Source organism: Polaromonas sp. P4_H1, from assembly GCF_056400945.1.
Map to the genome: position 1 here is coordinate 54,113 of NZ_JBFUKG010000021.1, position 40,606 is coordinate 94,718.

Sequence of the window (40,606 nt, forward strand, 5' to 3'; positions counted from 1 at the left end):
GAGGGCGCACCATGATGGCCAGGTCGGTGACATTGTTGGCCAGCTGGTCCAGCAACTCTTCGCGGTTGCAGACGCCAAAGTTCAGCGTCACACCCGAGTGGCGCCGCGCAAATTCCACCAGCAGCCGCGGGAAGAAATAATCGCCGGCGCTGATGACGGCCACGTTCAGCTTGCCGCCCGAGACGCCCTTGAATTGCGTCATCGCCTCCTCGAGCTCCTTGAACTGCTGGATGATGAGCCGGCTGGAATGCAGCATCTCCACCCCCGCAGGCGTGAGGTGAATTTTCTTGCCCAGTTGCTCGAACAGCGGAAGGCCTGCGTGGTCCTCCAGCTTCTTCACCTGGATGGACACCGCCGGCTGGGTGAGGTGCAGCTCTTCGGCGGCCCGCGAAAAACTCAGGTGGCGGGCCACGGCCTCGAACACCTTGAGCTGGCGCAACGTGGCGTTCTTCATGCGGGTTTCCTTTTAATCCATAACTTAAACGTAATCAACATTATTAAATACTTTAACTATCGCTAATCGTTATTTTTTCCTACATTTGCTTCAAGCCCGGTGCAAGACGCACCGGCAGTGCCTCAAAAGCACCCAACCATAGAAGGAGACTTGCCATGTTCAATGCCCTGGATCACGCCGCCGACCACGCCGTCGAAGCCCACCGCCATGCCTACAACGCCGCTTTCGGGGAACTGGGCCTGAACTGGCACTGGGACGCCACCACCTACGCCCGCCTCCAGGCCCAAGGCCGTGACGCCGTGCGCACCTACCTGGAAACCGAGCAGTCGCACCTGCTGCGCGCCTACGAGGCGGACTTCCTGGTTGCCGCCATCGAAACCGCCAAGGTTCGTTGCTACGCCAGCATGGCGAATATCCCGGCACGCCCCGCCCCCTGCGTCAGCTGGGCCCGTGATTCGCGCACACGGCTGACAGCCTGAACCGCTCATTGGCCACGCCAGGGCGCGCAGACCGGGGTGCCGTTACCCGGTCTGCGCCGATTTTTTTAAAACTTGAGAGGTTGGTATGTCAAAACAATGGGTGCGTTTTCGAGACGGCAACACGATTCGCTTTGGAACCCTGGAGGGCGAGCGCGTGAGAATGTGGGACGGCGACATGTTCGCCGGCGCCACACACACGGACCGGATGTTCCCGCTGGCCGACGTGACGCTGCTGATGCCGGTACAGCCCGGCAAAGTCATTGCGCTGTGGAACAACTTCCGCGCACTGGGGGAAAAGCTCAACCTGCCCGTGCCTGCCGAGCCGCTGTACCTGCTCAAAGCCCCAAATTCCTACCTGAACCCCAACGAAACCATCCGCAAGCCCGCCTGCGACGGCAAGGTGGTTTTCGAAGGGGAACTCGGCATCGTGATTGGCAAGACCTGCAAGGCTGTTGCCGAGGGCCATGCGCTGGACCATGTGTTTGGCTACACCTGCGCCAACGATGTGACGGTGGCCGACATCCTGAACCGCGATGCGTCCTTTGCCCAATGGGTGCGCGCCAAGGGCTTCGACACCTTTTGCCCTCTCGGACCGGTGGTGGCAACAGGTCTTGACCCGACAAAGCTGGTGGTGAAAACTATCCTCAACGGAGACATCCGCCAGGACTACCCCATCAGCGACATGCGATTTTCAGTGCAGCAACTGGTGAGCCTGATCTCGAAGGACATGACGCTGTACCCTGGCGATGTCATCCTGTGCGGCACCTCGATCGGGGTGGGGTCCATGAAGCCAGGAAGCACTGTTGAGATCGAGATTGCCGGTATCGGCAGACTCAGAAACCAGTTCGAATAACTTTTTTGGAGCACGGTGTGAAAATTGCAATCATTGGCGCAGGAGCGATCGGCGGCTACGTGGGGGTGAAGCTGGCGCTGGCCGGCGAAGACGTTACCTTCATCGTGCGGGGCGCCAACCTGGAAGCCATCCGGAAAAACGGCATGAAACTCATCATGCATGACGGCGTGGAGCATGTTGCTTTCGGCGTCAAGGCCACCAATGACTACGCCGAGGCCGGCCCGCAGGACCTGGTGATCCTGGCGATGAAGGCACACCAGCTTGAAGCGGTTGCCGGCGACCTGCCCAAGCTCTTCGGCCCCGACACGGCGGTGGTGACCATGCAAAACGGCATCCCCTACTGGTACTTCCACCAGCACGGCGGCGCCCTCGAGGGCAGCCAGGTGCACAGCGTGGACCCTACCGGCATGATCGCGGAGATGATTCCGGCTCGACGCGTCATCGGCTGCGTTGTCTATCCGGCCTCGGAGCTGGTGGCACCGGGCGTGGTCAAGCACATTGAAGGCGACCGCTTCCCTTTGGGCGAGCTGGACGGCTCGTCAAGCGAGCGTGTCGCGCGTATTTCAGAGTGCTTCGGCAAGGCCGGGTTCAAGGCGCCCGTACTGGACAATATCCGCTGCGAAATCTGGCTCAAGCTGTGGGGTAACCTGACGTTCAACCCGATCAGCGCCCTGGCCCACTCCACGCTGGTAGACATTTGCCAGTTCCCGCTGTCGCGTGAACTGGCCGCCAGCATGATGCGCGAGGCGCAGGACGTGGCCCACAAGCTCGGGATTGAATTCCGCGTGACGCTGGACAAGCGCATCGCCGGCGCAGAAAAGGTGGGCAAGCACAAGACCTCCATGCTGCAGGATATCGAAGCCGGCCGTGCGCCTGAAATCGACGCACTCGTGGGATCGGTTGTGGAACTGGGCCGTCTCACGCAAACGCCGACCCCCCACATCGATACCGTGTACGCGCTGGTCAAGCTGCTCGCCAAGACCATGGAAGAAGAACGCGGCCAGGTGCGGCTTCAGTCCGCTGTTTGAAAGCGGCGCAGAAGGCTCAGGCCTGCGGCCAGGTCGAGCCGGGTCATGCCGCGACGAGGCTTGGTGATGCGGACCGCACCGGCCTGCGTCTGCAGACCTGGAGCCGCCACCACCTCCCCCCAGTCACTCGCAGGCCGTCACAGGGAAGTCCTGTTCAGGGGGTTGTGCCCAGCGACTGCTTCATTGCCTGGACGGACTTCTCGGAGGGGGTGGAAAACTCGTATTTGCTGCCCAAATCCAGCGCCCGCAGCAGCGAGGGATTGCTCGTCTTGAGGGACGTGAACTGGTTCGCGATCTTTTTCAGGGCGTCGGCCGCGACATCGGGATGAACATACATGCCGTAACCCCAGCTGGGATTGGCCGCAGGCACGACCACCAGCCGCGCCATGTGAATCCGCTCGTCGGTGCCGTAGTGGTTTTTCATGCTGGAAGCCTGGGCCGTCTGAAGCCGGGTGATCAGGCCCACCCACCGGTCCGCCTGCCAGTGAAAGGCTGCCTTGGTGGGCAGATAGCTCTGCCCCAAACCTTGCTGGGGCGTCACTTCGATCACCGTGCCGCAAAGACTTTCGGCCTTCACCAGCGTGGTGGTGACGCCGCTTTTCATGCCAAAGCAGCTGGTGGCCTTGAGTTTGGCGAGCACCTTCGCCTGTTCGTCGGCCGGCAGACTTTTCAATTCAACGGGTTTGCCATCCTTGACAGAACCGATGTCCGCAAGAATAAGCACCGCCGACTGGATGGGTTCCATGTTGATCGCCACGGGGCGATAACCCGAGGCCAGGCCCACCACGGGATTGCCGTAGACCCAGCACGGAGGCGCTGGCCGCTTGACCGCCGTCAGGACTTCCTGGGTTTCCTTGATGTTGAGAACCGGCGTGACCGACAGGCCGGTCGGCCGCACAAACTCGATCAGTTCCTTGAGCGCACTTTCAGTTTGCGAGGATCCCTCGCCGCGAATGACCTGCGGATTGAGGTACAGGCCCCCCTCACACGACTGTGCATGGACTTGCGCCCCGCAGAGCAACGTGCCAACCAACAGCAACAGCTTGTTCATGGCTTTTCCACCTTTTTTAAACTGCGTGGACCCCCCGGGTTGCTGCAGAGTGCCAGCTCCCTACCCGTCCTCATGGTAATGCGGATGTGACAGATTTCTTCTAGGAGAATACGCTACCGTCGTCCTTGTGGGAGTGGCTACAAACCCCTCCGGAGAAACCCTAGAACGGTTCGAAATTTGGACAAACTTGATCGTCGTCAAGAGCTTTTCCACCTACTTAGGAAGACCATACGACCGTGATACGTTCAAACCATGGGATCAGCGAAGAATTCCAGGCGAAAACAAAGCAGAGTTACCAAACACAGGAGACAACGTGATGAATACCAGACTTGCAAACATCAGGAATGGCTTGGCGATGGCCACCACAGGGGCAATTGCAGCGGCAATGCTGACAGTCGCAGCCCCGGCCCAGGCGGCCTGGGAGCCCACCAAGCCGGTGGAGTTCGTGGTGCCGGCGGGTACCGGCGGCGGCGCCGACCAGATGGCCCGCCTGATCCAGGGGATTGTCATCAAGCACAAGCTGATGAAAGAGCCGCTGATCGTCGTCAACAAATCCGGTGGCGCCGGCTCTGAAGGCTTTCTCGAGGTCAAGAATGCCAAGGGCGACCCCCACAAGATCATCATCACGTTGTCCAATCTGTTCACCACCCCGCTGGCAACCGGCGTGCCTTTCAACTGGCGCGACATGACCCCAGTGTCAATGATGGCTCTCGACCAGTTCGTTTTGTGGGTCAACGCTGAAGCGCCCTACAAAAACGCCAAGGACTACCTGGCAGCCGTGAAGGCCGCCGGTCCCAGCAAAATGAAGATGGGCGGCACCGGCTCCAAGCAGGAAGACCAGATCCTGACCGTCGGCATCGAGCGCGCCACCGGTACCAAGTTCATTTACATTCCATTCAAGGGCGGCGGCGAAGTGGCTGTGCAACTGGTGGGCAAGCATGTCGACTCTTCCGTGAACAACCCGATTGAAGCCGTGGCGCAATGGCGCGCCGGCCAGTTGCGTGCCCTCTGCGTCTTCGATGATCAGCGCATGCCCTACAAGACCAAGGTGACCGATACCATGTCGTGGGCCGACATCCCCACCTGCAAGGAGGCAGGCGTGCCTGCCGACTACACGATGCTGCGTGGCATCTTTATGCCGTCCGGCGTGTCCAAGGACCAGCTTGAGTTCTACAACAACCTGCTCAAGAAAGTCCGCGAGACCCCGGAGTGGAAGGACTACATGGAAAAAGGTGCTTTCAACCAGACAGCCATGTCCGGCGAAGAGTTCACCAAATGGCTCGGCACCGCCGAGAACACACATCGGGAGCTGATGAAAGAAGCCGGCTTCATCGCGAAATAAGGAACGCCCCTCACGGAGGGGCCTCCACCACGGGCCGGGCAGTTCCTGCGCCGGCCTGTCATTCAATCAATGTTGCCCTCTCCAGGGTTATTCAATTCAGCGGGAGTTCCTGATGGAGCCAAACGAGCAATCCGGCACGGAGCGTCGCACGGGCGTCGCCACCAATATCATTGAAGCCATCGTGGCATTCGGCATCATCGTCATGGGCGCCGTGGTCATACAGGGCAGCCGCGCGCTGGGGTCGGGCTGGACCAGCGACGGCCCGGGCTCGGGCTATTTCCCCTTCTACATCGGCATCATCCTCTGCGTATCCGGCGCTGGCACCCTGTACCAGGCCCTGTTTGGGAAAAACCGCAATACCGAGGTTTTTGTCGACGGCGAACAACTCAAGCGCGTCTTGTCCGTGCTGTTACCGGCTTTGGTCTACGTCCTGGTGGTTCAGGTCGTCGGCCTTTATGTGGCTTCGGCCTTTTACATCGCCCTGTTCATGATCATCCTGGGCAAGTTTTCCCCCATCAAGAGCGTGATCACAGCGCTCATGGTGGTCGTGCTGTTTTTCTGCATGTTCGAAGTCTGGTTCAAGGTGCCCCTGTTCAAGGGCTACTTTGACCCCCTGAGTTTCCTCGGCTACTGAACCACACCCCACCCGCCTCTAGCTCACCGAATACTGAACCTTTACTGACCGGACAATGAAATGGACGAACTAAACGCGCTTTTTCACGGATTCAGCGTCATCTTGACGCCGATGAACATCGTACTGATGTTCGTCGGCATCATTCTTGGCGTACTGATCGGAGTGCTGCCCGGCCTGGGCGGCGCCAACGGCGTGGCCATCCTGCTGCCGCTGACCTTTACCATGTCGCCGACCTCGGCCATCATCATGCTGTCGTGCATCTACTGGGGCGCGCTGTTCGGCGGGGCGATCACCTCGATCCTGTTCAACATACCGGGTGAACCCTGGTCGGTAGCCACCACCTTCGACGGCTACCCCATGGCCCAGAATGGGCAGGCCGGCGCGGCGCTGACGACAGCTTTCACTTCGTCGTTCATCGGCGCTTTCGTGGCCGTATTGATGATTACCTTCCTGGCGCCGCTGGTTGCCAAATTCGCACTCAAGTTCGGCCCGCCCGAATTTTTTGCCGTCTACCTGCTGACTTTCTGCAGCTTCGTGGGCATGGGCAAAGGCTCCCCGTTCAAGATTCTGGCCTCCATGGCCATCGGTTTTGCACTGGCGGCCGTGGGCATGGACACGGTTACCGGCCAGCTGCGCCTGACCTTCGGTATTCCTGACCTGATGCGCGGCTTCGACTTCCTGATCGCCGTGATCGGCCTGTTCGGCATCGGCGAAATCCTGTTGTCCATGGAAGAAGGCCTGGCCTTCTCCGGCAAAAGCGCCAAGATCGACCCCAAGGTGGTGCTGGAGACGTGGAAGAAGCTGCCCAAATACTGGATGACCTCGCTGCGCAGTTCCCTGATCGGCATCTGGATGGGCATCACCCCCGGCGGCGCAACGCCTGCATCGTTCATGAGTTATGGCCTGGCCAAGAAAATGTCCAAGAACGGGGCCAAGTTCGGCACCGGCGAAATCGAGGGCGTCATCGCCCCTGAAACTGCCGCACATGCTGCGGGCACGAGCGCCCTGCTGCCCATGCTGGCCCTGGGTATCCCAGGCTCGCCGACCGCTGCCGTGCTGCTGGGCGGTTTGCTGATCTGGGGCCTGCAGCCCGGGCCGCTGCTGTTCGTGGAGCAAAAAGACTTTGTCTGGGGCCTGATCGCCAGCATGTACCTGGGCAACCTGGTCGGACTGATCGTCGTGCTGACCACGGTGCCGCTGTTCGCCTCCATCCTGCGCATTCCGTTTTCCATCATTGCCCCGGTGATCGTGGTGATCTGCGCCATAGGTGCCTACACAGTCCACAACGCCATGCTGGACATCTGGTTCATGATGCTGTTCGGCGTGATCGGCTACCTCTTCAAGAAGCTGGACTATCCGCTGGCACCGCTGGTCCTGGCACTGGTACTGGGCGACAAGGCCGAAGACTCCTTCCGCCAGGCCATGCTGGTTTCCCAGGGCGAGGTGTCCATCATGTGGTCCAACCCGCTGGTTGGCGGCATCAGCACGCTGGCCATGATCCTGCTGTTCTGGCCGCTGATCTCCCGCATTCTGGCCAAAATTCGCCCTCCCAAACATGCGGAGTTCGCGGCAGAGCAACCTGTTGATTAAACCCCGAGGAGAAACACCATGCCGGTAATCGCCATGACCCAGGAGATGGGTTCCCTCGCCAAGGACGTCTCCCTGCAGCTGGCCCAGACAGCCAATCTGGCCGTGATGCGCCATGAGGTGCAGGAACATGTGGCCGATAGGATGCACGTGCCCGGCAGCCTGATCAGCCGGTTGCGGGAAGGCAAGGCCGGCCTGGTCGAGCGCCTGACCACGGACAAGGAACGGGTTGCCGTGTACACCGCACAGGAAGTTTTCGACCTGGCCGACAAAGGCAATATCGTGCTGCGTGGCTGGGGCGCGACCTGCCTGCTGCGCCCTGTGCAGCATGTGGTGCGGGTTCGGGTAACCCGCTCGTTCAAAAAACGCGTGGAGTGGCTGATGGACCACCTGGGCACGGACGACAAGGCATTTGCCGAGGCGGAGGTACAGCGCAGCGACGGCGCCCACGCCTCACGCATGCATGAACAGTTCGGCGTGACCTGGGGTGACCCGCTGCTCTACGATCTGGTACTCAACACCGATCGCGTGTCCGTGGAAAGCTGCGTGGCCCAGATCCAGCAGCTGGCCAGCAGGCCGGAATTCCAGGAAACCCCGGAGTCGAGGGCGATGCTGGCAAACCTGGCACTGAACGCGCGCGTCCGGGCGGCGCTGAAAGACCATGAATCGACCCGCGATATCAACATCAGCATCGAATCAGATGCAGGCCAGGTGGTCCTCAGCGGGATCGTTCTGAACGCGCAGGAAAGCGCGGAAGCCGCCAGGGTGGCCAGTACGGTGGCCGGCACTGCGCGCGTCGACAACCAGTTGCGCCTGATGGCCACGACCCGGCGATTCACATCGGCCAAATACTAGACACTGGAAAATAGGCGCTCTGGCGCCTGCAGTCGAAGTCGCGGCCCGCCCCGCGGGGCCCTCCTGGAGGCGCTTATATCTTGCCGCGCTGCTTCAGCCGGCTAAGGGTTTCCGCCGACAGATTCAGGTAGGACGCCAGCTCCTTCTTCGGGATGCGGTCAAACAGCTCGGGATGTTTGCGCCGGAAGCGCTGGACACGCCCCGGTGCATCCAGCAGGTGCAGCGTGATGGTGTGAGCCATGATCTCGCTCATCAGGCGCATGACGTAATACTCGAAGGACTGTTTGATCTCGTGGTGGCGCTCCAGGAATGCCACCCATTCCGGCAGCGGCAGCTTGGCCACCCGCACTTTGGTCACGCAAACGGTGCTGTAAGGCGTCGGCGTACCCAGCCGCCAGGCTGCATAGCTGGTTTCCATGTCACGCTCATCGGCAAAGCGAAGAATCATCTCCTTGGCCTCCTGATTGGTCACGACCCGCTTCAGGATGCCCTCCAGGATGAAATACTGCTCCATTTCGTGCGCGCCCTGATTCAGGAGCGTCTCCCCCTTCTGGCAGTCAACAATGACCAGGTGTGATTCAAGTTCTGCGCTTTGTTCTGCGGTCATTCCCTTCAGAACGATGTTCTGCGCCAGCTGGACGCGAATGACGTTTCTCTCGGGATGGTTTTGTATGGATGACATGAATACGTTAGGGTAGGAGGGATGCAGGATTCAGTCTTTCGCCCGCTTCAAATACAGCGAAAGTTGACCGTGGTCAATGGTGAAAACTGGATCAATTCCTATGATACCTCGACGGTGTGAATGACCCGCCTGGGCAGACGAGCGAGGCGGGAAATCCACCTACGGAGGCGTTGGCTTGAGTCAACGGTTTTTTTCTGGCGCCAACCGATATTGCCAGCCGCTAGCTCAACCTTTATCGAAGTCAAACGAAGAGACATTTCATCATGACAAACGACACTCAATCACCAGAACTGACCGACGGGTTTCATCTTGTAATCGATGCCCTGAAACTCAACGGGATCGACACAATCTTCGGTCTGCCCGGTATTCCCATCACCGATCTGACGCGTATGGCGCAAGCCGAAGGCATGCGGGTCATTTCATTTCGTCACGAGCAGAACGCCGGCAATGCCGCCGCCATCGCCGGCTTTCTGACGCAGAAGCCAGGCATCTGCCTGACGGTTTCCGCCCCCGGCTTCCTGAATGGCCTGACCGCGCTGGCCAACGCGACGACGAATTGCTTCCCGATGATCCTGATCAGCGGCTCCAGCGAGCGCGAAATCGTCGACCTGCAGCAGGGCGACTATGAAGAGATGGATCAGCTGGCCATCGCCAAGCCCCTGTGCAAGGCGGCTTTCCGCGTGCTGAACGCCGAAGACATTGGCGTGGGCATCGCGCGCGCTATCCGCTCCGCCGTCTCTGGCCGGCCAGGCGGCGTCTATCTGGACCTGCCCGCCAAGCTGTTCGCGCAGACCATGGACGCGCAAGCCGGCAAGGACTCCCTGATCAAGGTCGTCGATCCGGCCCCGCGCCAGATTCCAGCGCCCGACGCCGTCCAGCGTGCGCTGGACCTGCTCAAGGGCGCCAAACGCCCTCTCATCCTGCTGGGCAAGGGCGCAGCCTATGCCCAGGCCGATGCCGAGGTCCGTGCCTTGGTCGAGAAGACTGGCATCCCCTACCTGCCGATGTCCATGGCCAAGGGCCTCCTGCCTGACACGCATGAGCAGTCCGCCGCGGCCGCGCGTTCCTATGTGCTGCCCGAAGCTGACGTGGTGCTGCTGATCGGCGCGCGCCTAAACTGGCTGCTCTCGCACGGCAAGGGCAAGACCTGGGGCGGCAAGGACCACAAGGACTGGGGCCGCCAGAAATTCATCCAGATCGATATCTCCCCCACCGAGGCCGACAGCAACGTGGCCATCGACGCCCCGCTCGTCGGCGACATCGGCTCCTGCGTCTCGGCCCTGCTGGCCGGCATTGGTTCAGGCTGGGCCAAGCCGCCGGCCGATTGGCTGGGTGCCATCGCCGAGCGCAAGAGCAAGAACATCGCCAAGATGGCCGAGACCCTGAACAAGAACCCGTCGCCAATGAATTTCCACAGCGCCCTGGCTGTGGTCCGCGACGTCTTCAAGGCCAACCCGGAGACCATCATGGTGAACGAAGGCGCCAACGCGCTGGACTTCACGCGCAGCATCGTGGACATGTACCAGCCGCGCAAGCGCCTGGACGTCGGCACCTGGGGCATCATGGGCATCGGCATGGGCTTTGCCGTGGCCGCAGCCGTGGTCACCAAAAAGCCGGTCGTCGCCATCGAGGGCGACAGCGCCTTCGGCTTCAGCGGCATGGAAGTCGAGACCATCTGCCGTTACAACCTGCCGGTGTGCGTGGTCATCATGAACAACAACGGCGTGTACCGCGGCACCGACGTCAACTCGTCCGGCACCCCCGACGTGGCCCCCACCGTGTTCGTCAAGAACGCGCGCTACGACAAGCTGATGGAAGCCTTCGGTGGTGTCGGCGTGAACGCCACCACCCCGGCCGAACTGCGCCGCGCCATGGACGAAGCGATCAAGTCCGGCAGGCCAACCCTGATCAATGCCGTCATCGATGAGACCGCCGGCACCGAGAGTGGCCGCATCACCAGCCTGAACCCGCAAAGCGCTGCGAAAAAGAAGTAAATTACCCCGAGCAATTCACAAGGAGATATGGAAAATGTCAAACAAACCGCTTAACGGCATCAAGATCATCGACTTCACCCATGTGCAGGCCGGCCCGGCTTGCACGCAGATGCTGGCCTGGTTCGGCGCCGACGTCATCAAGGTCGAGCGCCCCGGTTCGGGCGACGTCACGCGCAGCCAGTTGCGCGACATCCCCGATGCCGACGCGCTGTACTTCACCATGCTCAACAGCAACAAGCGCGGTCTGACGCTGGACACCAAGAAGCCCGAAGGCAAGGAGGTGCTCGAGCGGCTGATCAAGGAATCCGACGTCATGGTCGAAAACTTTGGCCCCGGCGCGCTGGACCGCATGGGCTTCACCTGGGAGTACATCCAGAAGCTCAACCCCAAGATGATCCTGGCCTCGGTCAAGGGCTTCAGCGAAGGCCACCACTACGAAGACCTCAAGGTCTACGAGAACGTGGCCCAATGCGCCGGCGGCGCCGCCTCCACCACCGGCTGGTGGAAGGGCGAGAACTCCGAGCCCACGATTTCCGCTGCTGCCCTGGGTGACACCAACACCGGCATGCACCTGGCCATCGGCATCCTGACGGCCATCATCGGCCGCCAGCAGACCGGCAAGGGCCAGAAGGTGGCCGTGGCCATGCAGGACGCCGTGCTGAACCTGTGCCGCGTCAAGATGCGCGACCAGCAGCGCCTGGAGAAGGTGGGCTACCTCGAGGAATACCCGCAGTACCCGCACGAGATGGAAGCTTTCGCCGACAAGGTGACGCCGCGCGGCGGCAATGCCGGCGGCGGCGGCCAGCCGGGCTGGATCCTGAAGTGCAAGGGCTGGGAAACCGACCCCAACGCCTACATCTACTTCACGGTCCAGGGCCACGCCTGGGAGCCGATCTGCGACGCACTGGGCAAACCCGAGTGGAAGACCGATCCGGCCTACAACACGCCCAAGGGTCGCCAGCCGCACATCATGGACATCTTCGCCACCATCGAAGACTTCATCAAGGACAAGACCAAGTTCGAAGCGGTCGACATCTTCCGCAAGTTCGACATCCCTTGCGCCCCGGTGCTGTCCATGAAAGAACTGCTGCGCGACGAGTCGCTGCGCAAGAGCGGCTCCATCGTCGAAGTGCCGCACAAGGTGCGCGGCAGCTACTACACGATCGGCAGCCCGATCAAGTTCTCGGACCTCAAACCCGAAGTCACGGCCTCGCCCCTGTTGGGCGAGCACACCGACGAGGTGTTGGCTGAACTGGGCTACAGCAAGGACCAGATCGCAACAATGCACGCCAACAAGGCGGTCTAAAACGGGCATCTGAACAGCGACCCTTCAATGTGGAACGGCGCCCGACCCAGGCGCCGTCTTTACTTCAGAGACCTTTTTTCAGCACAAGGAGTAGGCCCATGCAATCCGGAATTGATATGAAACAACTCGTGGAGGCAATAGGCGATGCGATCGTGGCCTCCGACGCCGGTGGCACCATCGTGCTGTGGAACCCTGCCGCCGAGCGCATGTTCGGCTTCACCGAAAGCGAGGCCCTGGGCCAGTCGCTGGACCTGATCATTCCGCAGCGCCAGCAACAGCGTCACTGGGATGGCTACCACAAAACCATGGCAACGGGGCAAACCCGGTATGGCAATGACGTGCTGCGGGTACCTGCCATGCACAAGGATGGGCACGCAATCTCCATTGCGTTTACCGTTGCCCTGCTTCACTCTGCGGACGGCAAGGTGTCGGCCATTGTTGCGGCCATCCGCGATGAAACCAGCCGCTTCGCCGAGGAGCGCAACCTGCGCAAACGCCTCACGGAACTTGAAATCCAGCACGGCACAGGTGTCAAAGGCACGTCGCTGGCGCAGTGATTAACATAGGGGGATAACCGGCCGCTTGGGCGTCCGGCACCATGGCTCAAACCGTGTACCAGTAACCGATTCAACTTCCCAGCAGGATTTTTCATGAGCAAAGCGTTAGACGGCGTTCGCATTCTTGATTTCACCCACGTCCAGTCGGGCCCCACCTGTACCCAGTTGCTGGCCTGGTTCGGTGCCGACGTGATCAAGGTGGAGCGCGCCGGCGAAGGCGACGCGACGCGCGGGCAGCTGCGTGACATCCCCGGAGTGGACAGCCTGTATTTCACCATGCTGAACCACAACAAGCGCTCGATTACCCTGGATACCAAGAGTGCCAAGGGCCGGGAAGTCCTGGACAGGCTCATCAAGCAGTGCGACGTGATGGTTGAAAACTTCGCCCCCGGTGCGCTGGACCGCATGGGCATCACCTGGGAGCATATCCAGTCGATCAACCCGCGGATGATCGTGGCGTCGGTCAAGGGCTTCGGCCCCGGCCGGTACGAAGACCTCAAGGTCTATGAAAACGTGGCGCAATGCGCGGGCGGAGCCGCCTCCACCACCGGTTTCGACGACGGCCCGCCGATCGTCACGGGCGCGCAGATCGGCGACAGCGGCACCGGCCTGCACCTGGCCCTGGGCATAGTCGCGGCACTGTACCAGCGCAACACGACAGGCCGCGGCCAGAAGGTGCTCGCGCCGATGCAGGACGCGGTGCTGAACCTGTGCCGCGTCAAGCTGCGCGACCAGCAGCGCCTGGAGCGAACACACACCTTGCACGAATACCCGCAATACCCGGACGGCAAGTTCCACGACGCCGTGCCGCGCGCGGGCAACGCATCGGGCGGCGGCCAGCCCGGCTCCGTCCTCAAGTGCAAGGGCTGGGAAACCGACCCCAACGCCTACATTTACTTCATCACGCAGGCGGCCGTGTGGCCCGCCGTGTGCAAGGTGATTGGCGAGGAAGGCTGGATCACCGACGAGGCATTCGAAACGCCCGCGGCGCGTCTGCTGCACCTGAAGCCGATTTTTGCTCGCATCGAGCAATGGACCATGACCAAGACCAAGTTCGAGGCCATGGAGATTCTCAACAAGTACGACATCCCCTGCGGACCGATTCTGTCGATGAAGGAGATCGCCGAGGAGCCTGCCCTGCGCGAAACCGGCACCATCGTCGAAGTTGACCATCCCACGCGCGGCAAATACCTGACCGTGGGCAACCCGATCAAGATGTCGGACAGCCCCACCGAGGTGACACGCTCTCCCCTGCTGGGCGAGCACACCGACGAGGTTCTGGCGCAATTGGGTTATGGCGCAGGGTATATCGCGGAATTGCGCGCAGAACGGGTGATCTGAACCACGCGCAAAGTACCGGCGAGCCCGCGGCGCGGGCGTCCCGCGAGTCGATTCCAAACAAAATGCAAATGTAAGCGAGCCCCCATGAACCATCCCATCATCCCTATTGCCGTCGTGCAAGCGGTTTCCAAGGAGCGAAAACGCCAGGCACCCAAGGGACGCCGCGTGGACCCGAGCGCGCTGGCCGACGTGCAACGCCTGCTGGGCTCCGAGTCGCGTCAGGCCGACCTGCTCATCGAACACCTGCACAAGATCCAGGATCACTTTGGCCACCTGTCGGCAGCCCACCTGGCGGCGCTGGCGCAGGAGATGCGCCTGGCGCAAACCGAGGTGTATGAGGTCGCGACTTTCTACCATCATTTCGACGTGGTCAAGGAAGGTGAAGCCGCGCCGGCGCCGCTCACCGTGCGCGTATGCGATGGCCTGTCCTGCGAGATGGCGGGCGCACGCGATTTACTGGCCCGGCTGCCTGCCCTGCTGGGCCGCGAGGTACGCGTGATCGCGGCGCCTTGCATAGGCCGCTGCGAGCAGGCGCCTGCCGCGGTGGTTGGGCAAAACCCGGTACCGAACGCCACCGCTGAAGCTGTCGTGGCCACCGTGGCAGCGGGGGCTGCGCAGCACGCCCCCGAAGACTTTGTCGACTTTTCCAGCTACCGGGCCGCCGGCGGTTATGCGCTGCTCGGGCAATGCGTCTCGGGAGACCGCGACGTCGAATCAGTCCTCAAAACCATGGAAGATTCTGGCCTGCGCGGCCTGGGTGGCGCCGGTTTTCCGGCCGGCCGCAAGTGGCGCATTGTTCGCGCCGAAGCCGGCCCGCGCCTGATGGCGGTCAACATCGACGAGGGCGAACCGGGCACCTTCAAGGACCGTGTCTATCTCGAACGCGACCCGCACCGCTTCCTTGAAGGCATGCTGATCGCCGCCTGGGCCGTGGGCATCGAGAAGATCTATATCTACCTGCGCGACGAATACCATGGCTGCCGCGCCATGCTCGAAACCGAGCTGGACAAGCTCAGGCTCGCCCCTCCCATGGCCGGCATGCCGCAAATCGAGTTGCGCCGCGGCGCCGGCGCCTACATCTGCGGCGAAGAGTCGGCCATGATCGAATCGATCGAAGGCAAGCGCGGCATGCCGCGGCTGCGCCCGCCCTATGTGGCGCAAGTAGGCCTGTTCGGCCGGCCGACGCTGGAACACAACTTCGAGACCCTGTTCTGGGTACGCGAGATCCTGGAAAAAGGCGGCGCCTGGTTCACCTCGCACGGCCGCAACGGGCGCAAGGGCCTGCGCTCGTTCTCGGTCTCGGGTCGCGTGAAGAGCCCGGGGGTCAAACTGGCGCCCGCGGGTATCACCATCCAGGAATTGATCGACGAACACTGCGGCGGAATGCAGGACGGGCACACCTTCTACGCCTACCTGCCGGGCGGCGCATCGGGTGGCATTCTGCCGGCCACCATGAACAACATCCCGCTGGATTTCGACACGCTGCAGCCCTATGGCTGCTTCATCGGATCGGCCGCCGTGATCGTGCTGTCCGACCAGGACACCGCCACCAATGCGGCGCGCAACATGATGCGATTCTTCCACCACGAGTCTTGCGGCCAGTGCACGCCCTGCCGCGTCGGCACGGCCAAGGCCGCGCATCTGATGGAAAAGCCCAAATGGGATCTGGCACTGCTGGCAGACCTGTCGCTGGTCATGCGCGATGCATCGATCTGCGGCTTGGGCCAAGCGGCACCCAACCCGATGGACTGCGTTATCAAATATTTCCCGCACGAACTATGAGCCCCCACGCTTGTCGCTTCGCGTACTGCGCTGCCCCCCGAGGGGGCTGGCCTTGCTTGGGGCGGCCCGGCGCTGCGGCCTGAGCAGCTTTGCTGAACCTGCTGAATTTAAGGACCACGATGAACGCGATTACCAGACATGAACTAGCCCAGCTTGACGTGCCGCTCGTGAGCTTCAGCCTCAACGGCCGTGAAGTGACCGGACGGGCCACCGAAACCCTGCTGCAGGTGGCAAAACGCGAAGGCGTGGAGATCCCCCACCTTTGCTACAAGGAAGGCATGGAGGCGGTAGGCAACTGCCGCTCCTGCATGGTCGAAATCAACGGTGAACGGGTGCTGGCGCCCTCCTGCTGCCGCGCGCCGACGGCCGGCATGAAAGTCGTCACCGACAGCGAGCGCGCCGTGGCATCGCAGAAGATGGTGCTTGAGCTGCTGCTGTCCGACATGCCCGAGAAGGAATACACCCGCAACAACGAGGTGGACCAGTGGGCCAGCAAAATCGGCGTCGGCAAGCCGCGCTTCGAGGCACGCCAGCAGGTGCGCCAGGACCTGACACACCCGGCCATCGCCGTCAACCTCGACGCCTGCATCCAGTGCACGCGTTGCCTGCGCGCCTGCCGCGACGAACAGGTCAACGACGTGATCGGACTGGCATTCCGGGGCGACCAGGCCAAAATCGTTTTCGACATGGATGACTCCATGGGAAGCTCAACCTGCGTTGCCTGTGGCGAATGCGTGCAAGCCTGTCCCACCGGTGCGCTGATGCCGGCCCGCGATGCTGCGCTCGCGGTACCCGACAAACAGGTGGCTTCTGTCTGCCCCTACTGCGGCGTCGGCTGCCAGCTTACCTACAACGTAAAAGACGACAAGATCCTGTTCGTGGAGGGCCGTGACGGCCCGGCCAACCACAACCGGCTTTGCGTCAAGGGCCGCTACGGCTTTGACTACGCCCACCACCCGCAGCGCCTGACCAAACCGCTGATCCGCCGCGAAGGCATGCCGAAAACCGGCGACTTCACCATGGACCCTGACCGCGTGATGGACGTGTTCCGCGAAGCCAGCTGGGAAGAAGCACTGGAGTTCGCCGGCGGCAAGCTCGCCGCCATTCGTGACCAGTACGGCAAGAAATCCCTGGCCGGCTTCGGCTCCGCCAAGGGCAGCAACGAAGAAGCCTACCTGTTCCAGAAGCTGGTGCGTACCGGTTTCGGCAGCAACAACGTCGACCATTGCACCCGCCTGTGCCACGCCTCTTCGGTCGTTGCATTGCTCGAGGGCATTGGCTCCGGCGCCGTGTCCAACCCCGTGATGGACGTCACCAAGGCCGAAGTGGTGGTCATCATCGGCGCCAACCCGACAGTGAACCACCCGGTGGCCGCGACCTGGATCAAAAACGCCGTGAAGAACGGCACCAAGCTGGTCGTGATGGACCCGCGCCGCTCGGACCTGACGCGCATGGCGCACCGGCACCTGCAATTCAAGCCCGACACCGACGTGCCGATGCTCAACGCGATGATGAATGTCATCGTGACCGAGGGCCTGGTGGACGAGGAGTTCATCGCCAGCCGCACCATCGGCTACGAGGAGCTGCGCAAGAATGTCGAGGGCTATACGCCCGAGCTGATGGCGCCGATCTGCGGTATCGACGCTGACACGCTGCGCTATGTCGCACGGCTCTATGCCAGCTCGAAGGCCTCCATGATCCTGTGGGGCATGGGCGTGTCGCAGCATGTGCACGGCACTGACAACGCGCGCTGCCTGATCGCCCTGTCGCTGATGACCGGCCAGATCGGACGTCCCGGCACCGGCCTGCATCCGCTGCGCGGCCAGAATAACGTGCAGGGCGCCTCGGACGCGGGCCTGATCCCGATGATGTTTCCCGACTACCAGCACGTGTCCGACCCGAAGGTGCGCGCCACCTTCGAAAAGGCCTGGGACGTGCCGGCCGGCACGCTGGACGACAAGCCAGGCCTCACGGTGGTCGAGGTGATGCACGCCATCAAGAAGGGCGGCATCCGCGGCATGTACGTCCAGGGCGAAAACCCGGCGATGTCCGATCCCGACGCCAACCATGCGCGTGAGTCACTGGCGGCGCTGGACCACCTCGTCGTGCAGGACATCTTCCTGACCGAGACGGCCTACCTCGCCGACGTGATCCTGCCTGCGAGCGCCTTCCCCGAGAAGGACGGCAGCTTTACCAACACCGACCGTCTGGTCCAGATGGGCCGCAAGGCCATCAACCCGCCGGGCGACGCGCGCCAGGACCTGTGGATCATCCAGGAGATCGCGAACAAGCTGGGTTGCGGCTGGAACTACAAGCACGTGTCGGAAGTGTTCGACGAGATGCGGCACACCATGCCCAGCATCGGAGGCATCACCTGGGACCGGCTGGATCGCGAGCACGCGGTCACCTACCCCTGTCTGAAGGAAGGCGACCCCGGCCAGTCGGTGGTGTTCGTGGAGGATTTTCCGCGCGACAACGGCCGGGCGCGCTTCGTGCCGGCCGACATCATCCCGGCGGCCGAACGCCCCGACACCGAGTACCCCATGGTGCTGATCACTGGCCGCCAGTTGGAGCACTGGCACACCGGCAGCATGACGCGGCGCGCCACGGTGCTGGATGCGATCGAACCCGATCCGGTGGCCCTTGTCCACCCCCTTGACCTTGCTGACCTAGGCGGCAAACCGGGCGACGTCGTGACCATAGCGTCGCGCCGCGGGGAGGTCGCGCTGTACGCGCGGGCCGACGAAAGCTCGCCGCGCGGTGCGGTCTTCGTGCCCTTCTGCTACTACGAGGCGGCCATCAACAAGCTGACCAATGCCGCGCTGGATCCGTTCGCCAAGATCCCGGAATTCAAGTACTGCGCCATCAAGGTTTCGCTGGGCGGCACGCCGCCCCAGCAGGCCAGCTACGGCGGCGGACTGGCGCTGGAGAATTCCATCGCTTTGAGCGCGGCGTAAACAGTCCCGGCGGCCTCAGCCGTGCGCCTGGCGTGAATCGGCCGGCGCCTCGTCGCGTTCCTTCAGCCCGTAGTCGCGCGTCACCTCGGCAATGCGCAGCCGATAGTCCTTGAACATGGTGCTGCGGCCCGCAGCCTGCGCTGCGCGGTGCGCTTCCAGGTTGCGCCAGGCCGTCAGGCAGGCGTCGTCGCGCCAGAACTGCAGGGACAGCAGCTTGTCGGGCTCGCTCAAGCTCTGGAAGCGTTCGATGGAAATAAAGCCGTCCATCTTCACCAGCTCGCTCTTGAGTTCGGCCGCCCAGTTCAGGTAGCCCTCGCGATGGGCCGGATCAGGCCAGACTTCGAAAATCACGGACACCATATTTGCTTCCTTTCAGGTTTCAAAAACAGGGATGCGGGCGTTGGCGAGTGGCCGAAAACCCATTTGACGCCCAAAATAATCATCAAATCGACCTTCAGCCCTGATCCATCGGACGCAAGCGGCTACTATTTCGATAGCGATTGCGGCGCCGGGGCAGGCATGGGCGCCCGCACCGAAGCCCATGCTGCGGCGTTCGCTACGCTGCGGATCGAAGCAGTCAGACTGCGGGTTAAGCGCTTCATCGCGGTTGGCGCTGGCCAGCACGAGCAGCACGCCCTGCCCTGCCTCGATCGACCGGCCCGCCAGCACCACGGGATCGGCGGCAAAGCGCCGCGTGTTCTGGATAGGCGCTTGATGGCGTTCGACCTCGGCCACGAATTCGCGCATCGCGCCCTGCGAGCGGTCCGCCGCGGCGGCAAGGGCCGGGTTCTGCGCAAGCATCAGTGCCGTATGCCCAATCAACCCTGATGTGGCATCCAGCGATTGCTGCATAAACGCGATGCGGTTCGCGGCCTGCACCGGCGACAAACCCAGCACCCTGCCCTGCGCCATCAGTGCCTCCGCGGCGCTGGCGGCCAGGGACACGGCCAGCGCCGGGGCGCCAGGCGCGATTCCCTGGGTGAATTGCTGCACCCAGCGGCCGGTGTCATCAAGCTTGTCGCCAGGCACGCCCAGCAGGCGCGCCATGGCCTGCACCGGCAGCATAGCCATGAAATCGTTGACGGTCAGACGCGAAAATTTGAGCCCCACGCTACGCTGCCCCCCAAGGGGGCCATGTTTGCCTTGGGGCGGCCCGGCGGCAAACAGATCCAGATCCCGTGCTGCCGCTTCACTGGCCTGCGCCACATCGGCCAGGCTCCAGCGGCGCGCGGCTTGCTCCACCGCGGGCTTGTGGGCAGCGTGAAATTCACCGTCCGTCATGCGTACCAGCTGGGCAAAAACCTCGCCCGCGGCTGTACCCAGCAGGACTTGGGGCACCGGCTCGGCCGGCGGGCGCACACGCAGCGCCGCGTTGTGAAAGGCCTCTTCTATCACGGCATGGCTGCTGGCCACCCAGAGCTTCAGGCCTTCATCAAAATACAGCGGCCGCTGTTCCCGCAACTGCCGGTAGTAGGGGTAAGGGTCGGCATGGGTGACCGCCTCGATCGGGTTGCCGGGTTGTGGAAGAACGCCTTCACTCATGGGCATACACCGGCTCGCTGCACACTTCAGTCTTGACCGGGTTGGCGATAAAACACTCTGCGTGGGCTTCGTGGTGGAGCTGGTCAATCTGCTCACGCATCGGCATGACAATCCACGCAAAACTTGTATTTGACGGCGATAGCTGGCCATAACGGTTGCCAGGAAAATCCTGTCCGCCGCGCTGCCAGAGAATCTCTGCGCTGTACTGGGCCATGGTTGCTCGCTCTGTTTGTTTGACAAGACCTCCAGTGTCGCCAGCCGCCCCCCGCTTGTCGAGCAACAACAGTTTGGTTAGGATCAAATCATGAATGCAGAACCCGACCTTGCCAGGCTGGCATCCACCGTGGGCGATCCGCGCCGCATCCAGATGCTGGCACTGCTGATGGAAGGCCGCGCACTCACCGCAAAGGAACTGGCGCTCGGCGCGAGGATTGAGCCCGCCACAGCCACTTCGCACCTCAAACGGCTGCTTGACGATGGCCTGCTGGTATCCACCGCGCAAGGCCGCCACAAGTATTTTCGCCTTGCTTCAGAGCACGTGGCTCATCTGGTCGAGTCGCTGATGCGCGTTGCGCCGCGCACGACGAAATCCGCGAGCCCTGCAGCTCCTGAGCCGATCCGCCAGGCACGCTACTGTTATGACCATCTCGCCGGCGAACTCGGTACGACCCTGCTGGCCATGATGCGCCGCAAAGGCTGGCTGGTAGCGGACGCCAGCCAGGACCTGCCGAAGGCCCTGGCACTTTTGCCCAAAGGCGATCAGGCCCTCGGCGCGCTGGGCATCAACGTCACCGAGGTGCGCGGCAGGCGCCGGCAGTTTGCCTGCACCTGCCTGGACTGGTCGGAGCGGCAGGACCACCTGGGTGGTGCACTCGGTGCCGCGCTGGCAACGCACTTCACGCAGCAGGGCTGGATAGAGCGTAAAAAACACACACGCGTGGTGAGCATCACCGCCGCAGGCACAGAGCAATTGAAGCGCCTCGGCATCAAGCTGCGGACCTGAGCCGCGACCGCTGCGCGGCGAAGCTCAAGCTTCTTCCAGCGGCGGCGGCAGCACCCGAAGGCTGCCTGAGCTGTCATTTTTATGGGCACCGCAAAGGTCGCAGGTGGCGAACAAAACAGGGGTGGTCCTTGTCATTTCCCCGTGACCTTGTTGATGGTGGGTTTGATGTTTTCCCTGCGGGCTGGCAGCACAATGGCGTTCTCACGAGGGGCGTTGAGCACGATCGCGGTAGAAGTCTCGGTCAGGATGCAGAATTTGGTCACGACGGCATCCAGGTGCGAGACATCAATGACGGCGATTTCCAGCACCCAGCTGTCTTCTCCCGTCACGTTGTAGGCATTGATCACTTCCGGCGTCTGCTCAATCAGCTTGACCACCCGGGCGTACTCAGCCCGTGCCACGCGCATGATGGCGCGAATCCCATAACCCAGCCGCGCCAGGTCGACCTCGGCGCGGTAACCCCTGATCACGCCGCCCAGCTCCAGCTTGCGTACACGTTCCGTGACTGCGGGCTGGCTCAGATGGACGCGTCGCCCCAACTCCGCCATGGTGATGCGGGCATCCCGCTGCAATTCAGTCAGGATGCGGCTGTCGTAGTGATCGTATTCGTCAGTTTCGGTCATCGTGCTTTTCAAGCGTTAAATTTAAAGTAGTCCCGGCTTTTCACCTTTAATTTTGCATGGCTTGGCCGTTATTGGCAATTTACGATGACGTGGATGAGCTCCGCAATCTCCCTCCCTTCCCCGCCCACCCGGGCAGCACCGCTGCTGGTCCCCGCCTTGATCGCCTGCTATGTGGTGTGGGGTTCCACCTACCTGGCGATCCGTTTCGCACTGGTGAGCTTCCCGCCTTTTTTCCAGATGGGCACCCGCTTCCTGGTGGCGGGCATGCTGGTCATGGCCTGGGTGATCATCCGCCGGCAGGCTCTCCCTACCCTGCGCGAATGGCGCAATGCGCTCGCCATAGGCACGCTGATGCTCGGCGGCGGCATGGGGCTCACCGCCAGTGCGGAAGTCCACATTGGCTCCGGCCTGATCGCCACCTTCATTGCGGTGGTTCCCCTGATGGTGTCCGCATGGGGCCTGTTGCTGGGCCAACGCCCCAGCCGGCTGGAACTGGTGGGCATGGCCGTGGGGGTGGCTGGCGTGCTGCTGCTGGTGAGAGGCGCCAGCTTTTCCGCGGCGCCCGTGGGCCTGGCCTGCATCGCAGGCGCAACCCTGCTGTGGTCGCTGGGCTCCGTGTTGTCCACCGAACGACTGCCTCTGGCCAACGGCCCCGCGGGTTTCGCGAGTGAAATGTTGTGTGGCGGCGCGGTGTTAATGGCGATCTCTCTTGCACTGGGTGAGCAGCACGAGGTCGCCAGCAACTGGCCTTTCCAGCCCGCAGCCATGATGGCCTGGCTGTACCTCGTGGTGTTCGGCTCGCTAATAGCGTTCAGCGCCTACCTCTACCTGCTGGCCAATTCCTCCCCTGCAGTGGCCACCAGCTATGCCTTTGTGAACCCGTTGATCGCGATTTTTCTGGGTGCGTTTTTTGCCGGCGAGCAAGTCACCCGTGGCGAGTGGGTGGCTTGCGGTGTGATTCTCACAGGCGTTTTTTTGATTTTCAGAGGTAAATCTGCAACAGGCGGGCGCAAATAAAGTGCTTTTTCGCTATGAAACTGCGTTTTTCTCCAGTAGCATCCGCATTGCCGCAAGGAAGTAGTTATCCCTGCGGTGATTTATCAACTTCTAGAAGGAAAATCAATCATGGCAACTGCAAAAAAAGCACCGGCTAAAAAAGCGCCTGCTAAAAAGGCTGCTCCGGCAAAGAAAGTAGCTGCGAAGAAAGCAGCTCCTGCCAAGAAGGTCGCCGCAAAAAAAGCAGCGCCCGCCAAAAAGGTAGCTGCGAAGAAAGCAGCGCCTGCCAAGAAGGTTGCGGCCAAAAAGCCAGCAGCGAAAAAAGCGCCCGCCAAAAAGCGTACGCCCAATGCAGCGTTCATGAAAGCGCTGACCTTGAGCCCCGCCCTGGCTGCCGTGGTGGGCGACAAGCCTCTGCCACGCACCGAAATTGTCAGCAAGCTGTGGGTTTACATCAAATCCAAGGGCCTGCAGGACAAGGTCAACAAGCGCATGATCAATGCCGACGAAAAGCTCAAGGCCGTATTTGGCAAACCGCAAGTGTCGATGTTCGAGATGGCTGGCCTCATTGGCAAGCACGTCAAGTAATCGGCTTTGCCGACACCCCAAAGGCCGGTTTCCACCGGCCTTTTTTTATGCTCCGACGCACTGCCTGCCGAAAGCAGCGCCTCGAAACGCGCCGACGGATCCGTCGCTGCTCACTGGCGTCTCGTGGCACGCTTCCTGCGTAACCCCGTGGCCTCGCGATCATCAAAAGCTTCGCGAGGCAATACGGGTTACTCGGTAGCAGATTGCCGGCAACCCTGCCAAAAATAAACGGGTTTGTTGATAAGATAAAAATTTGCCTGCGACGCTACCGGCTACCGGCGCGCGAAGGTACAAAACCATCATTTCATGCACATGCATCCAATAAAAACCAGCGTGGCAAAGATTTTCGTGATCCCGATTTGCCGCTTCCACGATGAATTTTCTGCAGCCCGCGTGAGTGCCTGCCAGGGTCGCCCACAATAATGCTCCGCTTTATTTTTACCCGGTTCAGCCTGATCATCCCCACTTTTTTGGGCATGACACTGCTGGCCTTTTTTCTGATCCGCCTGGTGCCGGGCGACCCCATCGAAACCCTCGCTGGGGAGCGTGGCATTGATCCGGTGCGGCATGCACAGCTGCTCAAGGAATACGGCCTGGACCGGCCGATTCTGGTGCAGTACGGCATCTACATCGGCCGCGTGCTCAATGGCGATCTCGGCAAATCCCTCATCACGCAGGAACCCGTGCTGCGTGAATTCCTGACGCTTTTCCCCGCCACCATCGAACTGGCTCTCTGCGCGATTGTGTTCGCCCTGGTGATCGGCATTCCTGCCGGCATTCTGGCCGCGGTCAAGCGCAACTCGATACTGGACCACGGGGTCATGGGCGTCTCCCTGACCGGTTACTCCATGCCGATTTTCTGGTGGGGCCTGCTGCTGATCCTGCTTTTTTCGGTGCAGCTCGGCTGGACCCCTGTCTCGGGCCGTATGGCGGTGCAGTACTTCATTGAACCCACGACCGGCTTCCTGCTCATCGACTCGCTACTGTCGGAGGACAAAGGCGCATTCTGGTCGGCTGCATCGCACCTGATTTTGCCGATGATTGTGCTGGGGACCAACCCGCTGGCGGTGATCGCACGCATGACGCGCTCGGCCATGCTGGAAGTGCTGGGTGAAGACTACATCCGGACCGCACGCGCCAAGGGTCTTTCCAACCTGCGCGTCGTCGCCCTGCATGCCCTGCGCAATGCCTTGATCCCGGTGGTGACCGTGATCGGCCTGCAGGTCGGCGTCCTGTTCACGGGGGCCATCCTCACCGAGACCATCTTTTCCTGGCCCGGCGTCGGCAAATGGCTGATCGAAGCCATCAGCCGCCGCGACTACCCGGTCCTGCAAGGCGGCATCCTGCTGCTGGGCGCGATCGTGATGGCGGTCAACCTGCTGGTGGACATCACCTACGGCATCATCAACCCACGCATCAGGTATCAGCGATGAGCACGGCCACCTTGAAAACAGCAACCGTTGCGCCGGGTACACCACCGGCACCGCCGCATCCGCTGCGCGAGTTCTGGAGCTACTTCAGCTCCAACCGCGGCGCCGTCATGGGCCTGATCATTGTGGTCGGTGTTCTGCTGGTCGCACTTTTCGCGCCCTGGCTGGCGCCGCACCCACCCAACATCACCAACAATGCGGTGTTTCTCAAACCCCCTGCCTGGCAGACGGGCGGATCGTGGACCTACCCCCTGGGCACCGACGCGATCGGCCGCGACATCCTGTCGCGCCTGATGCACGGCGCCCGCCTGTCCCTGGTTATCGGGCTGGCCGTGGTTACGCTGTCGGTGGTGGTCGGGACCGTGCTGGGCCTGCTGTCGGGATTTTTCCGCGGCATCTTCGAGATCGCGGTCATGCGCCTGATGGACATCATCCTGACCCTGCCCAGCCTGCTGCTGGCCATCGTCATCGTGGCCATCCTGGGCCCCGGCCTGATGAATGCGATGCTGGCCGTCGCCATCGTGGTGCTGCCGCATTACGTGCGCATTACCCGCGCGGCGGTGATTGCCGAAACCTCCCGTGACTACGTTACCGCCGCGCGCATGAGCGGTGCCAGCCGCGCCCGCCTGATGTTCAGCGAAATCCTTCCGAACTGCACGGCGCCCCTGATCGTGCAAGCCTCGCTGGGGGTGTCCACCGCCATCCTGGATGCGGCGGCGCTGGGCTTTCTGGGTCTTGGCGCCCAGCCGCCCTCCCCGGAATGGGGCACCATGCTGGCTGACGCCCGCGAATTCGTGCTGCGTGCCTGGTGGGTGGTGACTTTCCCCGGCCTCGCGATTTTGATCACTGTGCTGGCCTTCAACCTGCTCGGAGACGGACTGCGCGATGCGTTCGATCCAAAACTTAAACGATGAACAAGATCCACCCACCCCTCATGAGCCTCTTCGCAAGTAACAGCGCGGAACCGGCTTCGCCGGGCCGCAGCTGTTGCCCCCGGAGGGGGGATCCGGCTACACGAAGTGAGCCGAGAAGGGGGAGTTACTAAACATGGCCCTGCTTGAAATAGAAAACCTGTCCGTCGAGTTTCCCTCGCAAAACGGCATCATGTACGCCGTTGACGGCGTCAGCCTGTCGCTCGAAGAAGGCGAAGTGCTGGGTATCGTCGGTGAATCCGGCTCCGGAAAAAGCGTCACCATGATGGCGCTGATGGGGCTCGTGGCCTATCCGGGACGGGTTCGCGCCGACAAACTCCGCTTTGCCGGCCATGACCTGCTATCCCTGTCGGCCAGCGAGCGCAGCAAGCTCACCGGCAAAGACGTGGCCATGATTTTTCAGGAGCCCACGACCAGCCTGAACCCCTGCTTCACCGTCGGCTTTCAAATCACCGAAACCCTGCGCCTGCATTTGGGCATGGACCGCAAGGCCGCCACGCGCAAGGCCATAGAACTGCTCGAGCAGGTTGGTATCAATTCGCCCGAAAGCCGCTTGAAAGCCTATCCGCACCAGCTGTCGGGCGGCATGAATCAGCGCGTGATGATCGCCATGGCCATTGCCTGCAATCCGCGCCTGCTGATTGCCGACGAACCCACCACAGCCCTGGATGTGACCATCCAGGCGCAAATCCTGGACCTGCTGCGCAGCCTGCAAAAGGAGCGCGGCATGGCCCTGGTGCTCATTACCCACAACATGGGCGTGGTATCCGAAATGGCGCAACGTGTAGCCGTCATGTATGCCGGCCAGATCATGGAAGAGCAAAGCTCGCACGCGCTTTTCAACACCCCCCAGCACCCCTATACCGAAGCGCTGCTGTCAGCCCTGCCGGAGCGCAGCGATGGCAGCACCCGCCTGGCGACCATCCCCGGCATGGTGCCCGGCCTTTACGATCGGCCAGCCGGCTGCCTGTTTGCGCCGCGTTGCGCCTACGCCACCGAGCATTCGCGCACCGAGCGCCCGTTGCTGCGCGCCTGGAAAGACGGCAAGGTGCGCTGCCACTATCCGCTGGGTGACCCCGACCGTGAAGCGGCCATACTGCGCGACACCCCTGTGCTGGTGGAGGAGGCACCATGAGCGCGCTGCAAGATGCCCCGGCGCTGTCAGCGCTGGCAGCGCAGCCCGTGGTGGAAGCCCGGGATCTCAAGCGCGTTTATGAAATACGGCGCGGCTTCATGCGCGCCCCCGATCACCTGCAGGCCGTCGGCGGCGTCTCCTTTGCAGTCCATGCCGGCAAGACACTGGCCGTCGTGGGGGAATCGGGCTGCGGCAAGTCCACGCTGGCGCGCATGGTTTCCCTCATTGAAACCCCTACCAGCGGCCAGCTGCGCATCAAGGGCGTAGATGCGGTCACCGCACGTCACGAAGAGCGCCAGGGCCTTCGCAAGGCTGTGCAGCTGGTGTTCCAGAACCCTTACGGCTCGCTCAATCCGCGCAAGAAGGTCGGCGCCATTCTGGAAGCACCGCTCGAAATCAATACCGACCTGTCTCCCGCCGACCGTGCCGCGCGCGCGCGCGCCATGCTCGCCAAGGTGGGCCTGCGCCCCGAGCACTATGACCGATATCCCCACATGTTTTCGGGGGGGCAGCGCCAGCGCATCGCCATCGCACGCGCCCTGATGCTCAACCCCACCCTGGTGGTGGCCGACGAACCGGTGTCGGCGCTGGACGTGTCAATTCAGGCCCAGGTGCTGAACCTGCTGGCCGACCTGCAGCAGTCGATGGGGCTGGCCTACCTGTTCATCTCGCATGACCTGGGCGTGGTGCGCCACATTGCCCACGATGTACTGGTGATGTACCTCGGCCATGCGGTCGAGCAAGGCGAAAAAAACGCGCTGTTCGCGCAGCCACTGCATCCTTACACCCAGGCCTTGCTGGCATCCACACCAGGCCTGGCTGGCAGCACTGGGGTCAGGCACCGCATTGTGCTCAAGGGCGAATTGCCCTCACCGCTCAATCCGCCCACGGGCTGCGTGTTTTCCACCCGTTGCCCCCATGTGACCGATCGATGCCGTGCCGAAAGGCCGGTTCTGCGCGAAGTGGCAGGCCGGCAGGTGGCTTGCCACTATGCAGAAAATTTCATTACCGCGTGATATGGTGCAGTACAAACCATGTATTGCCCCATGCCACGTTTTTCAAAGACCGGGGAGCGCAGAACACAATTCGCGCAAACTGGCCGCCAGCCCGCTGCATCGCAGCATTAACCCCCAAAGGGAGTCCATCAAATGATTCAGACCAAACCAAGTGCAAGCCGGCTACGCCCGGTCCAGCGCGCATTGCTGTGCGCGGTCGCCCTGCCAGCATTGCTGGCGCTCACGCCAGTCTCCGCCAAGACGCTGGTGTTCTGCTCTGAAGGCAGTCCTGAAAACTTCTACCCCGGTATCAACACCACGGGTACCTCGTTTGATGCCAACGAACCGATCTACAACCGCATCGTGGAGTTCGAGCGTGGTGGCACCAAGGTCATTCCCGGTCTGGCCGAGAAATGGGACATTTCCGCCGACGGCAAGGAGTACACCTTCTACCTGCGCAAAGGTGTGAAATGGCATAACACCAACAAGGGTTTCAAACCCACGCGCGACTTCAATGCCGACGACGTGCTGTTCATGTTCGAGCGCCAGTGGAAGGAAGACAACGCCTTCTTCAAGGTTACCAGCCCTAACCACTCCTACTTCAGCGACATGGGCATGCCCAAGCTGCTGAAATCGGTGCAAAAAGTCAACGACTACACCGTCAAGGTCACGCTTGACAAACCTGAAGCGCCATTCCTGTCCAACCTGGCCATGCCTTATGCAGCGGTGCAGTCCAAGGAATATGCCGACGCCATGCTCAAGGCCGGCACGCCTGAAAAAATTGACCAGGACCCTATTGGTACCGGCCCCTTTTACCTGGTGCAGTACCAGAAAGACGCGATCATTCGCTACAAGGCGTTCCCCGCACACTGGGCCGGCAAAGCGAAAATTGACGACCTGGTTTACGCCATCACCCCGGACGCGTCGGTACGATGGGCGAAGCTGCAAAAGGGCGAGTGCCATGTCATGCCCTACCCCGCTCCGGCTGACCTCGAGGCCATCCGCAAGGACCCGAATATCCAGGTCATCGAGCAGCCCGGTTTGAACGTGGGCTATATGGCTTACAACACCACGAAAAAACCGTTCGATGACGTGCGCGTTCGCAAGGCCATCAACATGTCCATCAACAAGAAAGCCATTGTTGACGGCGTGTACCTGGGCACCGGCATTCCCGCGAAAAACCCGATCCCACCGTCGATGGCTGCCTACAACGACAGTATCAAGGACGATGCGTACAACCCTGAAGCCGCCAAAAAACTCCTGGCAGAAGCAGGCTACCCGAACGGTTTCACCACCGATTTGTGGGCCATGCCGGTACAGCGCCCCTACAACCCCAACGCCAAACGCATTGCCGAGCTGATGCAGGCGGATCTGGTCAAAGTGGGCGTCACGGCCGAGATCAAGAGCTTTGAGTGGGGCGAGTACCGCAAGCGCCTGCAGGCGGGCGAGCACCAGATGGGCATGCTGGGCTGGACCGGCGACAACGGCGATCCGGACAACTTCATGTACACCCTGCTCGGTTGCGCTTCGGCCCAGTCCGCCAGTGGTTCCAACATCGCCAAGTTCTGCTACCAGCCTTATGAAGATCTGGTCCTGAAAGCCAAGACTGTCACCAACCCGGCTGAGCGCACCAAGCTCTACCAGCAGGCGCAGGTCATCTTTAAAGAGCAGGCTCCCTGGTTCACCATTGCCCATGCGGTGCAGCTCAAGCCGGTACGCAAGAGCGTGATCGACTTCAAGAACAGCCCGTTTGGTCGCCACAACTTCTACGGCGTCGACATCAAGGAATAGGCCGTAGCGGGATGGGAAACGCCGGGGTTCTCCCGGGCGTCCTCCAAAACGCTGAAGCGTAAGATGCCCTCCTGGGATCCGGGAGGGTTTTTTTTTGCCAGGTCAACGCTCCACTCCAGCGTGCTCTTGCCGCTCTTCCACCGCTTGCAAGAGGACAGGATTTACGCCAAGCCTTGCAAGGGGCCACAATGCACCGACCTGGGGTAGGCCCGTCGCCAAAGGGCTTCTGTGAAGGTCATGCCCAAACCATAGGCGAGATGATCCATGCTGGAGTATTTGGTCAACCTGATCGGACGCCTGGGGCAATGGGGCTACCTGGTTGTCTTCCTTGGAGCGATGCTTGAATCAGCAGCTTTTTTGGGATTGCTCATTCCAGGAGAGAGTCTTGTGTTGGTTGCAGGCTTCTTTGCGGCACAAGGCTTGCTCGATGTCGATGTGCTGATCATCACCGTCGCGATGGGGGCGGCGCTGGGCGACAGCATTGGCTACGAATTGGGGCGCCGGATGGGGCGTCCGGCATTGGTTCGCTATGGCAGTCACTTCGGACTGACTGAGGCGCGCGTCGGTAAAGCGGATGCTTTTTTTACACGGCACGGTAGCAAGGCAGTGTTCCTCGGGCGATTCGTTGGCTTTGCCCGCGCCCTGGTGCCCTTCCTTGCCGGCTCGTCCCGAATGACCTACCGGAAGTTCCTGTCCTATAACGCTGGCGGTGCGGTACTGTGGGCCTCTGGTGTGGTGTTGCTGGGGTACTTTTTGGGCGCCAGCTGGCAGACGGCTGAGCGATGGATCGGACGCGCCAGCGCCATCCTTGGCGGCATCGTGGTGTTCGTGTTGTTGCTTGTCTGGCTGTGGCGCTGGACGGTGCGGCATGAGACCGCAATCAAACAAGCCTGGACTGGTTTTCTTCAGCGCCCACGCGTTAAGGCATTGCGCCACCGCTTTGCGCCACAAATTGCGTTTGTACAGGCCAGGTTGTCGCCCCAAAGCTATCTTGGGTTGCAGCTGACCATAGGGGCAACAGTTCTGATCGGCGCAAGCTGGTTATTTGGCGGGATTACAGAAGACGTGATAACCGGCGACCCGCTGACTCTCGTCGATTTGCAAGTGGCGCAATGGTTTCATGCCCATTCCACAGAACGGTTGACCCGGGCAATGCTGGCGGTGACTCATCTACACGACCCAATTTCCATCGCGCTGGCTGTAGCGTTGATCGCAGCCTGTCTGGCCTGGAAGCGGAACTGGTACTGGCTGATCTGCGTGAGCATGGCAGTCCCGTTCGGAATGCTGCTAAATGTTTTCATGAAGTATGCAATTCACCGGGCGCGCCCCAGCTTCGACAACCCGCTGGTGGTGCTGACGACTTACAGCTTTCCCAGCGGTCATGTCGCTGGAGCGACCTTGTTTTATGGCGTCATAGCGGCAATGCTGATAACGAAAATCAACGCCTGGCGCTGGCGTGTCATGGTGGTACTCGTTGCGATCACGCTGGTGGCACTGGTAGCGCTGACGCGTGTGTATCTCGGTGTTCATTACCTCAGTGATGTGCTGGCAGCGTTTGCGGAAGGAATTGCCTGGTTGACGCTATGCCTTACCGGAATGCACACCTATTGGGAGCACCGTTTTTCCGGACAAGGCAAGAAATAGCAAAGACGGTTATAGATCGTTATAGACCAATAGCCCATATAAAACCTCGATAGCTTGCTATTTTTTTTGTAGCGATTGAGTCAATGCAGTCTGAGTAATTGACGACAGCGTGCCGCGCGTGGTGATGACTTCCGGGTCCAGCGTGACCTCGATCACCGTGCCCTCCTTGCGCGCCAGTGCGGCCAGCAGCTCGGCCTCGAATTCGGCGGTGCGCGCGATGCGCACACCCGCATAGCCGTAGGCACGCGCCAGGGCGGCGAAGTCCGGGTTGTTCAGGCGGGAGCCGCTCTCGTGCTGCGGGTACTCCCTTTCCTGGTGCATGCGTATGGTTCCGTACATACCGTTGTTGAGCAGCACGATGATGCTTTTGGCGCCATGCTGCACCGCTGTGGCCAGCTCCTGGCCGTTCATCAGGAAGTCGCCGTCGCCCGCAATCGTGAAAGCCACCCGGCCGGTCGTGATGGCCGCCGCAATGCCCGCCGGCACACCATAACCCATGGCGCCCACGGTGGGCGCCAGCTGCGTCTTGTGGCCCTTGACGAGGCCGTGGTGCCGGTAGAAGCGGTGCACCCAGCTCGCGAAGTTGCCCGCGCCGTTGGTCAGTACCGCATCTTCCGGCAAATGCTTTTGCAACAGGCCGACGATGGCAGGCATGTCGATATCGCCCGGCAGATTGGCCGAAGGCGTCGGCTTGAGGTTTTCCAGATAGTCCTCGTTCGCCGACGCCGTCCAGGCCTCCCAGGCTACCGTCACCGGCGCCGTCAGCACCTCCAGCGAGCGCGCAGCGGCATTCATGGTGGCGTTGATGGCCAGGTCGGCCTGGTAGACGCGGTTGAGCTCTTCGGCACTTGAATGGATGTGCACCAGCTTCTGCTTGGGCCGGGGCGCTTCCAGCAAGGTGTAATTGCCGGTCGTCATTTCCCCCAGGCGCGGGCCGATGGCGAGGATGAGGTCGCTGGCCTTGATGCGCGCGGCCAGTTTGGGGTTGAGGCCGATTCCCACGTCGCCGGCGTATTGCGGATGGTGGTTGTCAAACGTGTCCTGGAAACGAAAGGCGTTGCCCACCGGCAGTTTCCAGTTTTCGGCAAAGCGCTGCAAGGCCTGCGCCGACTGCGGCGTCCAGCCGCCGCCCCCGGCAATGACAAACGGCCGCTGCGATTGGAGCAGCATCTCGCGCAGCGTACGCACGGAGCCGGGGTCGCTCCAGGCCTGGACCGCCTCCACGCGGGGCAAGGGCTGGGCGCCGGTCATCTGCGTCAGCATGTCTTCAGGCAACACCAGCACGACCGGACCGGGCCTGCCGTTCATGGCCGTCGCAAAAGCACGCGCCACATACTCGGGAATCCGGTCGGCGTCGTCAATGCGCTCCACGCGCTTGGCAAAGCCCTTGGTGCTTGGTCCGAAAAAGCTGGCGTAATCCACCTCCTGGAAGGCCTCCCGGTCGCGGCAGTCGCTGGCCACATCGCCCACCAGCAGCACCATGGGCGTCGAGTCCTGAAACGCGGTGTGGACACCGATGGAAGCGTTGGTGGCGCCCGGCCCACGCGTCACCATGCAAACGCCCGGCCGGCCGGTGAGCTTGCCGTGCGCCTCGGCCATGAAGGCCGCACCGCCCTCCTGGCGGCAGGTGATGAATTCAATCTGGCCCTGACGTGCATGCAAGCCGTCAAGGACGGCCAGGTAGCTTTCACCGGGTACGCCAAACGCATGGGTAACGCCCTGGGCAATCAGGCAGTCAACGAGAAGGTGGCCCGCAAGTTGTGTAGTCATGGGCCGTATTGTGCCGCGCTGGGAAATTGCCCCCACGCTTGTCACTTCGTGTACTGCGCGAGGCCTTGCAGGCCGCGGCTCGCGAGACGCTTCGCCTCTGTCGCCCGTCCAAGCCTGCGCAGGCAGGCTTGGAGCCGCGGGCTCCAGCCCCTCGGGGGCCGTTTTCCTTGGGGCGGCCCTGTGGAAAAATGCCGCCGTGCTTTCAGGGTCCTATTCGTCCTGAGCCTGTCGAAGGATGCTCCAAGGAGGCTGTACTTGCCCGGGCCGCCCAATCAGATCAGTTCGGATAGGGGGCGCACTGCTGCCGTATCGACCGGGGGAAATGCGCTACTCGGGCGTGTTGTTGTCGCTGTCTGCACCGCCGGCTGCCAGTGCCTGCTTGGCCAGCTCTTCGTCACTCAACGGTGGCGCATCCTCAAGAGCCGCCAGTTCTTCAAGAAACTCCTGCGTCGGCTCTTCATGCTCCAGCAGCACTTCTTCAAGCTTTTGCTGGCCAGTCTCGACATGTACCGAAGGTGAATGCAGTGCAGTGGGCGGCACAGGAAATTTCTCGCCGAGTTCGAATTTCAGCGCCTGTGATTTCTCGTCGACCCAATGCGCGAAATCGCCGCCTTGGGGGGGATTCGAATTGCTCATGCCGTCATCTCCTTGCTTGCGTTGCGGTTCCGGCGCGGGTGGCCGGCTCTGCTCCGGCTTCATTATGGCGCTATGTTCGACGCAGTGGTAGTACCCCAATAGATTCACAGATTCACGCGTCAGGGCTTATGAGCGGTCAGCCGCCCGGCGACCGTGAAGCGCCCGCCGCCTTGGGGCGTGAGCACCACCATCTCCGCCATGCCGGGTGAAATGCCGGTTAGCGCCGCGATGGTGGAGCCGTGCGAAACCAGCACCGTGTTGCCGCCCGCAGGTAGCTGGCTGGCCAGCGGTTTGAGCTCAGCCACCTGACGGGCCGCCAGCTCCGGACGGCCAAACAGGTTGCCCAGCGCCGGCGAGATCTCGGGGGCCTTGCCGAAGGCCAGCCTGGCGGTTTCGGTGCAACGGCACCATGGGCTGGAGAGCAGCTTCCCCACCGCAACGCCTCGGGTACGGAAAGCGTCGCCAAGCTGCCGCGCATGGGCGCGGCCCTCGTCGTTCAGGTTGCGCTGCGTGCTGCAATCGCCGAGCGTCATTCCCTCCGGGTCGCCCACGCCCGGGGTCGTCAGCGCGTGCCGGATCAGGATAACCTGGCCGCCGCCCTTGAGCAGCGACCACAGCGCTTCATCGGCCGACGCGAACGGCGTCCAGGCCAGCGCGGCAAGCAACAGCGGGAGCAGCCGCGCGATTCGGCTCAGGTTCATCATGCAGTCTCCGTAGGATGGGCATTGATTGGTATTCATACTACGCCGCCCGCCTTGTCCCTGCCCTTGTCCCTGTGTTAGTGTGGTGTTGCACGCTATCAGGCACATAAAACCGCGCTTTTTTTCCCATGGCCGCGTTGCAAATCCTCGCCATGGTTGGGCTATGGCTGCGGTTTTCGCCTTGCCCTGAACAAAAATCCATCGGTTTTATGGGTACCTGCAAGCATGCAACACCACACCGGTCTGGAAAAATGAGACGCCGCACCCTGCTGCTGCACCTGCTTCCCGCGTCAAGCGCGCTGGGCATGGTGGGAGCCTACGCACAAAACGCTGCGCCGTCACTGCCGATGTCCAGGCCCGTTCCCTCGTCCGGCGAACAGATTCCGGTGGTCGGGCTGGGCAGCTGGATCACCTTCAACGTCGGCAACGACCGCCCGGCGCGCGCGCATTGCGCCGAGGTCATGCGCCATTTTTTCGATGCCGGCGGCCGCCTGATCGATTCCTCGCCGATGTACGGCTCCTCGCAAGGCGTGATTGGCGATGGCCTGCAAAAACTCTCGGTACAGCAGCGCGTCTTTTCCGCCGACAAGGTCTGGACTTCCTCGGCCGGGGCGGCGCAGATCGAGATGTCGCGCCGGCTCTGGCGGCTGCCTCGTTTCGACCTGCTGCAGGTTCACAACCTGGTGGCCTGGCAGGAACAGCTGCCACTGCTGCAGGCCATGAAAGCCGCAGGCCAACTGCGTTACGTGGGAATCACCACCTCGGAGGGGCGCCGCCACCACGAGATGGAACAGATCATGCGCGGCCACCGTATTGACTTCGTACAGCTCAGCTACAACCTGCTCGATCGCGAGGCTGAAGAGCGGCTGCTGCCGCTGGCGCGCGAGCGTGGCATCGCCGTGCTGGTCAACCGGCCGTTCCGCCAAGGCGCCCTGCTGCACCAGCTGCAGCGCCATCCGCTACCGGCCTGGGCCAGCGAGATCGACTGCGCGAACTGGGCCCAGTTCGCGCTGAAGTTCATCGTCTCTCACCCCGCGGTGACCTGCGCGATTCCCGCCACCAACCATGTGGCCCACGTGCGCGAAAACATGGGCGCAGCGTTCGGCCGGATGCCTGACGAGGCGTTTCGCAGGCGCATGGCCGCTCACATCGAGAGGCTGTGAGCCATGTCCGAGTGGTGGACCTACCGGCTCTCGGACTTCCTGATGTTTTCACCCGGGACTTATTGGCGCCTGGTCGAGCTCTACAACCGCGATGTCTGGCCGGCGCAGCTGGTCGCACTCGCCGCCGGCCTCGCCTCGCTTTGGCTGGCCGGGACCCGGCGCGCCGGTGCAGGCCGTGTGCTCACGGCCCTGCTCGCCGCGGCCTGGCTCTGGGTGGGCTGGGCCTTTCATTGGCAGCGCTACTCAACGATCAACTGGGCGGCGCCCTACTTCGCCGTGGCGTTCGCCGTCCAGGCCGTGCTGCTTGTTGCCCTGGGGGTGTTGCTCCGCGACGCGCACGCACCGACCGCCGGCGTCACCGTGCAACGCCTCGGCTGGCTGCTGGCCGTGACGGGCGTGGTGCTCTACCCGCTGGCCGGGCTGCTCGCTGGCCACCCGCTGCGCCAAGCGGAGGTGTTCGGTATGGCGCCGGAGCCGACAGCACTGGCCAGCCTGGGCCTGCTGCTGGCCAGCGGGCACCCGCCATCACGCGCCCTCCGCTGCTTGCTGGCCATCATTCCCACGCTTTCCCTGCTGGCGGGCGCGGCGACCTTGTGGTCGATGGCTGGCTGATCGCCTTATTCCATTTCTAACTCGATACGAGATGAGGCGCACCGCCGCAGACAGTGCTGTAACGGCCAAGGCGGGGCAACGACATATCGTGTTGAAGCAGGAACGGAATCAGTACGCCACCGCGTAGCGATAGCCGCGATACTTCAGCACCGCGGTCTTGGCACGGATCTGCTCCAGCACCACGCCCGGGGCCGGCACTGCGCCTTCGCCCACCACCTGGCCGTTGACAATCAGCATGCGCTGCGCTGGGTTGTCGGAATAGACGCCGCCGCTGATGGCCAGCTTGGGCAGGTCACGCTGTACATCGGCCGGCAATTCATTGACGGACAGCAAGCGATCAGGGGCTGCCGCTGCGGGCGCCGGTGAGGAAGCCGCCAGCGCCGGAGCCGGCTTTCGCGCTTCACGCAAAGGAACCGCGGGCGGGGCCACAGGCGCGGCGGGCGGTGGTGCTGCGGGCAACACCTCGGTCGCCGGCAGAGGCCTGATCACGGCAGGCGCCGGGGACGTGCCGGTCCCTGCAGCGGGCAAATACACGGCCGGTGGCGCGTCAGGCCCGGCCAGCTGCCATGCCGCCACAGCCAGCAAGCCGGCGCCGATGACCACTGCCCCTCCCAGCCAAAACCGGGTCTGAGGGCCTTCAGGTGGCTCGAGTGCCGACATCTGCAAGGGCTGAGCATGGATGCCCCGTGCCGGGTCGCGTTCGCGCTGGGCGTCGGCTTTCCGAAGTGCGTCGAGAATGTAAGACATGGGGTCAAGGCCCGGTTCGAAGGCGCGGCTCGTCCACGCCGGCCGTGCGATTGAGCTGCATAAAAGTCAACGGCCCGAGTCGGCCGTCCGTGGGCAGGCCCTGGGCCAGTTGAAAAGTGCGCAGGCGAGCTCTGAGCGAGGCATCCAGCACGGGCCGGCCCGCCTGCGGCGCCGTGCCATCCACCGCGGTCAACCGGGTCGCAACCCATTCGACCACCGGACCGTGCTGACCATCAAGGGGGCGGCCTCCATAACCGGCGGGTGAACGCCAGAGCGTGGAAAAGTCGCCTTGCCAGCGCGCGGCCAGCGCGGCCAGTGTGACGGTCTGCTCGGTGCCTCCGGCGCGCAAGGTGGCGCTGTCGTCTGTCAGGGCGGTGAGCAAGGCAAAGGAAGGCGAGCCGCTCTGGCTGTCGAGCTTGACGATGCCGGGGCGGCCCAGCTGGCGGATCAGGGCCAGACTGGTGTTGCTGCTGAAGCACCGCACCTGCTCGCGCTGCAGCGCCTGGCAGGGGTCGCCCTCCCCGGGGGTCAGTTTCCAGGCCTGCGCCAGTTCGCGCCAGGCCTGGCCTTCGTCGCGCAGCAAGGTGGGGGGCGGTGCGGGCGGAGCGAGGGTTGCGTCGGCTGCCGCAGCGGCCACCACCGGTCCGGAGGCCGCAACCGCTGCAATCTCGGACGCTTGCTGCGCTTGCGGCACCTGCGTCGCAAGGCGGGCCGTGGCGAGCAGCCCGGCGCCGGCGGCGACACTCAGGCCCACCAAGGCAAGGCTGCGCTGCCAACGCCATGGTGCGCGCACCGGCTGGTCGAACACCTCGTCCGCCGCCTTGTTGACGATGCCGCGGTTGACCGTGGCCTGGCCGCCCGCAAAGGCTCCCAGCAAGGCACGATCGCACAACAGGTTGATGCGGCGGGGCACGCCGCGCGCCCGCTGGTAAATGCGTTTGAGCGCCTTGCGATCGAACGGCAGCGCGCGATTCAGGCCCGACACTTCAAGGCGGTGCAGGATGTACTGCGCCGTCTCGGCCTCGGTGAGTGCATCGAGGTGAAAGCGTGCGATTACGCGCTGAGCCAGTTGCTCCAGTTCGGGCCGCTGCAGCATGGTGCGCAGCTCGGGCTGGCCGATCAGGACGATCTGCAGCAGCTTGCGCTCGCTGGTTTCCAGGTTGGTGAGCAGGCGCAGCTGCTCCAGCACCTCGGCAGACAGGTTCTGCGCCTCGTCAATGATCAGCACGTTGTTCTGCCCGGCGGCATGGGCCTGCAGCAGGAAGGTGTTGAGCGGGTCGAGGTAGTCCTTGACCGTGAGCGGCAGCAGCTCTTTTTGCGGCACCGTGACGTGGAACTCGTCGCAGATCGACTGCAGCAGCTCGGTTACCGTGAGCTTGGGATTGAAGATGTAGGCGACGTTGCAGTGGGCCGGAATCTGCTCCAGAAAGCAGCGGCACACCGTGGTCTTGCCAGTGCCGATCTCGCCGGTCAGCAGCACAAAGCCACCGCTGCCGCCCAGCCCGTACAGCAGGTGCGCCAGTGCTTCGCGATGCCGGTCGCTCATAAACAGCAGCCGCGGATCGGGAGCGAGCGAAAACGGCGCCTGTGTCAGGCCGAAAAATGGCATGTACATGGCTGCAAAGGATACCGCACCACCATCGCCGGGCGCTAGTCATAAACAACGCGCGCCGCGCCGGCGGCTACGCTCCCCGTAGCAACAATGTCACCAATGGCGCACTCCTGGTGGGACGCCTGCGCGCCCAGGCGCCCCGACCGATACCCCCAGAGCCCTTTTGAACAAAGAGCCTCCGGCCGGCATCACGGGTTTATGCGTCGACAGTCAACCTGTTTGCGCTCAGCAGATTGGTGATGATCGCCTGGTCATTCGCACCCACCAACTGGATGTTGTCCAAAACGATTGTCTGGTCTACCGAGCCGCCGACACCAGAGGATTTAACCGAAATTGTCGTATCGCCAGTTGTCGAATTGAAGTTGAAATCCAGATAGGCGTCCAGACTCACAGCTGTTGCATGTTCGCCCTGCAGGAGATCCTTCAAATCCAGCTTGTCGGCGCCGCCAGGTACCCAGTCCGTGATCGTATCGACTGGAACAGATGAAGAACTGGCATCCGCCAGCGTCCATTTGAAGATATCAATACCATTCCCACCGGTCAGCGTATCGCTGCCGGAACCACCTGCAAGCGTGTCGTCGTTGTTGCCGCCATCGAGCACGTCGTTCCCTTCGCCACCGTTCAAAACGTCATCGTTCTCATTGCCGAACAGCGTGTCATTGCCACCACCGCCGCGCAGAGTATCGGTGCCGTTGTTACCAATAAAAGTGTCGATGCCAGCGTTGCCGGAAAGGGTGACATCACCGATCAGTGTGTCCCCACCACCAAGTGCATCGATATACGAGAAGTCGTTGCCATCCAGCGTAAAGCTATTAGCGGCAGAGGTAGTGTCAATCACGTTGATCGTGACGCTTCCCGCATCGGCAAGGCTTCCGTCGCTCAAGGTATAGCTGAGGGTATAAGAGCCCGCCGCCGGCGAAGTGCCGGTGATACCGACAAGATGGCCTGCACCGTCATAGGTCGCTGCAAGCCCGGAGGGCAGACCAGTGACTGCGGTGACGAAAAGAGGGTTGCCGTCGGGATCGGTATCGTTGTGGGTGAACCACGATGCCGTGATAACTCCCGCCGCGATTGGGGTGCTGTCGGAGAGCACCCAGACGTCGCTGTTCGCATGGGGTGCAGCATTCACGACATCAGAAGAGCCATTGATCGTCACCGTCACGGTCTGGGTGTCAAAGGCGGCGCTGAGGTCCGTGCTTTTAACCGTGTAGGTCAGCACGAGAGACTGGCCCTCCGCCAGGTAATCGAAGGCCTGCGTCCCCGAGTTGAATGTCCAGGACAGGTTGTGTGTCTCACCCACATCCGCCGTGAGCCCTGATGACGGCACGACATTGAACATGCTCAGCAGTTGAGCGTCCGTCAGCCCAAGTCCCGCGACGGTGCCCGAAGCCGCCACCGACAGTACCGTCGTACTCACGGTATCACTGAGGTCCACGTCAGTGACCGTCAGCGTACCGCCATCGCTCAGACCCGCATTGGTTTCAAGCAGGGTTACCGCCGCGGTGTCGGTCGATACAACCTGAATATTCGGCGTATCGTTGCTGCCGGTGATGGTGATCGTCACCGTCGTGGCCGCCGAGGCGGCGTTGCCCGCCCCCGAGTCGTCGGTGGCCACCACGTTGTACGAGAAGGTGATGGTTTCACCGGCGCGCAGGAAGTCCAGGTTCTGGCTGGCGCTGTAGTCCCAGCTGTCCTGGTCGACCGAGAAGCCGGCCACCAGCGCCGAGGCCACGCCCGCAGCCAGCGTGCCGCCGCTCCAGGCGATGTCGCCGTTGGAGCTCTGG

The 40,606-nt window shown here is 62.3% G+C and carries 38 protein-coding genes (1 of these 38 only partly in view); 24 read left to right on the forward strand and 14 right to left on the reverse strand.

The features are described from left to right. Nucleotides 1–454, reverse strand: partial view of a LysR family transcriptional regulator gene (locus tag AC1DS5_RS22075; RefSeq protein WP_477720393.1) — the beginning only. It extends 476 nt beyond the left edge of the window; only the first 454 of its 930 coding nucleotides appear in the window; it begins with the start codon at nucleotides 452–454; its stop codon lies beyond the left edge, outside the window. 155 nt (nucleotides 455–609) lie between these two features. Here AC1DS5_RS22075 and AC1DS5_RS22080 point away from each other — a divergent pair, with 155 nt between their 5' ends. The 3 genes from AC1DS5_RS22080 (at nucleotide 610) to AC1DS5_RS22090 (ending at nucleotide 2,814) form a co-directional block, all read left to right on the forward strand. Next, entirely contained in the window at nucleotides 610–933 is a 324-nt protein-coding gene (locus AC1DS5_RS22080) for an HAD family hydrolase (RefSeq protein WP_477720394.1), read from the forward strand. 85 nt (nucleotides 934–1,018) lie between these two features. Then, the gene (locus tag AC1DS5_RS22085; RefSeq protein ID WP_477720395.1) at nucleotides 1,019–1,786 is read left to right on the forward strand and encodes a fumarylacetoacetate hydrolase family protein; all 768 of its coding nucleotides are present in this window, start codon (nucleotides 1,019–1,021) and stop codon (nucleotides 1,784–1,786) included. A 17-nt stretch (nucleotides 1,787–1,803) separates the two neighbouring features. Next, the gene (locus tag AC1DS5_RS22090) at nucleotides 1,804–2,814 is read left to right on the forward strand and encodes a 2-dehydropantoate 2-reductase (RefSeq protein WP_477720396.1); all 1,011 of its coding nucleotides are present in this window, start codon (nucleotides 1,804–1,806) and stop codon (nucleotides 2,812–2,814) included. 154 nt (nucleotides 2,815–2,968) lie between these two features. Here the strand turns inward: AC1DS5_RS22090 and AC1DS5_RS22095 are convergent, their stop codons facing one another. Next, complete coding sequence (locus AC1DS5_RS22095; RefSeq protein WP_477720397.1) at nucleotides 2,969–3,865, reverse strand: hypothetical protein; 897 nt, start codon at nucleotides 3,863–3,865, stop codon at nucleotides 2,969–2,971. 316 nt (nucleotides 3,866–4,181) lie between these two features. Between AC1DS5_RS22095 and AC1DS5_RS22100 the strand changes: the two genes are divergently transcribed. The 4 genes from AC1DS5_RS22100 (at nucleotide 4,182) to AC1DS5_RS22115 (ending at nucleotide 8,283) form a co-directional block, all read left to right on the forward strand. Next, nucleotides 4,182–5,207, forward strand: a complete 1,026-nt coding sequence (locus tag AC1DS5_RS22100; protein ID WP_477720436.1) for a Bug family tripartite tricarboxylate transporter substrate binding protein — start codon at nucleotides 4,182–4,184, stop codon at nucleotides 5,205–5,207. A 112-nt stretch (nucleotides 5,208–5,319) separates the two neighbouring features. After that, nucleotides 5,320–5,841, forward strand: coding sequence for a tripartite tricarboxylate transporter TctB family protein (locus AC1DS5_RS22105; protein WP_477720398.1), 522 nt, complete (start codon nucleotides 5,320–5,322; stop codon nucleotides 5,839–5,841). Nucleotides 5,842–5,901: 60 nt separating this feature from the next. After that, nucleotides 5,902–7,431 carry a tripartite tricarboxylate transporter permease gene (locus AC1DS5_RS22110; protein WP_477720399.1) on the forward strand — a complete coding sequence of 510 codons (1,530 nt, stop codon included), beginning with the start codon at nucleotides 5,902–5,904 and terminating at the stop codon, nucleotides 7,429–7,431. Nucleotides 7,432–7,449: 18 nt separating this feature from the next. Next, nucleotides 7,450–8,283 (forward strand): cytidylate kinase family protein, encoded by an 834-nt coding sequence (locus AC1DS5_RS22115; protein ID WP_477720400.1) that lies wholly within the window; start codon nucleotides 7,450–7,452, stop codon nucleotides 8,281–8,283. A 73-nt stretch (nucleotides 8,284–8,356) separates the two neighbouring features. Here AC1DS5_RS22115 and AC1DS5_RS22120 read toward each other — a convergent pair whose 3' ends face one another. Beyond that, nucleotides 8,357–8,965: a Crp/Fnr family transcriptional regulator gene (locus tag AC1DS5_RS22120; RefSeq protein WP_477720401.1), complete on the reverse strand. Its 609-nt coding sequence runs from the start codon at nucleotides 8,963–8,965 to the stop codon at nucleotides 8,357–8,359. Nucleotides 8,966–9,228: 263 nt separating this feature from the next. On the opposite strand from AC1DS5_RS22120, the gene oxc reads away from it, so the two are divergent. The 6 genes from oxc to fdhF all read left to right on the forward strand — a co-directional run bounded on the left by oxc (nucleotide 9,229) and on the right by fdhF (nucleotide 18,902). Next, entirely contained in the window at nucleotides 9,229–10,959 is a 1,731-nt protein-coding gene (gene oxc, locus AC1DS5_RS22125; RefSeq protein ID WP_477720402.1) for an oxalyl-CoA decarboxylase, read from the forward strand. A gap of 34 nt (nucleotides 10,960–10,993) precedes the next feature. Further along, nucleotides 10,994–12,265, forward strand: coding sequence for a formyl-CoA transferase (gene frc, locus AC1DS5_RS22130; protein WP_477720403.1), 1,272 nt, complete (start codon nucleotides 10,994–10,996; stop codon nucleotides 12,263–12,265). A 98-nt stretch (nucleotides 12,266–12,363) separates the two neighbouring features. Next, on the forward strand, nucleotides 12,364–12,822 hold the full coding sequence (locus AC1DS5_RS22135; RefSeq protein ID WP_477720404.1) for a PAS domain-containing protein: 459 nt from the start codon (nucleotides 12,364–12,366) through the stop codon (nucleotides 12,820–12,822). 93 nt (nucleotides 12,823–12,915) lie between these two features. Further along, nucleotides 12,916–14,163, forward strand: coding sequence for a formyl-CoA transferase (frc, locus tag AC1DS5_RS22140; protein ID WP_477720405.1), 1,248 nt, complete (start codon nucleotides 12,916–12,918; stop codon nucleotides 14,161–14,163). 84 nt (nucleotides 14,164–14,247) lie between these two features. Next, the gene (locus tag AC1DS5_RS22145; protein WP_477720406.1) at nucleotides 14,248–15,945 is read left to right on the forward strand and encodes an NAD(P)H-dependent oxidoreductase subunit E; all 1,698 of its coding nucleotides are present in this window, start codon (nucleotides 14,248–14,250) and stop codon (nucleotides 15,943–15,945) included. 119 nt (nucleotides 15,946–16,064) lie between these two features. Beyond that, nucleotides 16,065–18,902 (forward strand): formate dehydrogenase subunit alpha, encoded by a 2,838-nt coding sequence (fdhF, locus tag AC1DS5_RS22150; RefSeq protein ID WP_477720407.1) that lies wholly within the window; start codon nucleotides 16,065–16,067, stop codon nucleotides 18,900–18,902. A 15-nt stretch (nucleotides 18,903–18,917) separates the two neighbouring features. On the opposite strand, the gene AC1DS5_RS22155 is transcribed toward fdhF, so the two are convergent. Genes AC1DS5_RS22155 through AC1DS5_RS22165 form a run of 3 tightly spaced genes read right to left on the reverse strand, consistent with a single transcriptional unit; the run spans nucleotide 18,918 to nucleotide 20,745 of the window. Continuing rightward, complete coding sequence (locus AC1DS5_RS22155; RefSeq protein ID WP_477720408.1) at nucleotides 18,918–19,262, reverse strand: antibiotic biosynthesis monooxygenase family protein; 345 nt, start codon at nucleotides 19,260–19,262, stop codon at nucleotides 18,918–18,920. 12 nt (nucleotides 19,263–19,274) lie between these two features. Next, complete coding sequence (locus AC1DS5_RS22160) at nucleotides 19,275–20,444, reverse strand: cytochrome P450 (RefSeq protein WP_477720409.1); 1,170 nt, start codon at nucleotides 20,442–20,444, stop codon at nucleotides 19,275–19,277. Then, on the reverse strand, nucleotides 20,437–20,745 hold the full coding sequence (locus AC1DS5_RS22165; protein WP_477720410.1) for a hypothetical protein: 309 nt from the start codon (nucleotides 20,743–20,745) through the stop codon (nucleotides 20,437–20,439). Before AC1DS5_RS22165 ends, AC1DS5_RS22160 begins: the two co-directional genes overlap by 8 nt. A gap of 3 nt (nucleotides 20,746–20,748) precedes the next feature. Here AC1DS5_RS22165 and AC1DS5_RS22170 point away from each other — a divergent pair, with 3 nt between their 5' ends. Then, nucleotides 20,749–21,447, forward strand: coding sequence for an ArsR/SmtB family transcription factor (locus tag AC1DS5_RS22170; protein WP_477720411.1), 699 nt, complete (start codon nucleotides 20,749–20,751; stop codon nucleotides 21,445–21,447). Between the two features lie 131 nt (nucleotides 21,448–21,578). Here the strand turns inward: AC1DS5_RS22170 and AC1DS5_RS22175 are convergent, their stop codons facing one another. Beyond that, on the reverse strand, nucleotides 21,579–22,070 hold the full coding sequence (locus tag AC1DS5_RS22175; RefSeq protein ID WP_477720412.1) for an Lrp/AsnC family transcriptional regulator: 492 nt from the start codon (nucleotides 22,068–22,070) through the stop codon (nucleotides 21,579–21,581). A gap of 84 nt (nucleotides 22,071–22,154) precedes the next feature. Here AC1DS5_RS22175 and yedA point away from each other — a divergent pair, with 84 nt between their 5' ends. Together yedA and AC1DS5_RS22185 are read left to right on the forward strand one after the other, a co-directional pair. Continuing rightward, nucleotides 22,155–23,087: a drug/metabolite exporter YedA gene (yedA, locus tag AC1DS5_RS22180; RefSeq protein ID WP_477720413.1), complete on the forward strand. Its 933-nt coding sequence runs from the start codon at nucleotides 22,155–22,157 to the stop codon at nucleotides 23,085–23,087. Nucleotides 23,088–23,195: 108 nt separating this feature from the next. Then, nucleotides 23,196–23,654, forward strand: a complete 459-nt coding sequence (locus AC1DS5_RS22185) for an SWIB/MDM2 domain-containing protein (protein WP_011483725.1) — start codon at nucleotides 23,196–23,198, stop codon at nucleotides 23,652–23,654. A 162-nt stretch (nucleotides 23,655–23,816) separates the two neighbouring features. On the opposite strand, the gene AC1DS5_RS22190 is transcribed toward AC1DS5_RS22185, so the two are convergent. Then, nucleotides 23,817–24,026, reverse strand: a complete 210-nt coding sequence (locus tag AC1DS5_RS22190; RefSeq protein ID WP_477720414.1) for a hypothetical protein — start codon at nucleotides 24,024–24,026, stop codon at nucleotides 23,817–23,819. A 50-nt stretch (nucleotides 24,027–24,076) separates the two neighbouring features. Between AC1DS5_RS22190 and AC1DS5_RS22195 the strand changes: the two genes are divergently transcribed. The 6 genes from AC1DS5_RS22195 (at nucleotide 24,077) to AC1DS5_RS22220 (ending at nucleotide 31,581) form a co-directional block, all read left to right on the forward strand. Continuing rightward, nucleotides 24,077–25,087 carry an ABC transporter permease subunit gene (locus tag AC1DS5_RS22195; protein ID WP_477720415.1) on the forward strand — a complete coding sequence of 337 codons (1,011 nt, stop codon included), beginning with the start codon at nucleotides 24,077–24,079 and terminating at the stop codon, nucleotides 25,085–25,087. Next, a complete protein-coding gene (locus AC1DS5_RS22200; RefSeq protein ID WP_477720416.1) occupies nucleotides 25,084–25,998 on the forward strand; it encodes an ABC transporter permease subunit in 915 nt (304 codons plus the stop codon). Before AC1DS5_RS22195 ends, AC1DS5_RS22200 begins: the two co-directional genes overlap by 4 nt. A 133-nt stretch (nucleotides 25,999–26,131) precedes the next feature. Continuing rightward, nucleotides 26,132–27,151: an ABC transporter ATP-binding protein gene (locus tag AC1DS5_RS22205; protein ID WP_477720417.1), complete on the forward strand. Its 1,020-nt coding sequence runs from the start codon at nucleotides 26,132–26,134 to the stop codon at nucleotides 27,149–27,151. Continuing rightward, on the forward strand, nucleotides 27,148–28,167 hold the full coding sequence (locus tag AC1DS5_RS22210) for a peptide ABC transporter ATP-binding protein (protein WP_477720418.1): 1,020 nt from the start codon (nucleotides 27,148–27,150) through the stop codon (nucleotides 28,165–28,167). Before AC1DS5_RS22205 ends, AC1DS5_RS22210 begins: the two co-directional genes overlap by 4 nt. 132 nt (nucleotides 28,168–28,299) lie before the next feature. After that, nucleotides 28,300–29,937, forward strand: a complete 1,638-nt coding sequence (locus tag AC1DS5_RS22215) for an ABC transporter substrate-binding protein (protein WP_477720419.1) — start codon at nucleotides 28,300–28,302, stop codon at nucleotides 29,935–29,937. A 264-nt stretch (nucleotides 29,938–30,201) separates the two neighbouring features. Continuing rightward, nucleotides 30,202–31,581, forward strand: a complete 1,380-nt coding sequence (locus AC1DS5_RS22220) for a bifunctional DedA family/phosphatase PAP2 family protein (protein WP_477720420.1) — start codon at nucleotides 30,202–30,204, stop codon at nucleotides 31,579–31,581. A gap of 57 nt (nucleotides 31,582–31,638) precedes the next feature. Here AC1DS5_RS22220 and AC1DS5_RS22225 read toward each other — a convergent pair whose 3' ends face one another. The 3 genes from AC1DS5_RS22225 to AC1DS5_RS22235 form a co-directional block, all read right to left on the reverse strand. Next, nucleotides 31,639–33,351 (reverse strand): thiamine pyrophosphate-binding protein, encoded by a 1,713-nt coding sequence (locus tag AC1DS5_RS22225; protein ID WP_477720421.1) that lies wholly within the window; start codon nucleotides 33,349–33,351, stop codon nucleotides 31,639–31,641. A gap of 327 nt (nucleotides 33,352–33,678) precedes the next feature. Further along, nucleotides 33,679–33,987, reverse strand: a complete 309-nt coding sequence (locus AC1DS5_RS22230; RefSeq protein ID WP_477720422.1) for a hypothetical protein — start codon at nucleotides 33,985–33,987, stop codon at nucleotides 33,679–33,681. 119 nt (nucleotides 33,988–34,106) lie between these two features. Next, entirely contained in the window at nucleotides 34,107–34,691 is a 585-nt protein-coding gene (locus AC1DS5_RS22235; RefSeq protein WP_477720423.1) for a histidine phosphatase family protein, read from the reverse strand. A gap of 248 nt (nucleotides 34,692–34,939) precedes the next feature. Between AC1DS5_RS22235 and AC1DS5_RS22240 the strand changes: the two genes are divergently transcribed. Next, nucleotides 34,940–35,851, forward strand: a complete 912-nt coding sequence (locus AC1DS5_RS22240; RefSeq protein WP_477720424.1) for an aldo/keto reductase — start codon at nucleotides 34,940–34,942, stop codon at nucleotides 35,849–35,851. Nucleotides 35,852–35,854: 3 nt separating this feature from the next. Then, a complete protein-coding gene (locus AC1DS5_RS22245) occupies nucleotides 35,855–36,463 on the forward strand; it encodes a DUF6064 family protein (RefSeq protein ID WP_477720425.1) in 609 nt (202 codons plus the stop codon). A gap of 108 nt (nucleotides 36,464–36,571) precedes the next feature. Here the strand turns inward: AC1DS5_RS22245 and AC1DS5_RS22250 are convergent, their stop codons facing one another. From AC1DS5_RS22250 to AC1DS5_RS22260, 3 genes are all read right to left on the reverse strand, one after another. After that, a complete protein-coding gene (locus tag AC1DS5_RS22250; RefSeq protein ID WP_477720426.1) occupies nucleotides 36,572–37,210 on the reverse strand; it encodes a general secretion pathway protein GspB in 639 nt (212 codons plus the stop codon). A gap of 4 nt (nucleotides 37,211–37,214) precedes the next feature. Further along, on the reverse strand, nucleotides 37,215–38,825 hold the full coding sequence (locus AC1DS5_RS22255; RefSeq protein WP_477720427.1) for an ExeA family protein: 1,611 nt from the start codon (nucleotides 38,823–38,825) through the stop codon (nucleotides 37,215–37,217). A 193-nt stretch (nucleotides 38,826–39,018) separates the two neighbouring features. Next, nucleotides 39,019–40,606, reverse strand: a 1,588-nt coding sequence (locus AC1DS5_RS22260; protein ID WP_477720428.1) for a type I secretion C-terminal target domain-containing protein, incomplete at its 5' end; no start/stop codon positions are given.

What these genes read in the sequence shown, in the direction of transcription:
- AC1DS5_RS22160 (WP_477720409.1), bottom strand. Translation starts at nt 20,444, where the DNA reads ATGAGTGAAGGCGTTCTTCCACAACCCGGCAACCCGATCGAGGCGGTC.
- AC1DS5_RS22255 (WP_477720427.1), bottom strand. Translation starts at nt 38,825, where the DNA reads ATGTACATGCCATTTTTCGGCCTGACACAGGCGCCGTTTTCGCTCGCT.
- AC1DS5_RS22105 (WP_477720398.1), top strand. Translation starts at nt 5,320, where the DNA reads ATGGAGCCAAACGAGCAATCCGGCACGGAGCGTCGCACGGGCGTCGCC.
- AC1DS5_RS22155 (WP_477720408.1), bottom strand. Translation starts at nt 19,262, where the DNA reads ATGGTGTCCGTGATTTTCGAAGTCTGGCCTGATCCGGCCCATCGCGAG.
- AC1DS5_RS22225 (WP_477720421.1), bottom strand. Translation starts at nt 33,351, where the DNA reads ATGACTACACAACTTGCGGGCCACCTTCTCGTTGACTGCCTGATTGCC.
- AC1DS5_RS22110 (WP_477720399.1), top strand. Translation starts at nt 5,902, where the DNA reads ATGGACGAACTAAACGCGCTTTTTCACGGATTCAGCGTCATCTTGACG.
- frc (WP_477720403.1), top strand. Translation starts at nt 10,994, where the DNA reads ATGTCAAACAAACCGCTTAACGGCATCAAGATCATCGACTTCACCCAT.
- AC1DS5_RS22085 (WP_477720395.1), top strand. Translation starts at nt 1,019, where the DNA reads ATGTCAAAACAATGGGTGCGTTTTCGAGACGGCAACACGATTCGCTTT.
- AC1DS5_RS22100 (WP_477720436.1), top strand. Translation starts at nt 4,182, where the DNA reads ATGAATACCAGACTTGCAAACATCAGGAATGGCTTGGCGATGGCCACC.
- frc (WP_477720405.1), top strand. Translation starts at nt 12,916, where the DNA reads ATGAGCAAAGCGTTAGACGGCGTTCGCATTCTTGATTTCACCCACGTC.
- yedA (WP_477720413.1), top strand. Translation starts at nt 22,155, where the DNA reads ATGACGTGGATGAGCTCCGCAATCTCCCTCCCTTCCCCGCCCACCCGG.
- AC1DS5_RS22095 (WP_477720397.1), bottom strand. Translation starts at nt 3,865, where the DNA reads ATGAACAAGCTGTTGCTGTTGGTTGGCACGTTGCTCTGCGGGGCGCAA.
- AC1DS5_RS22175 (WP_477720412.1), bottom strand. Translation starts at nt 22,070, where the DNA reads ATGACCGAAACTGACGAATACGATCACTACGACAGCCGCATCCTGACT.
- AC1DS5_RS22195 (WP_477720415.1), top strand. Translation starts at nt 24,077, where the DNA reads ATGCTCCGCTTTATTTTTACCCGGTTCAGCCTGATCATCCCCACTTTT.
- fdhF (WP_477720407.1), top strand. Translation starts at nt 16,065, where the DNA reads ATGAACGCGATTACCAGACATGAACTAGCCCAGCTTGACGTGCCGCTC.
- AC1DS5_RS22120 (WP_477720401.1), bottom strand. Translation starts at nt 8,965, where the DNA reads ATGTCATCCATACAAAACCATCCCGAGAGAAACGTCATTCGCGTCCAG.
- AC1DS5_RS22145 (WP_477720406.1), top strand. Translation starts at nt 14,248, where the DNA reads ATGAACCATCCCATCATCCCTATTGCCGTCGTGCAAGCGGTTTCCAAG.
- AC1DS5_RS22245 (WP_477720425.1), top strand. Translation starts at nt 35,855, where the DNA reads ATGTCCGAGTGGTGGACCTACCGGCTCTCGGACTTCCTGATGTTTTCA.
- AC1DS5_RS22115 (WP_477720400.1), top strand. Translation starts at nt 7,450, where the DNA reads ATGCCGGTAATCGCCATGACCCAGGAGATGGGTTCCCTCGCCAAGGAC.
- AC1DS5_RS22230 (WP_477720422.1), bottom strand. Translation starts at nt 33,987, where the DNA reads ATGAGCAATTCGAATCCCCCCCAAGGCGGCGATTTCGCGCATTGGGTC.
- AC1DS5_RS22240 (WP_477720424.1), top strand. Translation starts at nt 34,940, where the DNA reads ATGAGACGCCGCACCCTGCTGCTGCACCTGCTTCCCGCGTCAAGCGCG.
- AC1DS5_RS22205 (WP_477720417.1), top strand. Translation starts at nt 26,132, where the DNA reads ATGGCCCTGCTTGAAATAGAAAACCTGTCCGTCGAGTTTCCCTCGCAA.
- AC1DS5_RS22185 (WP_011483725.1), top strand. Translation starts at nt 23,196, where the DNA reads ATGGCAACTGCAAAAAAAGCACCGGCTAAAAAAGCGCCTGCTAAAAAG.
- AC1DS5_RS22080 (WP_477720394.1), top strand. Translation starts at nt 610, where the DNA reads ATGTTCAATGCCCTGGATCACGCCGCCGACCACGCCGTCGAAGCCCAC.
- AC1DS5_RS22135 (WP_477720404.1), top strand. Translation starts at nt 12,364, where the DNA reads ATGCAATCCGGAATTGATATGAAACAACTCGTGGAGGCAATAGGCGAT.
- AC1DS5_RS22170 (WP_477720411.1), top strand. Translation starts at nt 20,749, where the DNA reads ATGAATGCAGAACCCGACCTTGCCAGGCTGGCATCCACCGTGGGCGAT.
- oxc (WP_477720402.1), top strand. Translation starts at nt 9,229, where the DNA reads ATGACAAACGACACTCAATCACCAGAACTGACCGACGGGTTTCATCTT.
- AC1DS5_RS22210 (WP_477720418.1), top strand. Translation starts at nt 27,148, where the DNA reads ATGAGCGCGCTGCAAGATGCCCCGGCGCTGTCAGCGCTGGCAGCGCAG.
- AC1DS5_RS22250 (WP_477720426.1), bottom strand. Translation starts at nt 37,210, where the DNA reads ATGTCTTACATTCTCGACGCACTTCGGAAAGCCGACGCCCAGCGCGAA.
- AC1DS5_RS22235 (WP_477720423.1), bottom strand. Translation starts at nt 34,691, where the DNA reads ATGATGAACCTGAGCCGAATCGCGCGGCTGCTCCCGCTGTTGCTTGCC.
- AC1DS5_RS22200 (WP_477720416.1), top strand. Translation starts at nt 25,084, where the DNA reads ATGAGCACGGCCACCTTGAAAACAGCAACCGTTGCGCCGGGTACACCA.
- AC1DS5_RS22215 (WP_477720419.1), top strand. Translation starts at nt 28,300, where the DNA reads ATGATTCAGACCAAACCAAGTGCAAGCCGGCTACGCCCGGTCCAGCGC.
- AC1DS5_RS22220 (WP_477720420.1), top strand. Translation starts at nt 30,202, where the DNA reads ATGCTGGAGTATTTGGTCAACCTGATCGGACGCCTGGGGCAATGGGGC.